General features: G+C 63.9%; 48 protein-coding genes and 1 pseudogene (2 of these 49 running past the window's edge). 19 read left to right on the top strand and 30 right to left on the bottom strand.

Translation table 11 applies throughout. The annotated features are described in order from the left end of the window. From ABD906_RS03550 to ABD906_RS03530, 5 genes are all read right to left on the bottom strand, one after another. Positions 1-919, bottom strand: partial view of a pyruvate dehydrogenase complex E1 component subunit beta gene (locus ABD906_RS03550; RefSeq protein ID WP_345098241.1) — the 5' portion only. The gene continues 488 nt to the left of window position 1, outside the view; the window shows 919 of its 1,407 coding nt (coding positions 1-919); the start codon lies at positions 917-919; the stop codon falls past the left edge of the window. Positions 920-940: 21 nt separating this feature from the next. Further along, a complete protein-coding gene (pdhA, locus tag ABD906_RS03545; protein WP_378188873.1) occupies positions 941-1,993 on the bottom strand; it encodes a pyruvate dehydrogenase (acetyl-transferring) E1 component subunit alpha in 1,053 nt (350 codons plus the stop codon). Between the two features lie 246 nt (positions 1,994-2,239). After that, positions 2,240-2,560: an FtsB family cell division protein gene (locus ABD906_RS03540; protein ID WP_345098240.1), complete on the bottom strand. Its 321-nt coding sequence runs from the start codon at positions 2,558-2,560 to the stop codon at positions 2,240-2,242. Positions 2,561-3,066: 506 nt separating this feature from the next. Further along, the gene (gene eno, locus ABD906_RS03535) at positions 3,067-4,341 is read right to left on the bottom strand and encodes a phosphopyruvate hydratase (RefSeq protein WP_345098239.1); all 1,275 of its coding nucleotides are present in this window, start codon (positions 4,339-4,341) and stop codon (positions 3,067-3,069) included. A 123-nt stretch (positions 4,342-4,464) separates the two neighbouring features. Continuing rightward, positions 4,465-6,843: a ComEC/Rec2 family competence protein gene (locus ABD906_RS03530; RefSeq protein ID WP_345098238.1), complete on the bottom strand. Its 2,379-nt coding sequence runs from the start codon at positions 6,841-6,843 to the stop codon at positions 4,465-4,467. Between the two features lie 120 nt (positions 6,844-6,963). On the opposite strand from ABD906_RS03530, the gene gltX (ABD906_RS03525) reads away from it, so the two are divergent. Both gltX (ABD906_RS03525) and gltA read left to right on the top strand, forming a co-directional pair. After that, positions 6,964-8,388: a glutamate--tRNA ligase gene (gltX, locus tag ABD906_RS03525; protein ID WP_345098236.1), complete on the top strand. Its 1,425-nt coding sequence runs from the start codon at positions 6,964-6,966 to the stop codon at positions 8,386-8,388. A gap of 152 nt (positions 8,389-8,540) precedes the next feature. Continuing rightward, positions 8,541-9,830, top strand: coding sequence for a citrate synthase (gltA, locus tag ABD906_RS03520; RefSeq protein WP_345098235.1), 1,290 nt, complete (start codon positions 8,541-8,543; stop codon positions 9,828-9,830). A 105-nt stretch (positions 9,831-9,935) separates the two neighbouring features. Here the strand turns inward: gltA and ABD906_RS03515 are convergent, their stop codons facing one another. Together ABD906_RS03515 and ABD906_RS03510 are read right to left on the bottom strand one after the other, a co-directional pair. Continuing rightward, entirely contained in the window at positions 9,936-10,304 is a 369-nt protein-coding gene (locus tag ABD906_RS03515; protein WP_345098234.1) for a hypothetical protein, read from the bottom strand. A 13-nt stretch (positions 10,305-10,317) separates the two neighbouring features. Continuing rightward, positions 10,318-10,503 (bottom strand): hypothetical protein, encoded by a 186-nt coding sequence (locus ABD906_RS03510; protein WP_345098233.1) that lies wholly within the window; start codon positions 10,501-10,503, stop codon positions 10,318-10,320. Positions 10,504-10,973: 470 nt separating this feature from the next. On the opposite strand from ABD906_RS03510, the gene ABD906_RS03505 reads away from it, so the two are divergent. The 3 genes from ABD906_RS03505 to ABD906_RS03495 all read left to right on the top strand — a co-directional run bounded on the left by ABD906_RS03505 (position 10,974) and on the right by ABD906_RS03495 (position 14,276). Further along, positions 10,974-11,879 carry a 5'-methylthioadenosine/S-adenosylhomocysteine nucleosidase gene (locus ABD906_RS03505; RefSeq protein ID WP_345098232.1) on the top strand — a complete coding sequence of 302 codons (906 nt, stop codon included), beginning with the start codon at positions 10,974-10,976 and terminating at the stop codon, positions 11,877-11,879. A gap of 144 nt (positions 11,880-12,023) precedes the next feature. Next, positions 12,024-12,419 carry a hypothetical protein gene (locus tag ABD906_RS03500; protein ID WP_345098231.1) on the top strand — a complete coding sequence of 132 codons (396 nt, stop codon included), beginning with the start codon at positions 12,024-12,026 and terminating at the stop codon, positions 12,417-12,419. Positions 12,420-12,566: 147 nt separating this feature from the next. Next, on the top strand, positions 12,567-14,276 hold the full coding sequence (locus ABD906_RS03495) for an alpha/beta hydrolase (protein ID WP_345098230.1): 1,710 nt from the start codon (positions 12,567-12,569) through the stop codon (positions 14,274-14,276). 169 nt (positions 14,277-14,445) lie between these two features. Here the strand turns inward: ABD906_RS03495 and wrbA are convergent, their stop codons facing one another. Continuing rightward, the gene (gene wrbA, locus ABD906_RS03490; protein ID WP_345098229.1) at positions 14,446-15,045 is read right to left on the bottom strand and encodes an NAD(P)H:quinone oxidoreductase type IV; all 600 of its coding nucleotides are present in this window, start codon (positions 15,043-15,045) and stop codon (positions 14,446-14,448) included. A gap of 326 nt (positions 15,046-15,371) precedes the next feature. Between wrbA and ABD906_RS03485 the strand changes: the two genes are divergently transcribed. From ABD906_RS03485 to ABD906_RS03460, 6 genes are all read left to right on the top strand, one after another. Beyond that, complete coding sequence (locus ABD906_RS03485; protein WP_345098227.1) at positions 15,372-16,112, top strand: competence/damage-inducible protein A; 741 nt, start codon at positions 15,372-15,374, stop codon at positions 16,110-16,112. 84 nt (positions 16,113-16,196) lie between these two features. Continuing rightward, positions 16,197-17,027, top strand: a complete 831-nt coding sequence (locus ABD906_RS03480; RefSeq protein ID WP_345098226.1) for a universal stress protein — start codon at positions 16,197-16,199, stop codon at positions 17,025-17,027. Between the two features lie 194 nt (positions 17,028-17,221). Further along, positions 17,222-17,719 carry a xanthine phosphoribosyltransferase gene (gene gpt / locus ABD906_RS03475; RefSeq protein ID WP_345098225.1) on the top strand — a complete coding sequence of 166 codons (498 nt, stop codon included), beginning with the start codon at positions 17,222-17,224 and terminating at the stop codon, positions 17,717-17,719. A gap of 294 nt (positions 17,720-18,013) precedes the next feature. Beyond that, the gene (locus tag ABD906_RS03470; protein WP_345098223.1) at positions 18,014-18,502 is read left to right on the top strand and encodes an NUDIX hydrolase; all 489 of its coding nucleotides are present in this window, start codon (positions 18,014-18,016) and stop codon (positions 18,500-18,502) included. 184 nt (positions 18,503-18,686) lie between these two features. Continuing rightward, positions 18,687-20,207 carry an inorganic phosphate transporter gene (locus tag ABD906_RS03465; protein WP_345098221.1) on the top strand — a complete coding sequence of 507 codons (1,521 nt, stop codon included), beginning with the start codon at positions 18,687-18,689 and terminating at the stop codon, positions 20,205-20,207. Between the two features lie 545 nt (positions 20,208-20,752). After that, on the top strand, positions 20,753-24,514 hold the full coding sequence (locus tag ABD906_RS03460; RefSeq protein ID WP_345098220.1) for a vitamin B12-dependent ribonucleotide reductase: 3,762 nt from the start codon (positions 20,753-20,755) through the stop codon (positions 24,512-24,514). Between the two features lie 143 nt (positions 24,515-24,657). Here ABD906_RS03460 and cml read toward each other — a convergent pair. Then, positions 24,658-25,888 (bottom strand): annotated as a pseudogene (gene cml / locus ABD906_RS03455) (CmlA/FloR family chloramphenicol efflux MFS transporter). A 219-nt stretch (positions 25,889-26,107) separates the two neighbouring features. On the opposite strand from cml, the gene ABD906_RS03450 reads away from it, so the two are divergent. Beyond that, positions 26,108-26,593, top strand: a complete 486-nt coding sequence (locus ABD906_RS03450) for a GNAT family N-acetyltransferase (protein WP_345098219.1) — start codon at positions 26,108-26,110, stop codon at positions 26,591-26,593. A gap of 262 nt (positions 26,594-26,855) precedes the next feature. On the opposite strand, the gene ABD906_RS03445 is transcribed toward ABD906_RS03450, so the two are convergent. Continuing rightward, positions 26,856-28,079 carry an MFS transporter gene (locus tag ABD906_RS03445; RefSeq protein ID WP_345098218.1) on the bottom strand — a complete coding sequence of 408 codons (1,224 nt, stop codon included), beginning with the start codon at positions 28,077-28,079 and terminating at the stop codon, positions 26,856-26,858. Continuing rightward, positions 28,076-28,651: an NADPH-dependent FMN reductase gene (locus tag ABD906_RS03440; RefSeq protein WP_345098217.1), complete on the bottom strand. Its 576-nt coding sequence runs from the start codon at positions 28,649-28,651 to the stop codon at positions 28,076-28,078. The genes ABD906_RS03445 and ABD906_RS03440 overlap by 4 nt, the downstream gene beginning before the upstream one ends. An 80-nt stretch (positions 28,652-28,731) precedes the next feature. Between ABD906_RS03440 and soxR the strand changes: the two genes are divergently transcribed. Both soxR and ABD906_RS03430 read left to right on the top strand, forming a co-directional pair. Beyond that, the gene (soxR, locus tag ABD906_RS03435) at positions 28,732-29,265 is read left to right on the top strand and encodes a redox-sensitive transcriptional activator SoxR (RefSeq protein WP_345098300.1); all 534 of its coding nucleotides are present in this window, start codon (positions 28,732-28,734) and stop codon (positions 29,263-29,265) included. A gap of 69 nt (positions 29,266-29,334) precedes the next feature. After that, positions 29,335-30,339: a glycerophosphodiester phosphodiesterase family protein gene (locus ABD906_RS03430; protein WP_345098216.1), complete on the top strand. Its 1,005-nt coding sequence runs from the start codon at positions 29,335-29,337 to the stop codon at positions 30,337-30,339. A 319-nt stretch (positions 30,340-30,658) separates the two neighbouring features. On the opposite strand, the gene ABD906_RS03425 is transcribed toward ABD906_RS03430, so the two are convergent. After that, on the bottom strand, positions 30,659-32,545 hold the full coding sequence (locus ABD906_RS03425) for a DEAD/DEAH box helicase (RefSeq protein ID WP_345098215.1): 1,887 nt from the start codon (positions 32,543-32,545) through the stop codon (positions 30,659-30,661). A 285-nt stretch (positions 32,546-32,830) separates the two neighbouring features. Here ABD906_RS03425 and ABD906_RS03420 point away from each other — a divergent pair, with 285 nt between their 5' ends. From ABD906_RS03420 to ABD906_RS03410, 3 genes are all read left to right on the top strand, one after another. After that, positions 32,831-33,016 (top strand): hypothetical protein, encoded by a 186-nt coding sequence (locus ABD906_RS03420; RefSeq protein ID WP_345098214.1) that lies wholly within the window; start codon positions 32,831-32,833, stop codon positions 33,014-33,016. 265 nt (positions 33,017-33,281) lie between these two features. Continuing rightward, a complete protein-coding gene (locus tag ABD906_RS03415) occupies positions 33,282-33,455 on the top strand; it encodes a hypothetical protein (RefSeq protein ID WP_345098213.1) in 174 nt (57 codons plus the stop codon). Between the two features lie 42 nt (positions 33,456-33,497). Beyond that, positions 33,498-34,607 carry an NAD(P)-binding domain-containing protein gene (locus ABD906_RS03410; protein WP_345098212.1) on the top strand — a complete coding sequence of 370 codons (1,110 nt, stop codon included), beginning with the start codon at positions 33,498-33,500 and terminating at the stop codon, positions 34,605-34,607. A 552-nt stretch (positions 34,608-35,159) separates the two neighbouring features. Here ABD906_RS03410 and ABD906_RS03405 read toward each other — a convergent pair. The 6 genes from ABD906_RS03405 to ABD906_RS03380 form a co-directional block, all read right to left on the bottom strand. Further along, positions 35,160-36,620 carry an aldehyde dehydrogenase family protein gene (locus ABD906_RS03405; RefSeq protein WP_345098211.1) on the bottom strand — a complete coding sequence of 487 codons (1,461 nt, stop codon included), beginning with the start codon at positions 36,618-36,620 and terminating at the stop codon, positions 35,160-35,162. 31 nt (positions 36,621-36,651) lie between these two features. Beyond that, entirely contained in the window at positions 36,652-38,376 is a 1,725-nt protein-coding gene (locus ABD906_RS03400) for an ABC transporter ATP-binding protein (RefSeq protein WP_345098210.1), read from the bottom strand. Continuing rightward, positions 38,369-39,100 (bottom strand): ABC transporter ATP-binding protein, encoded by a 732-nt coding sequence (locus ABD906_RS03395; protein WP_345098209.1) that lies wholly within the window; start codon positions 39,098-39,100, stop codon positions 38,369-38,371. Before ABD906_RS03395 ends, ABD906_RS03400 begins: the two co-directional genes overlap by 8 nt. Continuing rightward, entirely contained in the window at positions 39,097-40,080 is a 984-nt protein-coding gene (locus ABD906_RS03390) for a branched-chain amino acid ABC transporter permease (protein ID WP_345098208.1), read from the bottom strand. Before ABD906_RS03390 ends, ABD906_RS03395 begins: the two co-directional genes overlap by 4 nt. Beyond that, on the bottom strand, positions 40,077-40,943 hold the full coding sequence (locus ABD906_RS03385; protein WP_345098207.1) for a branched-chain amino acid ABC transporter permease: 867 nt from the start codon (positions 40,941-40,943) through the stop codon (positions 40,077-40,079). The genes ABD906_RS03390 and ABD906_RS03385 overlap by 4 nt, the downstream gene beginning before the upstream one ends. Before the next feature lie 73 nt (positions 40,944-41,016). Further along, positions 41,017-42,216: an amino acid ABC transporter substrate-binding protein gene (locus tag ABD906_RS03380; RefSeq protein ID WP_345098206.1), complete on the bottom strand. Its 1,200-nt coding sequence runs from the start codon at positions 42,214-42,216 to the stop codon at positions 41,017-41,019. Positions 42,217-42,744: 528 nt separating this feature from the next. Between ABD906_RS03380 and ABD906_RS03375 the strand changes: the two genes are divergently transcribed. Then, on the top strand, positions 42,745-43,476 hold the full coding sequence (locus ABD906_RS03375) for a L,D-transpeptidase (RefSeq protein ID WP_345098205.1): 732 nt from the start codon (positions 42,745-42,747) through the stop codon (positions 43,474-43,476). 20 nt (positions 43,477-43,496) lie between these two features. Here the strand turns inward: ABD906_RS03375 and ABD906_RS03370 are convergent, their stop codons facing one another. From ABD906_RS03370 to ABD906_RS03350, 5 genes are all read right to left on the bottom strand, one after another. Continuing rightward, positions 43,497-44,141 (bottom strand): alpha/beta family hydrolase, encoded by a 645-nt coding sequence (locus tag ABD906_RS03370; RefSeq protein WP_345098204.1) that lies wholly within the window; start codon positions 44,139-44,141, stop codon positions 43,497-43,499. Positions 44,142-44,330: 189 nt separating this feature from the next. Next, positions 44,331-45,122, bottom strand: a complete 792-nt coding sequence (locus ABD906_RS03365; protein ID WP_345098203.1) for an amino acid ABC transporter ATP-binding protein — start codon at positions 45,120-45,122, stop codon at positions 44,331-44,333. A gap of 14 nt (positions 45,123-45,136) precedes the next feature. Further along, positions 45,137-46,621, bottom strand: a complete 1,485-nt coding sequence (locus tag ABD906_RS03360) for an amino acid ABC transporter permease (protein WP_345098202.1) — start codon at positions 46,619-46,621, stop codon at positions 45,137-45,139. 10 nt (positions 46,622-46,631) lie between these two features. Beyond that, a complete protein-coding gene (locus ABD906_RS03355) occupies positions 46,632-47,825 on the bottom strand; it encodes an amino acid ABC transporter permease (RefSeq protein WP_345098201.1) in 1,194 nt (397 codons plus the stop codon). Between the two features lie 107 nt (positions 47,826-47,932). Then, positions 47,933-48,952: an amino acid ABC transporter substrate-binding protein gene (locus tag ABD906_RS03350; protein ID WP_345098200.1), complete on the bottom strand. Its 1,020-nt coding sequence runs from the start codon at positions 48,950-48,952 to the stop codon at positions 47,933-47,935. A gap of 357 nt (positions 48,953-49,309) precedes the next feature. Between ABD906_RS03350 and ABD906_RS03345 the strand changes: the two genes are divergently transcribed. Continuing rightward, positions 49,310-49,756 (top strand): hypothetical protein, encoded by a 447-nt coding sequence (locus ABD906_RS03345; RefSeq protein WP_345098199.1) that lies wholly within the window; start codon positions 49,310-49,312, stop codon positions 49,754-49,756. Between the two features lie 27 nt (positions 49,757-49,783). Here the strand turns inward: ABD906_RS03345 and gltX (ABD906_RS03340) are convergent, their stop codons facing one another. The 7 genes from gltX (ABD906_RS03340) to rpiA form a co-directional block, all read right to left on the bottom strand. After that, positions 49,784-51,157 (bottom strand): glutamate--tRNA ligase, encoded by a 1,374-nt coding sequence (gltX, locus tag ABD906_RS03340; RefSeq protein WP_345098198.1) that lies wholly within the window; start codon positions 51,155-51,157, stop codon positions 49,784-49,786. Positions 51,158-51,206: 49 nt separating this feature from the next. Continuing rightward, positions 51,207-52,883 (bottom strand): NAD+ synthase, encoded by a 1,677-nt coding sequence (locus ABD906_RS03335; RefSeq protein WP_345098196.1) that lies wholly within the window; start codon positions 52,881-52,883, stop codon positions 51,207-51,209. 90 nt (positions 52,884-52,973) lie between these two features. Continuing rightward, positions 52,974-53,375 (bottom strand): GFA family protein, encoded by a 402-nt coding sequence (locus tag ABD906_RS03330; RefSeq protein ID WP_345098195.1) that lies wholly within the window; start codon positions 53,373-53,375, stop codon positions 52,974-52,976. 109 nt (positions 53,376-53,484) lie between these two features. Continuing rightward, on the bottom strand, positions 53,485-54,867 hold the full coding sequence (locus ABD906_RS03325) for a class II 3-deoxy-7-phosphoheptulonate synthase (protein ID WP_345098194.1): 1,383 nt from the start codon (positions 54,865-54,867) through the stop codon (positions 53,485-53,487). Between the two features lie 110 nt (positions 54,868-54,977). Continuing rightward, complete coding sequence (gor, locus tag ABD906_RS03320; RefSeq protein ID WP_345098193.1) at positions 54,978-56,363, bottom strand: glutathione-disulfide reductase; 1,386 nt, start codon at positions 56,361-56,363, stop codon at positions 54,978-54,980. A gap of 345 nt (positions 56,364-56,708) precedes the next feature. Then, positions 56,709-57,242: a DUF2059 domain-containing protein gene (locus ABD906_RS03315; RefSeq protein ID WP_345098192.1), complete on the bottom strand. Its 534-nt coding sequence runs from the start codon at positions 57,240-57,242 to the stop codon at positions 56,709-56,711. A 31-nt stretch (positions 57,243-57,273) separates the two neighbouring features. Then, positions 57,274-57,337: the 3' portion of a ribose-5-phosphate isomerase RpiA gene (rpiA, locus tag ABD906_RS03310; RefSeq protein WP_345098191.1), read on the bottom strand. The gene runs 641 nt beyond the window's last position; the window shows 64 of its 705 coding nt (coding positions 642-705); its start codon lies beyond the right edge, outside the window — the gene reads right to left on this strand; the stop codon is at positions 57,274-57,276.

The following is a 57,337-nucleotide window of genomic DNA, read 5'->3' as shown; positions in this document are numbered from 1 at the left end:
TCGGATCGCGGATGGCGGCCTTGAGCAGGCCCTTCGCGTCCGCGGCCGTGTAGGGCATGATCACCTTCAGGCCCGGGATATGGCTGTACCAGGCGGCATAGTCCTGGCTGTGCTGGGCGGCAACGCGCGCTGCGGCGCCGTTCGGACCGCGGAACACGATCGAGGCGCCCATCTGGCCGCCGGACATGTAGAGCGTCTTGGCCGCCGAGTTGATGATCTGGTCGATCGCCTGCATGGCGAAGTTGAAGGTCATGAACTCGACGATCGGCTTCAGGCCCGCGAAGGCAGCGCCGACGCCGACGCCGGCGAAGCCGTGCTCGGTGATCGGCGTATCGATCACGCGGCGGTCGCCGAACTCCTGTAGCAGGCCCTGGGTCACCTTGTAGGCACCCTGGTACTCGGCAACCTCTTCACCCATGACGAAGACGTCGGGGTCGCGGCGCATCTCCTCGGCCATGGCGTCGCGCAGCGCCTCGCGCACCGTCATCTTCACCATCTCGGTGCCGTCCGGAATGTCCGGATCGGAGGGAACCGGCTGCGGAGCCGGCGCGGTCACTACGGCGGGTGCCGCGACCTCCTCGGTCTTCTCTTCAGCCTTCGGCGCGGCGGGCTCTTCCGCCGGAGCTTGGGCGGCGGGTGCAGCGGCAGGCGCGGCGTCGAGGTCGGCGGCGCTCTCACCCTCGGCGAGCAGCAGCGCGATCGGCGTGTTGACCTTCACCCCCTGCGAGCCTTCCGGCACGAGGATCTTGCCGATCACGCCCTCATCGACCGCCTCCACCTCCATGGTGGCCTTGTCGGTCTCGATTTCGGCGATCACGTCGCCGGGCGATACCTTGTCGCCCTCTTTCTTGACCCACTTGGTGAGATTGCCTTCCTCCATGGTGGGAGAAAGAGCGGGCATCAAAATCTGGATGGGCATGTGTCCTTCTTCCTCCCCTTCTCAGAGCAGCACGTCGGTGTAGAGTTCGGACACATCCGGCTCCGGATCGGACTGCGCAAAGTCGGCGGAATCCGCCACGATGTCACGCACTTCCTTGTCGATAGCCTTCAGGTCGTCCTCCGTCGCCCACTTCTTCTCCAGGAGGCGCTGGCGCACCTGCTCGATCGGGTCATGCTCGGAGCGCATCTTCTGCACTTCGTCCTTCGACCGGTACTTGGCCGGGTCGGACATGGAATGGCCGCGGTAACGGTAGGTCAGCATCTCGATAATGATCGGACCCTTGCCCGAACGGCACCAGTCGACCGCGAGCTTGCCGGCGGCAGCGACGGCCCGGACATCCATGCCATCGACCTGAATGCCGGGGATGCGGAACGAAATGCCGCGATGCGAGAAGTTCGTCTCGGCCGACGAGCGCGTCACCGCCGTGCCCATGGCATAGCGGTTGTTCTCGATGACGTAGACCACCGGCAGCTTCCACAGCGACGCCATGTTGAAGCTCTCGTAGACCTGGCCCTGGTTGGCCGCGCCGTCACCGAAGTATGTCACCGAAACGAAATCGTTGCCGCGGTAGCGGTTGGCGAAGGCCAGGCCGGTGCCAAGCGACACCTGCGCGCCGACGATGCCATGACCGCCATAGAAGTTCTTCTCCTTGGAGAACATGTGCATCGAGCCACCCTTGCCCTTGGAGTAGCCTCCGCGGCGGCCGGTGAGCTCGGCCATCACGCCACGCGGTTCCATGCCCGTGGCGAGCATGTGACCGTGGTCACGGTAACCCGTGATGACCTGATCGCCATCCTTCAGATTCATCTGCATGCCGACAACAACGGCTTCCTGTCCAATGTAGAGGTGGCAGAAGCCGCCGATGAAGCCCATGCCGTAAAGCTGGCCAGCCTTCTCCTCGAACCGGCGGATGAGAAGCATCTCGCGGAAGGCCCAGAGCTCCTGCTCCCGGGTGAACTCCATCGGTTCAGGAACCTTCGGCATGACCATGCCGCCTGCGGCCTGGCCGTTGGTCGGGCGAGACGCTGAAGTTCGTGACGCGCGTTTGGCCACCGACGACTTCGATGTGCTCTTCTTGGCGGTTGTCGCCATTTATCACTCCCTAGACTGCAGAATTCACAGACCCCGCGACAGGAAACACTTAGTCCCCCGGTCACAAAATCCCAGTCATGGAGAGGCTAGCACGCATAAAAAAACTTTGCCATGCGCTTTTGCGCATGGCTGCCATGTAAAACACCAGAAATAACGTATAATAACTATATGAAATTGCAGAACAAAATAGATTTAACCTGAATCAGGTTAATTCGAGCTTCCCCGGTAAATGACCAGCTCGTTGGCCGCCGCGTAGTTGAGCGCGCGGCGCACCTGCTCGTCAAGCATGTCCTTCTCGATAGTTGCTCCGTTAAGCAGTGCGACCCGTTCCTCCAGCTTCGCGCGCGCAGCCTCGAGGTCGGCGAGATCGCCCTCGAGCTCTGCAATTCGCTCCTGGTAGCGCGTCTTGGCGGCAATGCCGTAATCACCATGGTAGGCATGGAAGGCGAAATAGGAGAGGACGACCACGGTGATGGCCGGAACGATCAGTCCGCCCAGGTTGCGGCGCTTGTGATGACGTGTCCACATGCTGAGAAACCCCTTTGCCAGCATATGGCCATACTTTGCTTAATGGAGCGTTATGAGCAGTACCCCTATGGGTTCGGTAGAGGCCGATTTTGCGCCACGAACCGGCCCCGTGTGCGCTTCCGGCACCAGTTCGTCGGCACCCCTTCCCGTTCTTTCTAACGTCTCGCCGACCGTTTTCCGCCAGAAGAACGAAAGAAGTGTCCGGCGCACAAGGCGGCGCGCAAAAGAAACCCCGCAGCAAAGCTGCGGGGCGTGTTAATTCAATGTCGGGACTGCGTTCTCAACAGCTCCTCCCCTCGGGGAGCTCGCAGAGGCGCCTGCGGTCGTTCCACCCGGATAGAGCAGCAGCCAACACCTATATCTCCGGCAGACCATCTCGTCGGTCGTTCCGCCCGGATACGGCAGCAGCCGTTGTCAGAGCGTCAGCCGCTGGCCAGACGGGGCCGGTTCATCGGCCGGGGTATCGACCTCCCGGCCGGATCGAAGGTCCTCCCTCAGCCGGACCGTCAGCCGCGCAGGATGGAACGGCCGGCGTAGCTGGCCTGGCGGCCAAGCTGCTCCTCGATGCGCAGCAGCTGGTTGTACTTGGCGAGCCGGTCCGAACGGGCGAGCGAGCCGGTCTTGATCTGGCCGCAGTTGGTGGCGACCGCCAGGTCAGCGATCGTGGCGTCCTCGGTCTCGCCCGAGCGGTGCGACATGACCGCCGTGTAGCCCGCGCGGTGCGCGATGTTGACGGCGTCAAGCGTCTCGCTCAGCGTGCCGATCTGGTTGACCTTCACGAGGATCGAGTTGGCAATGCCCATGCGGATGCCGTCGGTGAGACGGGCGGAGTTGGTGACGAACAGGTCGTCGCCGACCAGCTGGCAGCGCGAGCCGATGAGGTCGGTAAGCTCCTTCCAGCCGTCGAAGTCGTCTTCAGCCATGCCGTCTTCGATCGAGATGATCGGGTAGCTGTCGACCAGCTTGGCGAGATAGGCGGCCTGGGCGGCGGCGTCACGGGTGATGCCCTCACCCTCATAATGATAGGCGCCGTTCTTGAAGAACTCGGTGGAGGCGCAGTCGAGCGCGATGTAGACATCCTGCCCCGGCTTGAAGCCCGCCTTCTCCACCGACTTCAAGATGAAGTCGAGGGCCTCCTCGGCGCTCTTGAGGTTCGGGGCGAAGCCGCCTTCATCACCGACGTTGGTGTTATGCCCGGCGGCCTTGAGCGAGGACTTCAGCGTGTGGAATACCTCGGCGCCAATGCGCAGTGCCTCGCTGAAGCTCTCCGCGCCGACCGGCATGATCATGAATTCCTGGAAGTCGATCGGGTTGTCTGCATGGGCGCCGCCGTTCAGGATGTTCATCATCGGCACGGGCAGCACATGTGCCGAAGCGCCACCGACATACCGATAGAGCGGCAGACCGGCCGCGTCCGCAGCAGCCTTGGCGACGGCCAGCGAAACGCCCAGCACGGCGTTGGCGCCGAGACGGCTCTTGTTCGGCGTGCCGTCGAGCTCGATCAGCGTGCGGTCGATGAGGAGCTGGTCCTCGGCTTCCATGCCGCCAAGAGCCTCGTAGATCTCGCCGTTCACTGCCTCGACGGCGCGGCGGACGCCCTTGCCGAGGTAACGCGGGCCACCGTCGCGCAGCTCGACGGCCTCATGGGCACCGGTCGACGCGCCCGAAGGAACGGCAGCGCGTCCGAAGGAACCGTTTTCCAGCACGACATCGACCTCGACAGTCGGATTGCCCCGGCTGTCGAGAATTTCGCGTCCGGTGATTTCGACGATGGCGGTCATCTTGTGTCCTCCAATCTGGGGGAATTGGGAAAATGTGCGCCTCTCATAACTGACGAGCGGAAAAACACAATGGAGCGCGACATCCCTCCATGGGAGTAAACCGATTATATCCAACTGCTTTTTTCACTGCCCCCGGTTTTCGCGTGTTTGCCGCTCACTTTCGCGTGGAGGCAGGCCGCGTGCGGCGCGTGAAAAGGCCCGGTGAGCGTGCCAGGGCCTGAACGGTTCCGCCACCGCGAAATTCACCGAAGGCTGTTGCCCCCCGCCCGCAAGCGCAATGGCGGCAGCACCCCGCCTCGCCAGCTCCCTGCCCGTCAGAACCAGCGCCGCGCTCCCCTCGCCGCAGGACTTCTCCACTGTCGCATCCTCCACCACGATCAGGGCGGCGGTGGAACAGTGGTCCAGCGCGGAGTCAGCCGTCCGGACGTGAACGAGCCGCAGGCCGTCCGCGCGGAGCAGGACGCAGGTTCCCTCCCTGCAGACAAAGCGGCCGTCCGGCCCTCCCCCGTCCGCCGAATCGGATTTGAGAGTCACCGAGCCCGCCACCTCCGGCGCGAGCAGCGCCCGCTTCCAGTCATCGAGCGCGAGGGTCGAGCCGCGCGCACGGTTGATGGCAAGCACCCCGTCCCCGCGCACACCGATGAGCCTCGCGTCCTCCGTTACAAGCACGTCCGGCAATGTCCGGTTCATGAGCGCGATGAAGCCCAGCGCGAGAAGCGGAATTGCCGCGAGCCGCAGCCGCGTCGTCGAGATGACCAGCACCAGCAGAGCCAGCGTGAACCAGAGCGTGGCCGCAGCCGGCGCCAGCCCCACCGTGTCGAGCGGCGAGCGGTCGGAGAACCATGTCGCGATGTCCACCATAACACCGAGGCCCCATTGCATGGCGCGGAGAAAATAGCCCTCCAGCCCGAACGGAAGCGCGAGGATGGCGCAGACTGCCGATGGCATCACCACAGCGGAAATGACGGGCATGGCGAGCAGGTTGGCAGGCAACGCGTAGGGGGAAGCCCTCTGGAAATGCCATACCCCATAAATAGTGGTGGCAAGGCCCGCCACCAGCGAGGTGAGCGCAAGACCCGTAAGGCCCGCCAGCGCGAACCGCATCACCTTGGCAAGCGGGTGGCGCGACGGGATGCCGCCCGGCCTTCGGCTTCGCCAGTCGGTCCAGGCGGCGAAGGCGGCTACAAGGGCTCCGGTCGCGCCAAAGGACATCTGGAAGCTCGGCCCCATGATCTCGTGCGGCGCAATCACGAGGATCACGATCGCTGCGATCGCCACGTTGCGCATGGAAATCGCCGCCCGGTCGAACATCAACGCCAGCAGCATGACCGCAAGCATGAGATAGCTGCGCTGCGCGGCAACCTCGGCGCCCGAGATCGACAGGTACAAGGTGCAGAACACGAGCGCAGCCGCCGCCGCGATCTTCTTGACCGGCACCCGTGAGGCAAAGACAGGAAAGAAGGCTGCGGACATGCGGATCATGAGCATGACCGTGCCAGCGACCAGCGCCATGTGCAGCCCAGAAATCGACAAGACATGGGCGAGGCCCGAGCGCCTCAGCGCCTCGTTCATCTCCTCGGGGATGCCGGCGCGGTGGCCCGTGATCAGCGCGACAGCCACCTCTCCGTGCGGTCCTGAAACGTGCTGCCGGATCCGCTCCGCCAGTGCCTCGCGGAGGGTCTCGAGGGCCTGCAGCATCCGTTCAAACAAGAACAGATCGCCGCCCTTCTCCTCGACACGAACGACCTCCGAGAGGAAGAAGCCCGTGGCGCCGATGCCGTTGAAGAAGCTGGCGAAGGCGAAATCGTAGCCGCCGGGCCGAACGGGTCCGGATGGCGGAAGCAGCCGCGCGAAGCCCTGAACAACATCGCCTGACCGTAGCCCCTCGGGCACGGCGCGCGCGGTGAGACGCACGCGCTCCGGCGCATGGCGGAGCGCCGGCCGTTCGGTTCTCGCCAGGTCGAGCGTCAGCCGGATGCGTCCGCTCGCCTGATGTTCGACCTGCACCACGCGCCCCGTGACACGGGTCGAAACCTCCGAGCCGACCACGGGAGTCGAGGCCCGCCAGGCCTCAAGCTTGGCGAATCCCGCTCCCGCGGCAAACGCCAGTCCCATGCCGGAAAGGAAGAAGAGGATCGTGCGTCCTGCCGAGAACCACACCAGCGCCGCCAGCGCGGCGGCGGTAGCCAGTATGGTCCCGCCATGCGGCTCGAAAGGCAGAGAAAAATAGGTGATGGCCCCGGTTCCAAGCGCAACGGGCACACAGAGGAAGGCGGCGCCCCTCGCCTGCTCCGCCGCGCACATGGCCGCCAGTTGATCGCGGAGCTTCACCAGCCGCGAGACGATGCCGGTCCGTAGATCGGGAACCGGCGTGGTGGCCGGCAAATCGGGGACTGGAGCCGGAAATCCGCCCGGGACGAGCACCGTCGCCGCTTCCGGCAGATCTGTCCGCTGGAAATGCGCGCGTTCGTCGACAGACCGCTCCACCGCCAATGGGCTCATGTTCGGCTCCCCCAAACCGAAAGGCTTGCACCCACCGACGCCTATGGTACATGACGGGCCGACAATTTCTACCCTCGCGCCCTCCGCCATGCGGCGCGTCATGCGAAAGCTGCAACAGTCATGTCCAAGACCGTCATCACGCGATTTGCTCCATCGCCCACGGGCTTCCTCCACATTGGTGGCGCCCGCACGGCCCTCTTCAACTGGCTCTATGCCAAGCACACCGGCGGAAAGATGCTGCTGCGCATCGAGGATACCGACCGCCAGCGCTCCACGCCGGAAGCGACGGCCGCCATCATCGACGGTCTGAAATGGCTGGAACTCGATTGGGAAGGCGAGCCCATCTCCCAGTTCGCCCGCGCCGACCGCCATCGCGAGGTCGCCGAGGAGCTCGTGCGTCGCGGCAAGGCCTATTACTGCTACGCCACGCCGGAGGAGCTGGAGCAAATGCGCGAGGAAGCCCGCGCCGCCGGCAAGCCGCCGCGCTATGACGGCCGCTGGCGCGACCGCGATCCGTCCGAAGCCCCTGCCGGGGTCAAGCCGGCCATCCGCATCAAGGCTCCCCTCGACGGCGAGACGGTGGTGCACGACCTCGTGCAGGGCGACGTCCGCTTCCCCAACAAGGACCTGGACGACTTCATCATCCTGCGTTCCGATGGCACGCCGACCTACATGCACGCCGTGGTCGTGGACGACCACGACATGGGTGTCACGCATGTCATCCGCGGCGACGACCATCTGACCAACGCGGCTCGCCAGACAATCATCTACGAAGCCATGGGCTGGGACGTGCCGGTGTGGGCGCACGTGCCGCTGATCCACGGCTCCGACGGCGCCAAGCTCTCCAAGCGCCACGGCGCGCTCGGGGTCGACGCCTACCGGGCCATGGGCTACCTGCCATCGGCGCTGCGCAACTACCTGGTCCGCCTCGGCTGGAGTCATGGCGACGATGAGGTCATGACCACCGAGCAGATGATCGAGTGGTTCGACGTCAAGGACATCAACCGCAGCGCCGCCCGCTTCGACTTCCAGAAGCTGGAAGCCCTGAACGGCATCCACATGCGCCAGATGGACGACCGGGAACTCACAAAGGTCTTCCTCGACACCCTGCCCTATATCGAGGGTGGCAACGCGTTCCTGGCGAAGCTCAACGACACGCGCCGCGAGCAGCTGGTTCAGGCCATGCCGGGCCTGAAGGAGCGTGCCAAGACGCTGGTCGAGCTGCTGGACGGTGCCCAGTTCCTGTTTGCCGACCGGCCGCTCACGCTGGACGAGAAGGCCGCCGCCCTCCTAGACGATGAGGCCCGCAAGATGCTGGGCGAACTGCTCGTTGAACTGGAGGCGATCGCCGAATGGAGCGCCGAGTCGACGGAGGCCGTCGTGCGCGACTTCGCCGAACGTACCGGCCGGAAACTCGGCAAAGTGGCCCAGCCGCTGCGCGCCGCGCTCTGCGGCCGGACGACCTCTCCGGGCATCTTCGACGTGCTCGCGGTGCTCGGTCGCGAGGAGAGTCTGGCGCGTATTCGCGATCAAGAAATGGTGTGATAGACAACAGCTATGTTGCGTCGCAATATTTGCGACGCAACGCTTGGCAACGACAGAGCAATGCGATAGCAAAGGCCCGCCGGTCGTTGTTTTCAATACCGCGCCCGGGAGGTCTTCATTGCAGTTTCAGCGGTTAATAATGAGGTGATGTCATGCCCGATCAGACGGCCAAATTGGATCTTGGCGGCAAGAGCTACGAGTTCCCTATCCGAAAAGGCACCATCGGGCCGGACGTAATAGATATCTCATCGCTTTACTCCAAGAGCGGAGCTTTCACCTACGATCCGGGCTTTACGTCGACGGCAAGCTGCGAATCCAAGATTACCTACATTGATGGCGAACAGGGCGTTCTGCTCTACCGCGGCTACCCGATCGAACAGCTCGCCGAACACGGCGATTTCCTCGAAACCTGCTATCTCCTTCTCTACGGCGAGCTGCCGAACAAGGCCCAGAAGGAAGACTTCGACTACCGTGTGACCCATCACACGATGCTGCATGAGCAGATGCTGCGCTTCTTCAGCGGCTTCCGCCGCGACGCGCACCCGATGGCCGTTATGTGCGGCACCGTCGGCGCGCTTTCCGCGTTCTACCACGACTCGACCGACATCTCCGATCCGCACCAGCGCATGGTCGCCTCGATCCGCATGATCGCCAAGATGCCGACTATCGCGGCGCTCGCCTACAAGTACCATGTCGGCCAGCCGTTCATGTACCCGCGCAATGAGCTCGACTATGCGTCGAACTTCCTGCACATGTGCTTCTCGGTGCCGTGCGAGGAGTACAAGGTGAACCCGGTTCTGGCACGCGCCATGGATCGCATCTTCATTCTCCACGCCGACCATGAGCAGAACGCCTCGACCTCGACCGTCCGCCTTGCCGGTTCGTCGGGCGCCAACCCGTTCGCCTGTATTGCCGCCGGTATCGCCTGCCTGTGGGGCCCTGCCCATGGCGGCGCCAACGAGGCCGCTCTCAACATGCTGGCCGAGATCGGCACGGTCGACCGGATTCCGGAGTACATCCGCCGCGCGAAGGACAAGAACGATCCGTTCCGCCTGATGGGCTTCGGCCACCGCGTCTACAAGAACTACGATCCGCGCGCCAAGATCATGCAGCAGACCTGCCACGAGGTGCTGAACGAGCTCGGCATCAAGGACGATCCGCTGCTCGAGGTGGCGATGGAGCTGGAACGCATCGCGCTCACCGACGAATACTTCATCGAGAAGAAGCTCTATCCGAACATCGACTTCTACTCGGGCATCACGCTGAAGGCCCTGGGCTTCCCGACCACGATGTTCACGGTTCTCTTCGCCGTCGCCCGCACGGTCGGCTGGATCGCCCAGTGGAGCGAGATGATCGAGGACCCGGCCCAGAAGATCGGCCGTCCGCGCCAGCTCTACACGGGCGCCCCGCGCCGCGATTATGTGCCGCTCAACCAGCGCTAACCGACGCAGGAAGCACGGAACACGAAGGCCGGCCTCGCGCCGGCCTTTGTTTTTGCAGGTTCGGGGGATCGGTCAGGCTTGACGCCATCCGGATCGCCCGCTTGGTCAATCGGCACTCGGCCGCGAACCACAGCGGCCTTCCAGGGACGCATCCAGCTTTTCCTTGATCCATTTGTCACTATTCCACACCGTCACGAGCCCGATGACGGACGCGATGATCAAGACGGTCCTATTGACGCTCAGCAGAAGTTGCATGAGACTGCTGTTCAACGTGGCCAAAAACAAGATCAGGAACGGAAAAAGAGTAACGCCGCGCAGCAGGGCGGCGAGATAATCAACGAGGAAATACTGGGTTCGCCTGTAGTAGCACCGTCCTCGATCCCAAAGCATGCTGAGGATGCCGAACCCGACGTTTCCCGCATCCATGAGCGGAATATCTATCCCGCTCATGAAGGCACCAAGCGCTTGCATCATGTGACGGAAGAATTCAGGCGAACAAGCCGACGGCCTTGGCGAAAATGCCAGCGGTCAGGACGCCGCCGCCCAGCGCAGCGACGATGTCCCGAACAACAGACGGATCATATCCGAAAACTGATGCTGCGATGCTGACAAGACTGACGCTGAGAATAGCCCCGCCGGCGGCAAAGCGGATTACCAGCATTGCCTTCTTCATGTCCCTACCCCCATTAGGACAACCCTCTTGTGCCATGGGTTACTCCTTCTCGCAGCAGCGATCAAGAAGAATACAACATGAACGTCAATGCGGGATGCAACTCAACCTTTTGCAGAACGTCGCTCCCGCGCCTAAAGCAACGATATCGTTGCTCCCGCTGAACGACGAATTTGCTTCAACTTATGATAGCGAAAACGACGCTCCAAAACCGGAAATGCGTTGAGTTCCGACCCCGCCTGATGCCCCATCGAAGACCCGGCCTGCCGCTGGCCGTCACTGAACGGTGCAAGGCCGGGCAATCCCAGCGGGGGCCGGATCACTCCTCGCTCCCTTCAATGTGATCTGACTAGATCTTAGTGGCGTGGCACATCTTGTGCAGAATGGCCCCGTCATCCCGATGCCGTTGCCTGGCATTCGCAGAATCATGATGATAGAGAGCACTCATTTCCATCCGCACAAAGTGTTCTGCCATGAAGCCTCTGCTTTCCTTTCTCACGCTTGCGCTCAGCACCTCCACCGCGCTCGCAGGCGATGAAGCCCGTGTCGCCGTGATGACCGCCTTCGCCCCCGAATGGAAGGCGATGCAGGACAAGATCTCCGAGCGTCAGGAGGTCGACATCAACGGCATCAAGTTCGTGCTCGGAGAGATCGAGGGCAAGGACGTGGTGGTGTTCATGTCCGGCGTCAGCATGGTCAATGCGGCCATGACGACGCAGCTCGCGATCGACAACTTCAACATCAGCGCAATCGTGTTCTCCGGCATCGCCGGCGGCGTGAACCCCGATTACCACATCGGCGACGTGATCGTTCCTGCGCGCTGGGGCCAGTACCTCGAGGCGGTGTTCGCCCGCGAAGTCGAGGACGGCAAGTTCGTGCCCCCGAGCTGGGTGAAGGTCGAATGGCCGAACTACGGCATGATCTTTCCGCGCGCGGTCGACGTCGTGCAACCGGACGGAAGCATCAAGGAGAAGTTCTGGTTCGAGAGCGATCCCGAACTGCTCAAGGTTGCCGAGAAGGTTGCCAGCGAGATGAACCTTCAGGACTGCGTCGAGGAAAACAAGTGCCTGACGCATGCACCACAGATTCGGGTGGGCGGCAATGGCGTGTCGGGCCAGGCATTTATGGACAACGCTGGCTTCCGCGAATACACCTACAAGACCTTCGAGGCTTCCGTGCTGGACATGGAGTCGGCCGCCGTCGCCCAGGTGGCGGAGATCAACCAGGTGCCCTTCATTGCTTTCCGCTCGCTCTCGGACCTCGCTGGCGGCGGCGAAGGAGAAAACGAGATGGCGACCTTCATGGGTCTCGCCGCAGCCAATTCGGCAGCCGTCGTGACAGCCTTCCTCAAGGCGCTTCCCGACACCGACTCCGAATAAGACCCGGTCCATGTGATGAGCGGCGCCCGCTGGCCGGGACCGGCGGGCGCCATTTCCATTCCGGCGACAGAGACCGGAAAGAGGCATTGCGTGCCGGATTGCGATCTGCCAGTCATGACCCCGGAGAATCCATTCCAGGAGGAAATGTTGGCGACCGAAGCTCCCATCGCAAGGCATCCGGCAGCGTGGCTGCAGCCGCTGCCCGAAGGCTACACGATCCCGCTCTGGCGCTGGATCCTGCTGCCCGCGACGGCGCTCATGCTGCGCCGGAACAAGGGGGTATGGGTGAGCGGCGAGCTGCAGCTCCTGCCCGATCGGCTCCGATTTACCGAAACCAGAATGTCAAAATCCTCGCGCAATCCATTGAGAACTTGGGAGATTCTGTTCGCCGACATTCGTGACCTGCGCGTCAAGAAGAGCCTTGCCGCCGAAACGGTCGAGATCGATCGCGGAAACGCCATGACCAGGCTCATGACGGTGCGATCCGACGATTTCATGGCCCGCGTCCGGGAGGCGCTTGAGGGAATGCAGGAGACCTGAAGCCGGAAGAGCGGGACAGCAAATCCGGGAACGTTCCTTCCTTTTCATAACCAGCCAGACGCGGCCGGCGCGTTCTTGGCAGCCCCGATGAAAAATGCCAATCATTGTCGGGTGCAGTCAGACTCCTCGCCAATCGAAAGGTGACGGATGCCCTACGCGCTTGCCGCACGCTTCATGCGGTCCCTGTCCGGCGCCGGACTGATCCTTGGCGTGCTCTTCTTCGCAGCAGCACTGACGCCAACGCTTGTGCCGCGCACCGCGACCATGCAGGGCGTTCTCAGCGGCGGCGCCTTCGCCGTCGGCTACCTGATCGGCGTCTTCCTCCGCTGGCTGTGGACCTATCTGGAACTGCCCGCCCCCGCCGACAACCTGCGGCAGAAGCTGAACGGCATCGTGCTCGCGCTCTCGGTGCTCACCGCCCTCTGGTTCCTTTGGCGCGCTGCGGAATGGCAGAATTCCATCCGGCGCGTAATGGGCATGGAGCCCGTGGATACCAGCCATCCCGTGCTGATCTCCCTCATCGCCATCGCCACGTTCCTGATGCTGCTGGTGATCGGGCGGCTGTTTGCCCTGCTCGCACGACGTGCAGCGTGGCGAATCGCGCAAGTCATGCCGCCGAGGGTAGCGAACGTTCTCGGGGTGACGCTCGCGGTCCTGGTGTTCTGGCTGCTTGCCAGCGATGTGTTCTGGCGCATGGGGTTCGACGCGATCGACGCCTCCTTCCGGGAGTATGACGCGCTCATCGACGCGGCACGGCCGCAGCCGGCGGCGCCGGAGAAATCCGGCAGCCCGGCATCGCTGATCGACTGGCAGAGCATCGGCCGCGCGGGTCGCGAGTTCATTTCCTCCGGGCCTGATGCGGCAACGATCAGCGCCTTCACAGGAAGGCCGGCGAAGGAACCCATCCGGGTCTATGTGGGGCTGAAGACGCGGGAGACGGCCGAGGAGCGGGCCGAGCTCGCGTTGCAGGAGCTTTTGCGGGTCGGCGCGTTCGAGCGGGAGCTGCTGGTGGTCGCGGTGCCGACGGGCACGGGCTGGCTCGATCCAGCGGCGATGGATTCGCTTGAATACCTGCACCACGGCGACGTGGCGACGGTCGCGATACAGTACTCCTACCTCAACAGCCCGCTGTCGCTCATCGTGGAGCCTGACCGGGGCGAGGATGCCGCCAAGGCGCTTCTGTCCGTCGTCTATCGCCACTGGACGTCGCTGCCGCGCGACAGGCGTCCCCGCCTCTACCTGCACGGCCTGAGCCTCGGCGCGCTCAACTCGCAGGGCTCGGTGGATCTCTTCCGGATGCTGGGCGATCCCGTCAATGGCGCCCTGTGGAGCGGCCCGCCCTTCGCAAGCGAACTGTGGGCGACATTCACCGCCGAGCGGGACCCCGGGTCGCCGGCGTGGCTACCACAGTATCAGGACGGCTCGGTCGTGCGTTTCATGAACCAGAATGGCTATCCGGAGGGCGCGCGCTACGCGCCCTGGGGCGCGATGCGCATCGTCTACCTGCAGTATGCGAGCGATTCCGTGACGTTCTTCTCGCCCCTCGGCTTCTTCCGCAAGCCTTCGTGGATGGATGAGCCACGCGGCCCGGATGTTTCGCCTGACCTGCGGTGGTATCCGGTGGTCACCATGCTGCAGCTGGCGCTCGACATGGCTTTCGCCACCGCGACGCCACTGGGCCATGGCCATCTCTACGCACCGGAACACTACGTGACGGCGTGGATCGAGGTGACGGAACCGCAAGGCTGGAACGATGAGAGCATCGCCCGGCTGAAACAGCACCTGCGCAGCCTGATGGAGGAAGCGGTGGAATCCATCGACGATCCGGAAGACGCCTACAGCAACCAGGGCGGGTAGGCAGTTCTTGCCGGCCAAAGGCTTCAGCAAGTGTAAGGTGACGCCGGTTCCGGGCCTCACGAAAAAGGAAAGCGGCCCGACGGGCCGCCCCTCCACCCCCCATCATCCGGTCATGCCGTCAAGCGGGGCGCTGTTCACCGACAGAGCCGCAACAGACCCGGCGGTATGCTCACTTCATCAGGCGCGCGGTGATCTCGGCTAAGCGCTTGCCCTGGAAGCGCGCGCCCTCGAGTTCCTGCTCGCTCGGGAAGCGCGAGCCGTCGCCGTCGGTGTGGGTGGTCATGCCGTAGGGGGCACCGCCGCGAACCTTGTCCACGCCCATCTGGCCCTGGTAAGCGTAGGACAGCGGCACGATGATCATGCCATGATGCTGAAGTGCAAGCTGGGTACTGGCGATCGCCAGTTCCGCGCCGCCGTGCTGGGTCGCCGTGGAGACCATCACCGTGGCCGGCTTGTCCACCAGCGCGCCGCGCATCCAGAGGCCGCCCGTCTGATCGAGGAAGTTCTTGAACTGCGAGGCCATCATGCCGTAGCGGGTGGAGACGCCGAAGATGAAACCGTCGAAGTTCTCAAGTTCCTCCGGCTTGGCGACCGGCGCTTCCTGGTCCATCTTGTAGCCGGATTTTCTCGCGATCTCCTCCGGCACGAGTTCAGGGACGCGCATGATGGTCACATCCGCGCCCGCGCTGCGGGCACCCTCGGCCGCAGCCCTGGTCAGGGCTTCCATGTGTCCATAGCTTGAATAGTAGAGCGCAAGAATCTTCGGCATTGTGCGGGTTCTCCTCAGCTGATCCATTGACGTCCAGGCCATCGAAGGCCCTCAGGAGCATGTAGGAACATGCCGTCGTCTGAAAATGGGCCAATGGGAGACACACTGTTCACCATTCCGTTCCCGGTGCCGTCCAAGGCTCCTACCCGCCTTTCGGCCGGTCGGGATTCTTGCGGACACTGCGGCGCGTTCCGCTTTTTCTCAACGGGCTGCGCTCCAGGTTTTTCAGCAGACGCATCTGCAAAACAGGTTCCCACCCCTCCCGGAACTGGTCTACAGAAATGTCAGTGCAGATTTGGCGGTCTATTGTTGAGAAGGCATTTTGAATGAGCGACGTGATTACCGCAGGCATGGTCGTGATCGGGGACGAGATCCTGTCCGGCCGCACCAAGGACAAGAACATCGGCCATCTGGCCGACATGCTGACGGCTGTCGGGATCGACCTCAAGGAAGTCCGGATCGTCGGGGACGAACAGCGCGCCATCGTAGAGGCCGTGAACAGCCTGCGGGCGGCCTACACCTATGTGTTCACCACCGGCGGCATCGGCCCTACCCATGACGACATCACCGCCGACGCCATCGCCGCCGCCTTCGGCGTGCCGTGCACCTATCACCCGGAAGCCTATGCGCTGCTGGAGGCCCATTACGCCGCGCGCGGTGTCGAATTCACCGAGGCGCGCAAGCGCATGGCGCGCACGCCCGAGGGCGCCTCGCTCATTGCCAATCCGGTTTCCGTGGCCCCTGGCTTCAACATCGGCAATGTCTATGTGATGGCGGGTGTCCCCTCCGTGTTCCAGGCCATGCTGGACAAGGTGATCCCGACGCTGCGCACGGGGCAGAAGCTCATCTCCGAGGGCATCCACTGCACTTTCCCGGAAGGCACGATCGGCGGACCGCTCGGCGACATCCAGAAGGCGCACCCGGAAACCATCATCGGGTCCTACCCGAAGTTCGACACCACGGGCGCATGGACCGAAATCGTGGTGCGTTCCCGCTCGCGGGAGAAGCTGGATGCGGCGGTGAGAGCCGTGAAGGAAATGCTTGACAGCCTCGGCCAGCGCAGTTGACCCTTCACAAGGGGATTTCGCCGGTCTCGGGGCCGGCGGCAGTCTATGGGAAGACGGAATGGGCTTAGACCCAAGGAGGATGGTATGAGCATCGGGACGCTGCTGGCGATCGTGCACAATGAAGCCGATGCGCCGAAACTGCTGGATTTCGCACTGCCCTTCGCCGCACGGCACGGCAGCCACCTGATCGGCCTGCACGCGGAGGCGCTGCCGGTGGTGCTCGCCACCCCGATGGAAGGGCCTTATCTCACGCTGGCGGACGAGCTGGAAACGCAGGCGAAAGAGCGGCATCAGCGCCTGCGCGACATGTTCGAGAGCCGCACCAAGCGGGAGAGCCTTTCAGCCGAATGGCGCGGTTTCGACAGCGTTTCCGGCGACTCCGCCATCTCCGGCATCGACAGCGCCCGCAGCTCTGACCTAGTTCTCGTGGTGCAGAACGACCCGAACGGCGTCACCTCATCCGCGGACGTCGAAGCCCTGCTCTTCCACAGCGGGCGCCCCGTGCTCTTCGTTCCGCACGCCCATTCGGGCAAGGGAGAGCCGTTCCGCAAGGCCATCATCGCCTGGAACGGCAGCAAGGAGGCCGCGCGTGCAGCCTTCGACGCGCTGCCCCTGCTCAAGGAGGCCGGACAGGTGGACATCCTGACCATCGACGCGCCGGAGAACGGCGGCCATAACGGAAGCGCGATCGCGCGCACGCTCGCCCGGCATGGTCTTGATGTCACGGTCATCGCCCGGCACACCGACAAGCAGCGGTCCGAACTCGACGTGCTGGCCAGTGCCCTCGTCGAGAGCGGTGCCGATCTTCTGGTGATGGGGGCCTTCGGCCGCTCGCGGCTCGCCGAGTTCGTTTTCGGCGGCATGACCCGCAGCGTGCTGCAGAGCATGACCGTTCCCACTCTCATGGCGCGCTAGATCCCGTCATCGGATGGCGATGCGGCCGCTGTCGCGCATTTTCTTCAGGACGCGCGCGCTTTCCCTTGCATCCTGCGGGCATGTTCCGCTAATTGCGCGCGCAAAGCCTGACGCAGCCCGGATCCGGCCGGAATCGCGGACCTGTTCCAGAATCAACCGTCCCACACGCCCGCCCCACTTGGAGTTTGCGGATCATGTCCCTGCCTGAAAAAGCCTTTCCCGTATCCTGGGATCAGTTCCATCGCGATGCGCGCGCCCTCGCCTGGCGCCTTGCCGGTGTCAACCCGAACTGGAAAGCGATCGTCTGCATCACCCGCGGCGGCCTGGTGCCCGCAGCCATCATCGCGCGCGAGCTGGGCATCCGCCTGATCGAGACGGTGTGCGTGGCCTCCTACCACGATTACACGTCGCAGGGCGAGCTGATGGTTCTCAAGGAGATCAACCCGTCGCTGCTCGCCGACGAGGGCAAGGACATCCTGATCGTCGACGATCTGACGGACACGGGCAAGACTGCAGCCATCGTCCGCGCCATGATCCCGAAGGCGCATTTCGCCACGATCTATGCGAAGCCCAAGGGACGGCCAATGGTCGACACCTTCGTCACCGAGGTGTCGCAGGATACCTGGATCTACTTCCCGTGGGACATGGGCTTTACCTACCAGCGGCCCATCGCCGAAAAGGACAAGGACTGAGCCCACCGCGGCGCCCCTTGCGGGCGCCGTTTTCGCATTTCAGACCGGAATGGCGATCCCGTCTGAACGACATGGCGATCCCGAGGCCGGTTGCGGGCCTTCAGGCCACTTCTTCAGGCCATTTCTTGAGAGTTGCCCCGCACGCCCTGTCTCGGTACCGGCGCACCCCGGCCCTGCATACCTTGCGCCCTGCCGATCTGTTGTTTTCCGCGGCTGCGGCCGCAAAACCGGTTTTCACTTTTCCCGAAGCAGCTAGTATTACGCGCAACCCAACCAGCCGCGGGACTGGCGACCATGCCGTTGCAGCTTGACTGGAAAAGCCTGCTTGAAGCGTTTCGCCGCTGGAACGGCGGCCTTCCACCCCGCATGCAGGTCGCTGCCCTGCCCTGGCGCCGCACCGGGAACGGCGATCTGGAGGTGCTGCTGGTGACGAGCCGCGGCAAGGGACGCTGGGTGCTGCCCAAGGGATGGATGAAGCCCGGGGAACAGCCGCATGAAGCCGCAGAACGGGAGGCGTTCGAGGAAGCCGGCGTTACCGGACGGCCGTCGACGGTGGAGATCGGCCGTTTCCTTTATACCAAGAGACGGAAGAAGGCCGTGCCGCTGCGTTGCGAGGTGACGGTCATCCCGCTCGAGGTTGCCGAGGAAAAGGAGAAGTGGCCCGAGCGAAAGGTCCGCAGGAAGCAATGGTTTTCGCCGCAGGAAGCGGCCCGGATGGTCGAGGAAAAAGACCTCGCCCGCCTTATCCTGAGCTTCAACAATCCACGGGAAAGTGCGTCCTGACGCCCCTATAAGCAAATTTGCCAATTTTCAGACTTGTACCGTGTGGCTACAAGCCCTAGCGCTAGCTTGAACATCAACGGAAGACCTCCTGGCTCAGCTGACGGCATGATCCATATTTCCGGGCCTGTCCCTGCTCCAACCAGTCCGCGCCGCCGGCGTCCGACGATGAGGCCAGACACTCACCATGATTGAAAAAGCTCCGGTTACCCGAAAGCAGACCCTCGACAAGGATCTCACCAAGATCATCCAGGTCGAGCAAGCGACGAGTATCCTTTCCCGCAATCTGATTGCGCCCGGTCTCGGACTGCTGTTCCTCGCCTTCGCGGGAATTCTCGCCAGCTTCTATGTCGGCGCCAACGCGAGCATGGTCATCATCGTCTCGGCAGCAGCCATCGGCGCCTACATGGCTCTGAACATCGGCGCCAACGACGTGGCCAACAACGTGGGTCCTGCAGTGGGCGCCAAGGCGCTCACCATGACGGGCGCCCTGATCATCGCGGCGGTCTTCGAGAGCTCTGGCGCATTGATTGCCGGCGGCGACGTGGTGGACACCATTTCCAAGGGCATCATCGCGCCCGAAGCCGTCGCCGATCCCAGCAATTTCGTGCTGGCGATGATGGCGGCGCTGCTTTCCTCCGCGCTGTGGGTGAATCTGGCGACCTGGATCGGCGCCCCCGTCTCCACCACCCATGCCGTGGTGGGCGGCGTGGTCGGCGCGGGCATCGCCGCAGCGGGCTTTTCAGCGGTGAACTGGCCGCTCATGGGCAATATCGCGCTGAGCTGGGTCGTGTCGCCGGTCATCGGCGGCATTGCCGCCGCGCTGGTGCTGGCTTTCATCAAGACCACCATCATCTACCAGGACGACAAGATCGCCTCGGCCCGCCGCTGGTTGCCGCTGCTCATCGCCACCATGGCCGCCTCGTTCAGCACCTATCTGGTCACCAAGGGCCTCGGCAACCTCGTTCACCTGAAGGGCTCGGCGCTGCTTGCCGTGGCCGTCACGAGCTTCGTCGTGGTGTGGGCGATCTCCCACGTTCACGTGCGGAAGCAGTCAGCCGGCATGCAGAACAGGAACCAGTCGCTGCGCAAGCTGTTCAACATCCCCCTGGTCATCTCGGCCGCCCTGCTCTCCTTCGCCCATGGAGCGAACGACGTGGCAAACGCCGTCGGCCCGCTTGCAGCCATCGTGGCCGTTGCCCAGTCCGACAACGTCAGCTCGCATGTGGAAATCCCCCTGTGGGTGATGCTCATCGGCGCATTCGGCATCTCGCTCGGCCTGCTGCTGTTCGGGCCCAAGCTCATCCAGATGGTGGGCGACCAGATCACCAAGCTCAACCAGATGCGCGCGTTCTGCGTGGCTCTCTCGGCCGCCGTCACGGTGATCGTCGCTTCCTGGCTCGGCCTTCCCGTCAGCTCGACTCACACGGCGATTGGCGCCATTTTCGGCGTCGGCTTCTTCCGCGAGTGGTACACTGCCAATTCCAAGCGCCGGAAGACCTATCTCGCCCGCCGCATGACGGAAAACGGCAACCACATCGAGAAGGACGAGAAGGAAGAACGCCCGCTTTCGGCCGAAGAGATCGTTCACCGGAAGCTCGTGCGCCGCGCCCACGTAATGACCATCGCCGCGGCCTGGGTGACCACCGTGCCGATCTCGGCGATCCTCTCTGCCTTCATCTTTTACGTTCTCAGGATGGTCAGCTGACCGTCCTGAAAACACGTTATCTTGCAGGAAGCGCGGAATTGCGCCGTTCCTGAAACCTCAACCCCCAAACGGGCGTTTCCACTAAATCCACACCATCACCACAAGATGTAGTGAATTTCCGGAAGGCTGAAACGACAGCTTGCGCTCCCTGCCCGATTCGGGTTCTTATGTCCCTGCCGGGGGCCATGCTGTCAGTCGTTGCGCGCCCGGTCCTCATACTGTTTCGCGACATTGCTGTCCGGGGGCGTTTCCATCCTCACCCTTGTCTGTCCCACGGGCGGCTTGGCGCGCGACAGTCATCCTTACGGCACTAGATCTGGTAGATCTCAGATTGATCGGCGCAGCATTTGGTGTCAGTATGATTAAGCTGTTATCACGGGCCTAAGACGGAACATGCGTCCGGCCTCAGTCTTTTCGTCTCGGCGGAAAGATGGAACACGGCGCGTCAATTGGCGGGTTTCCGAGGGCACCGCGATTGAAGCGTGAAAGCGGGGACGTGCCACCGGGGCACATTGCAAGAGTCTAGAAGGCGGAAGGGACGAAAGATGCGGTTTACACGGCGCTATACCAAGGAAGGCCAGTCACCATATGCGGAGATCCCCTTCCGCAAGGCGACGAGTGAAATCCGCAATCCCGACGGCTCGATCGTCTTCCGGCTGGCCGACATCGACGTTCCTGCCCAGTTTAGCCAGGTTGCGACCGACATCCTGGCCCAGAAGTATTTTCGCAAGGCCGGCGTGCCCGCCAAGCTGAAGCGCGTGGAGGAGAACGGCGTCCCTTCGTTCCTCTGGCGCTCGGTGGCGGATGAGAAGGCGCTGGCCAAGCTGCCCGAAGACAAGCGCTACGGCTCCGAAACGGATGCCCGGCAGGTGTTCAACCGCCTCGCCGGCACCTGGACCTACTGGGGCTGGAAAGGCGGCTACTTTGATTCGGAAGAGGACGCGCGCATCTTCATGGACGAGCTGTGCTACATGCTCGCCACGCAGCGCGTAGCGCCGAACAGTCCGCAGTGGTTCAACACCGGCCTGCACTGGGCCTATGGCATCGACGGCCCCGGCCAGGGCCACTACTACGTGGATCCGTTCACCGGCGAGCTGACCAAGTCCAATTCGGCCTACGAGCATCCGCAGCCGCACGCCTGCTTCATCCAGTCCGTCTCCGACGACCTGGTGAACGAAGGCGGCATCATGGACCTGTGGGTGCGCGAAGCGCGCCTGTTCAAGTACGGTTCTGGCACGGGCTCGAACTTCTCGTCGCTGCGCGGCGAAGGCGAGAAACTTTCAGGCGGCGGCAAGTCCTCCGGCCTCATGAGCTTCCTCAAGATCGGCGACCGCGCCGCGGGCGCCATCAAGTCGGGCGGCACCACCCGCCGCGCTGCCAAGATGGTGATCGTCGACATCGATCATCCGGACGTCGAGCAGTTCATCGACTGGAAGGTGAAGGAGGAGCAGAAGGTTGCCTCGCTCGTCACCGGCTCCAAGATCGTCAAGAAGCACCTGGAAGCCATCATGCGCGCCTGCGTGAACTGCGAGGCGGGATCGGAGGATTCCAGGGACGACTGCTTCGATCCGGCGAAGAACCCTGCCCTCAAGCGCGAGATCAAGGCCGCGAAGAAGAACGCGGTGCCGGAGAACTACATCAAGCGCGTGATCCAGTTCGCCAAGCAGGGCTTCACCTCGATCGAGTTCGACACCTATGACATCGACTGGGATTCGGAGGCCTATCTCACCGTCTCCGGCCAGAACTCGAACAACTCGGTGTCGATCAAGGACGACTTCCTGCGCGCGGTCGAGAACGATGGCGACTGGACGCTGATCCGCCGCACCGACGGCAAGCCGGCCAAGACCGTGAAGGCGCGCGAGCTGTGGGACAAGATCTCCTATGCCGCCTGGGCGTGCGCCGATCCGGGCCTGCACTTCAACACCACGATGAACGACTGGCACACCTGCCCGGTGGCCGGTCCGATCCGTGCGTCGAACCCGTGCTCGGAATACATGTTCCTGGACGACACGGCGTGCAACCTCGCCTCGATCAACCTGCTCGCCTACCGCAAAGCGGACGGTTCGTTCGACATCGAGGGCTACGAGCACACCGTGCGGCTTTGGACCGTGGTGCTGGAAATCTCGGTGATGATGGCGCAGTTCCCGTCAGCCGAGATCGCCCGCCTCTCCTACCAGTACCGCACGCTGGGCCTGGGCTACGCCAATATCGGCGGCCTGCTGATGACGTCCGGCATTCCCTATGACTCGGACGAAGGCCGCGCCATCTGCGCCGCCCTCACCGCCATCATGACCGGCACCGCCTATGCCACCTCCGCGGAGATCGCGAAGGAGCTCGGACCGTTCCCGGATTATCCGCGCAACGCCAAGCACATGCTGCGAGTGATCCGCAACCACCGTCGCGCCGCCTATGGCGAGACGGAGGGCTACGAGGAGCTGCACACCAATCCGGTGCCGCTCAAGGCGGAGGACTGCCCGTGGCCGGAGCTGGTGGCGCATGCCCGCGCGGCCTGGGACAAGGCGCTCGAGCTCGGCGAGAAGCACGGTTACCGCAACGCCCAGGCGACGGTGATCGCGCCGACCGGCACGATCGGCCTCGTGATGGACTGCGACACCACCGGCATCGAGCCCGACTTCGCGCTGGTGAAGTTCAAGAAGCTCGCCGGCGGCGGCTACTTCAAGATCATCAACCGCGCCGTGCCGGAGGCGCTGCGCACGCTCGGCTACAGCGAGAGCCAGATCGCCGAGATCGAGGCCTATGCGGTCGGCCACGGCAACCTGAACCAGGCGCCGGGCATCAACCCGACCACGCTCAAGGCCAAGGGCTTCACCGACGAGAAGATCGAGGCGATCAACAAGGCGCTGCAGAAGGCCTTCGACATCAAGTTCGTCTTCAACAAGTGGACGCTGGGCGAGGACTTCTGCAAGGAAGTGCTTGGCTTCACCGATGAGCAGCTGAACGACATGTCGTTCGAGATGCTGCCGGCGCTCGGCTTCAGCCGCAAGGACATCGAGGCGGCCAACATCCACGTCTGCGGCGCGATGACGCTGGAAGGCGCCCCGCACCTCAAGCCGGAGCACCTGCCCGTCTTCGACTGCGCCAACCCGTGCGGCAAGATCGGCAAGCGGTATCTCTCGGTCGAGAGCCACATCCGCATGCTGGCGGCGGCGCAGCCGTTCATCTCCGGCGCGATCTCCAAGACGATCAACATGCCGAACGACGCGACGGTGGAGGACTGCAAGAGCGCCTACATGCTGTCGTGGAAGCTCGGCCTCAAGGCCAATGCGCTCTACCGCGACGGCTCCAAGCTGTCGCAGCCGCTCAACGCCTCGCTGATCGCCGATGATGACGACGAGGACGAGGCCGTCGAGGCGCTGGTGGCCCAGCCCGCCTCCGCCCGCGCGATGCAGGTGACCGAGAAGATTGTCGAACGCGTGGTGGAGCGCGTGGTGCGCGAGCGCGAGAAGCTGCCGAACCGCCGCAAGGGCTACACGCAGAAGGCCGTGGTGGGCGGCCACAAGGTGTACCTGCGCACCGGCGAGTACGACGACGGTCGCCTGGGCGAGATCTTCATCGACATGCACAAGGAAGGCGCGGCCTTCCGCGCGATGATGAACAATTTCGCCATCGCCATCTCCATCGGCCTGCAGTACGGCGTGCCGCTCGAGGAATATGTGGAAGCCTTCACCTTCACGAAGTTCGAGCCGGCGGGCATCGTGATCGGCAATGACGCGATCAAGAACGCGACGTCGATCCTCGACTACGTGTTCCGCGAACTCGCGGTCTCCTATCTCGGCCGCAACGATCTTGCGCATGTGGACATGTCCGACTTCTCGAACACCTCGCTCGGACGCGGCATCAACGAAGGCAAGGCGCTCCCCTTCTCCAAGGGCCTGACGCGCGGCGCCATGTTCAAGGTGGTGACGGGCAGCTCCGAGCCTCGCGGCGAGGCAGGCTCGGCGCCGATGGGCTCGACGACCTCCAACGTGCACGCCTTCTCGTCCACGAGCGTGACGACGGTGACGGCGCTCAAGAACGTGACCAGCCTCAGCGAGGAGCCGGCCGCCTTCCTGCGCCAGCCGCAGCCCCAGCCGCAACCGGCGGCCGAGACGGTCAACACGCTCTTCACCGACAAGGCGGCCGAGGAAGCGGCCCAGGCCAAGCAGATGGAGAGCCAGCGCCGCCAGCAGGCGATCATGCAGGGCTACACCGGCTCCATGTGCATGGAGTGTCAGAACTTCACCATGGTGCGCAACGGCACCTGCGAGAAGTGCGAGACGTGCGGGGCAACGAGCGGGTGTAGCTGATACAAGGTTCGGCTAGGAACAGCCCGGCCCGGTCGAAAGACCGGGCCGGAATGACAAAGAGAACGAAAAGGAAACAGGCGAAAGAACGCCTGAAAAGACAAAGCCGACCCCCCGGGATCGGCTTGAATTCCGCGAAAATCGCCTCAGCGACGCGGAGCGGCGGAAGCGCCAGTAGACGCTGCTGCACGGGTTTCGCGTGACCGCACCAGTGCCAAGCCGGCGAGCACCACCACAGCCATCACCGTCGCATAGCAGACCAGGGGCCAGGCGGAAGCACCGTCGAGAAGCGTTACTGCCAGGGTGCCCGCGATGCTCACGATCAGGCTCTGAATGCAGAAGTAGATCGCGACAGCCGAGCCTGCGATGACATCGAAGCCCCTCAGCGCGCCGTTGGCGGTGACCGAAACGGTGAGAACGATGCCTATGGCCATCACCCACATCGGCAGGATGAAAGTGAGAAATGACGGCGAAGCGTGCGCTTCGCCTGCGGCAAGCAGTAGCGCGCCACAGACGAGCATCACCATGCCGCGCGCCACGCAACCCGCAACACCCCATCGGCCAACGAAGGCTTTGGCGAATCGTGCCGTCGTGATCATGACCAGAGCCACGGTCGCAAAGGTCAGGCTGAACCAGAATTCGGTGTAGCCTGCCCGGCCGATCAAGACACGCGGGGCCGTCGAGAAGAAGACGAAGAACGATCCCATGCCCGCACTGAAGCCCAGGGTGTAGACCCAGAACGGAAGACTCGTAAAGATCGGCAGCACCGAGGGGCGCGGGCCCGTGCCGATTGCCGGACGCGTCTCATGCCACCGGAGGCTGGCATTGGCGATGGCCAGCGCTGCGAGCGCACAAGCGTGACAAAGATCGCGCGCCAGCCGAAGCTTTCCGCGATCAGGGCACCAGCTACCGGACCAATGGCCGGGACGAATGCCAGCATCGAGCTGAACAGGCCATAGATGACGGCGTTTTCCGGACGGTCGGCATAGACGTCGCGCACTGTCGCGAAGGTGGCCACAAGTGCGGCCGACGCCCCGACAGCCTGGAGCAGGCGGAACGCCAGGAAATCTCCGGCCGTGGAGGAGCAGGCCGCACCGAGGGAGGCCGCAGCGAACAGCGCGCCGCCCGCAAGCAGCACTGGCCGTCGCCCGACGCGGTCAGAGAGCGGGCCGAACACCACCTGCCCCACCCCGAGCATAACCATGTAAAGGCTCAGCGCGAGCTGGATCACGCCGGGCGTCGTGTTCAGGATGGCCGGCATAGCCGGCACGACGGGAAGGAAGATGTCCATCGCCAGGGAGGCGAGAATGTCGAAGGCGCCATCAGCAGCAAGGCTGCCGGCAGCGTGTAAGTCCACGCAGGTCTTGGGGAAGTCATGACGAAACATCCGCTTGAACAGAGAACAAAGCGGCGCTCGTTCACCAGAAAATCGAACGATTTGGCTCTAAAGAACGCCGCAACAACGAAAGCCGTTGCTGCGGCTCACCTGTCTGCGGACTTGCCGTCTCCCATGACGTGCCCCGTTTGAACTGAGTTGGCGACTGGCATTATCCTATCCTGCCCGCCGAGTCGAGGGGCGAAGGAACGAGAGGACTGATGACGATCGGCATTCGGGAGGCCGAGGATGGCGACGCGGTGCAGATGGCGGCCATCCTCAACGAGATCATCGAAATCGGCGGGCTTACGGCGCACCTAACCCGCTTCGATGCGGAGCGCATACGGCGCACCTTCATCCATCCCGTGCGCCGCATTTCCTGCTTCGTGGCACTCGATGGCCTGCAGGTGCGCGGCTTCCAGGCGCTCGAATGGTCGGACCCGGAGTGGCCGGGCGAAGACCGGCTGCCTGCGGACTGGGCTCTCGTCTCGACCTTCGTGCAACCCGGGCATCACCGTCGCGGGATCGGCAAGGCCCTGTTCAAGAGAACTGCCGCCGCGGCCGAGGCCGCAGGGGTGCGCTTCATCGACGCCACGATAAGACAAGAAAATGCCCGGGCACAGGCCTTCTACGGGAGCCTCGGATTCGAAGAATACAGGCGCAGCGCGGATGCCGTGTCGAAGCGCTTCGCGCCGGGGTGGCGATGAGACCGGGGAGAGACCGAAGCCCGTTCTCAGATGTTTCACACTCTCAAGGAAGCTTCGAGGAGGTCCGATTTCGTCGACACACCCCCTCCCCGATCAGGTTTTCCCTCCAAAGGCTGGCAAAAATCTGTCTTCTCAGTCATTGCACTGAGTGGAAGGCAGCTGCGTCATCTTGCGAAATCAGCGGGATGCGCGCCCTTCCGGGCCTCGCATCCCCAGTGGTTGCGGGAGAGTTCCGTGCGCTCCCGCCAGCATCTGTGTCGTTTCAGCCTTGTGCGGCCTTTGCAGCCATCGACCGTCCGGAAAGCGCCAACAAGGCTGCAAGCACTGCTGCAATTCCGAGGAACACGCTGGTGAGGCCAAAAACCCCGGCATAGCCAATCCAGCTGACGAGCGGCTGGCTGACAACGGGTGACAGGAACTGCCCGAGAAAGATGCTGGCGGTCAGCGCACCTGCGACGCGGCCTCGGGCAGCCGGAGGAGCGAGCGTCATGGCGCTTGCCGCGAGTCCCGGCATGATGCAGCCCAGGCCCCCACCACCCACCATGAGCCCGACGGCGACGGCGGCGTGCGAAGACGACATTGCGATAATTGCAAAGCTTACAGCCATCACGCCAAAACCTACGGCAAAACCTCCCGGCAGGCCGACCATGGCGCGCAGGCGGCCGTAGCCGAGCGAGGCAGCGGCAACAGCGAGGTTGAAGGCGCCAAGCGTAATCCCCACCGTGCCTGGAGAATTCACGCCAAGGGCATACAGATGGAACGGCATCTGGGTAGGGATAAGATAGAAGCAAATGCTGTTGAAGACTGCCGCAAGGAGCAGGACGCTGACGGCGAGCAGTGGAACCCGGGCAGGCCCGCTGGCACCGGAATCCTGTCGTTCGTACCGTGGTTCCGTGAGGCAAAGCAACACCGCCGGCAGGATCAGAAGGGCCAGGCCATAAATGGCGAAGGGAGCCCGCCATCCTGCCCCTGCGAGCAGCCCGCCGAAGCTCATGAACAGGAGGCCGCCAATGCCGGTGAACGCTGTCTGCAAACCCATGAAGCGGTCGCGGCTTGGCCCCGCAAAGAGATCGCCGATCAGAGCAGTGGTAGCGGTAACGATCCCCGCGACGGCTGCGCCGAGCAGGGCCCGTCCGAACAGCAGCGCATAAAGAGTGTCGGCAATTAGACCCGACGTGCCTGCAAGACCGTAGAGCAGCACCGAGGCCGAAAGCACGCGCAGGCGGCCGAATCGGTCGGTGAACTTTCCCGCGAACGGTGCGATGAAGGCGATGGCGAGCGCCGGCATGGTGATCAGAAGGCGCGTCAGAAAAGCGGCATTCTCGGTACCGGCGAAATGTGCCTCGATGGCAGGAAGACCGGGCGAGATCACCGTTGCCGCCATGATGGTGAGAGAGCTGACGAACAGGAGCGTTGCCGCCGTCGCTAAGGACGGACGGAGCTCAGCGGACTCAGATCCCGACAGAGAAGCGTTGGCAGAGCTCATGCCGCCACCTCAGCGTAAGGGGCCGCCAGGCGTGCGCTGCGCAGGGTGTGTGACCACCACAGAAGACGCGCCAACAGCATGTCCAGAGCCTTTCGCTCCTCGTGCGCATCCGCCAGGCCGTTTGCGCCGAACCGCCGCCAGGGGATAGGGAAACTCACGCTGTCCCGCAGCGTTACCGCATGCAGCTCCGCAAACACCAGGCGCAGCTGTTCGACGGCGCGCAAGCCGCCCGAGATTCCGCCATAGGAAATGAACGCCACAGGCTTGGCTTGCCACTCGATATAGGCCGAATCGATCACGGCCTTCAGGGCAGCCGGATAGCCGTGATTGTATTCCGGGGTCACGACCAGGAAGGCGTCAGCTTCGTCGATGCGCTGGCGCAACGCGGCGACCGACTCCCCGCCGTTGCCCCGCCCCAGGCTGCCGAGGTCGAGACTGGCCGGGTCGATCACGTCGACCACAAAGTCCGTGCTGCTGCCGATTTCGGCCAGAACCCATCTGAAAACGGTGTCGCAATAGCGGCCTTCGCGCGCGCTGCCGAGAATGATCGTGAGCCTTGTTGGTTCAGTCATCTGGGAAAGTCTCCTTGGTTGATATCGAAGGAGACATTCTGATAAAACCTCAACTAAGGTTGAGGTCAAGGGGCAAGCTCATGACAAAAGCAACGCCGGGAAAACTGCAGAGGGAACTGAGCGTGGGTGAAGTCGCAGCCAGAAGCGGCGTGGCCGTTTCCACGCTTCACTTCTACGAATCGAAGGGGTTGATCCGCAGCAACCGCAATCGGGGCAACCAACGGCGTTATCCGCGCGAGGTGCTACGGCGCGTGGCTATCATCAAGGTGGCCCAGCGCACCGGCATACCGCTTGCGGAGATCAAGGAGGCGCTGTCCACCCTGCCGGAGGGACGCACGCCGACCGCGGCGGATTGGCGGCGGCTGTCACAGCGCTGGAAGGCGGACCTGGACTTGCGAATCGAACGGCTCACGCGACTGCGCGATCAGTTGACCGATTGCATCGGCTGCGGCTGCCTGTCGACGGAACACTGTCCGCTGCGCAACCCCTATGACGAGCTCGGGGAACAGGGACCGGGGCCCAGACTGCTGGACCCGGAATGCAATCCGTGTCCTTCAGCCACGGGCGAGGCATGCCAGACTGAGGATGGGAAAAACTGCAGCGCGATGACGTGACACGCTCCCTTCCCCGTTCCGGCCTCAATTGGCGTTAGAACTGGTCGCGGACGTCAAGGAGAGTGTTTCGTGCTTCGCAAGCTATTGATTGGAACGGCAGCAGTCGTAGCCGCGCTGTGGGCCACGAACACCTCGCTGTTTGGACCAACCCTGGAAGCGGGCAAGACACGGCTTCTGTCGCACCGCGGCGTTCACCAAACCTTCAGCGCGGAGGACCTGGAGAATGATACCTGCACGGCGGAACGAATCCTGCCCCCAACGCATGACTACATCGAAAACACAATCCCCTCGATGCGCGCCGCCTTCGAGCATGGGGCGGCGGTCGTGGAGCTGGACGTTCACCTCACGCCGGACGGCGCCTTCGCGGTCTTTCACGACTGGACGCTTGACTGCCGCACGGACGGAACAGGCGTGACCGAAGAGACGCCCATGAGCCGGCTCAAGGAGCTTGATATCGGTCATGGCTACACCGCCGATGGCGGCAGGACCTTCCCGCTGCGCGGCAAGGGTATCGGCATGATACCTGCACTGGATGAGGTGTTTCGCGCCTTTCCGGGCCGGCAATTCCTGATCAACTTCAAGAGCCAGCGGGCCGATGAGGGGCAAGCTCTCGCCGACCTTTTGAACAAGAATCCCGAATGGCGGAAAGCGACTTTCGGCGTCTATGGCGGAGAGATCCCCACTCGGGAAAGCCTGCGGCTCGTTCCCGGTCTTCGGGGTTATGACAAGACGTCGATCATCTCTTGTCTCAGCCGGTACCTTGCGCTGGGATGGAGCGGCTTCGTTCCCGCCCCCTGCCGAAACACATTGGTGATCGTGCCGCTAAACTACGCCTGGATGCTGTGGGGCTGGCCGCACCGCTTTATCGAGCGCATGAAGGCTGCCGGAAGCGAGGTCATCCTGATGGGTCCCTATCAGGGCGGCGATTTCACCGCCGGTATTGATCACGCCGGGCAACTGGCGCTCGTGCCCGACAATTTCGATGGCTATGTGTGGACCAATCGCATCGAAGTGATCGGGCCATTGTTGAATCCGCATGGCAACAGTCCTGGCCAGACCCGGGTCGGCAGGTGAATCCCGGCTGGCGGAACTCTCCGCGCCGTCTCCTGCCTTTCCGCACTCCGGCCATTGCCGCAGAAGTTCACACGCCAGCGGGTTCACGGCCCAGGATGTCCGATGCGCGGTGGTTCTCGTCGACGCCGTCGATGAGGAACACCTCCCCCTAGGCGTTATCACGGCGCAGCGGCAGGATCTCCCGATAGGCGTCGGATCCGACGCCCTGGACGGCAGAGGCCATGAAGCGCATCCTGGACAGCGCCGCCTTGTAGGGCTAGCCGCACCGCCGTGACGCTGCCGCCCAGCCCTTGGAACGGGCACACCCGCCCCAGCACGTTCATGTCAGATTCTCAGATCCCTTTGGGCTGGCCGGCTTTTCCTTCTTGCGAAAAGGCTTGCTTGAGGCTTTGCCATCCTCGCTTCGTGCCCTGTGCTTTTTCGGTGCAGCGGAGGCGGGTCCGGCTGATGCTTCATAGAAATCCCTGCGCTTGCGCGTCGCGGTGGAGCGCTCCCCGTAGGAGTGCGCAGTTTCGGAACGATCCCCTGCGAACCGTCCGCCTGAACGCCCGCCGGGGAAGCGGGTGTCGGCGCGGCGGGAGAGGTCCGGGGCGCCGTCCAGCGAGCGGACGGTGATGCCACGCTCAAGCGTCCTGTTGCGGCCCAGAGCCGAGAGGAAGGCGTCGGCGTGGGATGCTGCGATCTCCACGAAGGTCTCGTTCGCCTGCATGCGGATCGCGCCGATCTCGGCCTTGGACAGGTTGCCCACCCGGCAAAGCATCGGAATGAGCCAGCGCGGCTCGGCGTTCTGGCGCCGGCCAACCGAGAGCGAGAACCAGGCGGAAGAGCCGTAATCGCGGCGCGGGGCGCTTCCCGCTTCTCCGGTCCGCACGCGGGGGCCGCGCGCGTCAAGCGGCACTTCGGTGAGTTCCTCAGGCGCGGAATGACGGTCGCAGTAAAGGCGAACGAAGGCCGCGGCCAGGCGGTCGGCGCCGTGGCTTTCCACCAGCGTGCGCACCAGCGCCTCTTCCTCCTCGCGCACGTCTTCGGCGAAGACGGGATCGGCCAGAAGACGCTCGTCGTCACGGCGCTGCACCTCATCTGCAGAGGGGGCGTTGGCCCAGGTGGCGGTGACGCGGGCGGACTCCAGCAGGCGCTCGGCCTTGCGGCGCTGGTTCGCCGGCACGATCAGCGTACAGATGCCCTTGCGCCCTGCCCTACCCGTGCGGCCGCTGCGGTGAAGCAGGGTCTCGGGATTGGTTGGAAGGTCCGCGTGGATCACCAGGTCGAGACCCGGCAAATCAATGCCGCGAGCCGCCACGTCGGTGGCGATGCAGACGCGGGCGCGACCATCGCGCAGAGACTGGAGCGCGTGGTTTCGCTCGTTCTGGGAAAGCTCGCCGGACAGCGCCACAACCGAGACGTTGCGGTTGTTGAAACGGGCCGTGAGGTGGTTCACCGCCGCGCGCGTCGAGCAGAAGACGATCGCCATCGGCGCTTCGTAATAGCGCAGCACGTTGAAGATGGCGTGCTCGCGGTCGGAGGGCGACACAAGCAGCGCGCGATACTCGATGTCGCCGTGCTGGCGGGTCTCGGACTGGGTGGCGATACGGACCGCATCGCGCTGGTACTGTTTGGCAAGCCTGGCGATCGCCGCGGGAACGGTGGCCGAAAACATCAGCGTGCGGCGGTCGTCCGGGGCGGACTCGAGGATGAATTCCAGGTCTTCGCGGAAGCCCAGGTCCAGCATCTCGTCCGCCTCGTCGAGCACCACGACCTTCAGCGCCGACAGGTCGAGCGCCTCGCGACGGATGTGGTCGCAAATGCGGCCGGGCGTGCCCACCACGATGTGGGCGCCCCGTTCGAGCGCGCGGCGCTCGCTGCGAATGTCCATGCCGCCCACGCAGCTCGCGATCACCGCGCTTGTCTCGGCGTAAAGCCATTCGAGCTCGCGGCGCACCTGCAGCGCCAGTTCGCGCGTCGGCGCGATGACCATGGCGAGCGGCGCCGCGGCAGGGCCGAAGCGTTCCGCCTCATCCAGCAGCGTCGGCGCCATGGCAAGGCCAAAGGCCACCGTCTTGCCGGAACCGGTCTGGGCGGAAACCAGGGCATCGGATCGGGCGAGCGCCGGGTCCAGCATCGACTGCTGAACCGGGGTAAGCGTCTCATAGCCGCGATTTGCCAAAGCGCGGGCAAGCGCGGGAACGACGCCGGAAAAATCTGTCATACAAGTCTCTTTCGGAGTGGCGCATGCGTGATGCGCGTCTGGCTGCGTTCAACGCAGCAACGGGTCTCGCCGTTCCTATTGGTTATGGGAGCCAATGTCAAAGCCGTTCAGAGGTGCGCAGGGCTGCCCGCAGCAATTGGCATCGCTCGCACCAGACCCGTCCGCATAAGGGGCGAGCGCGGCGGCGCTGCCCGCTTTGCGGAGTACAGTGCCCTTGAACAGCCACGGATGCGGTAATAATCGCAACGGGAAAGAACCCGCCTTCAAGAGTCGAGATCATCGGTCATGCAGGAAAAACTTGAAAAACTCGCCCGGCTGATGCGGAACGAGCAGCGCAGGCTTCTGGAAGACGCCGGGGCCATGGGACGCGTTCCGGCGGGCCACGCGTTGCAGCGCATCGCCTATCTCGAGCTCAACATCGCCGCGATCGAAAACATCCTCGCCGAGGAGAAGAACGGTCCGAAGGACTGAGGGCCACGGGGTTCCGCTTCGTTTCACACCGCGGGCCGGCCGGTTCCGGCCCGTTTCCCCTTTCCGCGCGTTCGGGCGCCCCAAGGCGTTCTCTCCTGTGCCGATGCCCCGCGTCCCGATGTTCTGCCGCCGGACAGCCGGATCACGCAGTATGTCCCGTGCAAAGGATATGCGTTCGCGTCCTCCTGCCCGCCGCCTTGGGAGTAAGGGTGGAATGTCCGGGGCATTTATACTAAGGGTGCGGAGACCAAACGGGGGATCAACGATGAAGAAAGAGCTGGAACATCTTGCGCAGCTCATCCGCGAGGAACAGCGCAGGCTTTTGCAAGTCGCCGCCGAAAGCGGGCAGATTCCGCCCGCCCAGACGCTCGAGCGGATCGCCATGCTGGAACTCAACATCGCCGCGATCGAGAACACTCTGGACGAAACGGATAAGTAGCATGCGGGACCGGCGGCGAAGGGTGTTCACGGAGTACCAGCCATGAGCGCCGCACGCCCCGCCGAGGTTCTCGTCAAGACGGACATCGCCGTCATCGGCGCCGGACAGGCTGGCCTTTCGGCCGCCTACCACCTGAGGCGCCTTGGCTTCGAACCGTTGCGCCATTTCATCGTCTTCGACCGCGCGCCGGAGCCGGGCGGGGCCTGGCAGTTCCGCTGGCCGTCGCTCACGCTGTCAGCCGCCAACGGGATCCATGACCTGCCGGGACTTGGCCTTGCCGAAGCGGTGGATGTCGGCGACGGCAGCATACAGGCCGCCACAGCCATGAAGGCCTATTTCGCCGCTTACGAGGAGCGGTTCGACCTGCGCGTGCTGAGGCCCGTGAATGTCGAGGTCGTCTGCGATCGCGGGGAGCGGCTCCGGGTGGAGACAAACAAGGGTCTGTTCTCGGTGCGCGGGATCATCAACGCGACGGGAACGTGGGAAGCGCCGTACATTCCGGAGATCCCCGGCGCCGGGCGGTTTCGCGGCCGTCAGCTTCACACGCGCGATTACCGCACCGCGGAGGAGTTCGCCGGTCAGCACGTGATCGTCGTCGGCGCGGGGATCTCCGCCCTGCAGCTGCTGGACGAAGTTTCCCGGGTGACGCGGACCACGTGGGTGACGCGGCGGGAGCCGGAGTTTCTCGACGTGCCCTTCTCGCCGGAGCTCGGCCGCGCAGCGGTGACGAAGGTCGAGGAGCGCGTGCGCCAGGGCCTGCCGCCCGCCTCGGTCGTCTCGGTGACGGGAATCCCCAAATCGCCTGCCATCGAAGCCATGCGGGCGCGCGGAGTGCTCACGCGGCAGCCGATGTTTACGGGAATCACGGAAACGGGTGTACGCTGGGATGACGGTCGCACGCTCGATGCGGACGTAATCCTGTGGTGTACCGGTTTTCGCAGCGCCCTCGACCACCTGGCGCCGCTCCAGATACGCAACAGTAACGGTGGCATCACCATGACAGGCAGGCTGGCAACCCAAGTGGCGAAGGATCCGCGTATCCATCTGGTTGGTTACGGGCCGTCTGCCTCCACCATCGGCGCCAATCGCGCAGGCGGCGCGGCCGCGCGGGAACTCACATCTTATCTGGGGATGGCCGCGCCTGGCCCGTGAACAATTACGCAGGATTACCTATATAGCCGCCGAACGGGACGTAATGTCCCACCGCGCGGCATTATTTTGCCGCTTTGTTTGCCGAATAAACCAGCGCGTTGCCGCGGACGGACGGTTCCCCCGTTCTTCGCTGCACACGCACAACAAGGATTGCCGTCATCCGACGGCCAGAGAGGACATTTTTCCGTGCCCTGACCGGCATGCAGAATGGTGGAGGTAATTCATGCTGCTCAACTGCTGTCCTTCGTGCTCGGGACCCCGACCATCGGCCGCACGCCGCTGCCCCTGGTGTCTGCGGGCCTATGACGCGCCGAAGGGCCTGCCCGAGCATCTCTACGCGAGCTTTGAGGGAGAGTCGGAGATTCCGGGCGAAGCCGTGAAGAAGTCCGGGAAGAAGACCAGGTAGCGGTTCTCGAACGGTATCCGCAGCACAAAGGCCGGCCACGCCGGCCTTTGGCATTTTAGGCGAGCCAGCCGCCCCCTGCCATAACAGGCATTCGGCGCCGGAGCAGACCGGACTTGCGCGGGCGCTCCGCGCCCCCCGAAAGCGGGTCAGAAGACCGGCGGGAACGGACGGCCGCCGCGGTCGAGCGTGATCCAGCGGGTCTCGGTGAAGGTCTCGAGCGACCAGCGGCCACCGTGCTTGCCGACGCCGGAAGCCTTGATACCACCGAAGGGTACGTGCGGCTCGTCGTTCACCGAAGAACAGTTGACGTGGCAGTTGCCGGTGTCGAGACGGTTCACGATAGCGAGCGCCCTCGCCTCGTCCCGCGAGAAAACACCGGCCGACAGGCCGTATTCCGTATCATTGGCGATGCGGATCGCCTCCTCGTCGGTGCGGAACGGAATGACCGGAACGACGGGGCCGAAGGTCTCTTCCTGGTAGATCTTCATCGCGGGCGTCACACCGGTGAGGATCGTGGGCTCCACAAAGCGGCCCTCGATCTTGCCGCCGAGCACGACCTTGGCGCCCTTGGCGATGGCGTCTTCCAGCTGCTCGCGCACCTTGCCGGCCTGCTTGTCGTTGATCAGCGGGCCGATGACATGCTCCTGGCTCTTCGTGGGGTCACCGACCTTGAGCTTGCGGGCGCGCTCGACGAATTTCGCAAGGAACTCGTCGAAGATCTTCTCCTGGACGAGCACCTTTTCGACGGACATGCAGATCTGGCCCTGGTGCATGAAGGAGCCGAAGTTGGCGGCCTGGGTGGCGCGCTCCATGTCGGCATCCTCCAGCACGATGAGAGAGTCCTTGCCGCCGAGTTCCACGCAGCACTTCTTGAGGTGCGCGCCGGCCTTGGCCGCGACCTGACGGCCGACGGCGGTGGAGCCGGTGAAGGAAACGCCCTTCACGTAGGGGTGCTCGATCAGCTCGTTGCCCACCTCGGCCACGTTCTCTCGCGTACAGGTCACGACGTTGAAAACACCCTTGGGCAGGCCGGCCTCCTCGAAGACCTCCGCGAACAGCAGGCCGCCGAGATAGGGGGTTTCCTCCGAGGGTTTCAGGACGATGGTGTTGCCGGCCGCAAGCGGGAACAGGAAGCCGCGGGCCGAAAGGATGCAGGGGAAGTTCCACGGGCTGATGACGGCCACGACGCCCATAGGACGGCGGACGGCCATGGAGATCTTGCCGTATTCAGAGGGCAGCACCTCGCCGGTCGACTGCCAGACGGAGGCAGCGGCGGCGTGGAAGACTTCCAGGACATAGCCCGTCTCGAACATGCCCTTGCCGAACCAGCCGCCGCCTTCGGCCTGGATGGCCTCGACGATCTCCATACGGCGGCGTTCCCAGATCTCGGCCGCCTTGTGCAGGTAATGGGCGCGCTTGGAGAACGGAAGCTGCGACCACTCGGGGAACGCGGCCTGGGCCGCCTCGATGGCTGCGGCCGTTTCCGCGCGTCCGGAATCGGGAACTTCCGCCCAGACGGAACCGTCGGACGGGTTGTAGTCCTTGAAAGTTTTCTTCGTCGCCGACCAGCTGCCGCCGATATACATGCCTTCAAACACTCGGGCCATGGTCACGTCTCCTCTCTTGTTCGGTATGCCGTCAGGGCCGCTTCGGCTCCGCACGGTCTCGATCCTCATCTGGGTCAGGGGGCTGGAGACCAGACTGCGTCTTCCGCGCCTGTTCCACAAGTGCGGCGATGCCATCCGCTACGGGCCAGCGGTCGCTGGCGCCCCCGGCGACACCGTCCGTCCCATCTCCCGCTGGACCTGCCGCCTCTTCCGGCTTCACCGTGAAGGCCTTGAGCTGCCTGCCGCGCACGGGCGCGGAAACGGCCTGCTTCTTCGCGGCTTCCGCAACCAGTGCAGCGATGCCGTCGCTGACCGGCCATCCAACGGTCCCCCCGCCCTCCGCGCGCATCATTTGCCGCACGGAAAGGGTTTTCACCAGCGCGGCTATGCCATCACTCACCGGCCAGGCGGCAGTGCCGGCAGCCGCCTCCGGATGATTTTTGCGCGCCACCTCATCCTCCCCGGCGGAAGCCTCGTCTTCGACGGCAAAGCGGCTGTTGTGGCCGATCAGCGGAGAAGGCTGGATTTGGGCCTGATCCTCGCCGTTCGCGAGGGTTCGCGGATCGACCCGTTCGGAGAGCCGCGTCTTTGCCGCTTCCCGTGTCGCGCTGACGTGCCGGGCCAACCGCGCCGAAGCCTCGGCGGCCAGTTCGCTGGCGCGCTCGCTCAGGGCCCGCGCATCGGCGGCAATGCGGAGCGGCGGGGACACGTGATCCGCGCCACGGCAGCGGCCAATGTGACGCGCCAGGCGTTCCGCCGCCCGCTCGGCAAATTCGGCCGCGCGGCCGCTCAGAGCCCTTGCATCCTCGGAAACACGAAGCGCTGGCGGCATCGGACCGGCCTCCCCGACTTCATCCCTGTCTGGATCATACAACCCGGCGAAAGCGGACGGAACCGGGCATTCGCGGCGCAGGGCGCGGATGAAGCGCGCCTGGATTTCCGCAGCGCGGCGGGTCAGCTCTTCAACCACGCGGCCGGCAGCACCCAATCCCTCGTGGATCGCCGCCGAAATGAGCCCCTGCGGACGCGGCTCGTGGGCGGCCGGGGACGCCGCTCCCCCCAGATAGGCGTTGATCACGGCCGGGTTGTTCATCAGCGCCTCGGCGGTGTTCTCGCCTGCCACATGGCCGTTCTCGATCAGATAGCCCCGATCGGAAATCTTCAGGCTCTGGCGCGCGTTCTGCTCCACGAGCAGGATGCCGACGCCGGTCCTGGCAATTTCTTTCAGCGCGCGGAAAAGCTCCTTGCTGAGAAGCGGCGAGAGGCCGAGCGACGGCTCGTCCAGCATCAGGATCTGCGGGTTGGACATGAGCGCGCGGCCGATGGCCACCATCTGCTGCTCGCCGCCCGACATGGTGCGCGCAACCTGCCGCTTGCGCTCGGCAAGGCGGGGGAACAGGCGATAGATTTCCTCCAGCCGCGCGGCCTCGATATCGCGGGCGCGGGCCGCAAAGGCACCGAGCTGCAGGTTTTCTGCCACCGTGAGGTCTCCGAAAATGCCACGGCCTTCCGGCACCAGGGCAATGCCTTCCTCGACGATGCGGTGCGGCTTGAGCCCGGAAATGGGCTTGCCATTCATGAGCACCACGCCGCTTTCAGCACGAACCATGCCGGCGATTGCCTTCAAAAGCGTGGACTTACCGGCGCCGTTGGCCCCGAGGATGACGCAAATCTCACCCGGCTCGACGCGCAGGTTGGCACTCTCCAGCGCACGGTGGCGGCCATAGCTGACGGAGAGATCCCTGACCTCAAGCATCCTCGTCCCCCAGGTAGGCACGGACGACTTCCGGATCGGACAGCGTTTCCTGCACCCCGCCCTCGGCGATCTTCACGCCGCTCGACATGACCACGCAGCGGTCGCAGAGCGTGCGGATCGCATCCATGACATGCTCGACCATGATGATGGTGCGGCCCTCCCGGCGCAGCTCGTCGATCAGGCTGATGCCGACCTTAAGCTCCGTCGGGTTGAGGCCGGCGAGCCACTCGTCCAGCAGCAGGATGCGCGGATTGGAGGCCAGCGCGCGGGCAAGCTCGATACGCTTCTGGTCAATGTAGGTCATGGCGGAGACCGGCATGTGCTCGCGGTCGCCAAGTCCGACGCGCTCGAGCAGCGCTCGGGCGAGCCTGCGCGCCTCCTCACCCCAGCAGCGCTGGTGACCGAAAACGGTGCCTGCCATCACGTTCTGCTCGGCATCGAGCGACGGCAGGACACGCACGAGCTGGAAGGTGCGCGCCACGCCCCTACGGGCGATGTAATGCGCGGCCAGGCCGCCGATGGGCTCCCCGCCCAGAAGGATCTGTCCGGACGTGGGCTTCAGCGCGCCGGAGATGAGGTTCAGCAGCGTCGTCTTGCCGGAGCCGTTGGGACCGATCAGGCCCAGAAGCTCGCCCTCCTTCACGTCGAAGGACACGTCGTTGACGGCGATCAGACCGCCGAAGGCCTTGCGGGCCATCCGCACCGAGAGCACGGCCGCCGTCATGGCCGCGCCTCCTTCACGCTGGCCAGCGCTGCCCTCGCCCTGGCGCGGATGCGGTCACGCGCCTTCTCGATCAGTCCCGTGACGCCATTCGGGATGAAATAGACGATGGCAAGAAAGGCGATGCCCATCACGATGGAGGTGTGGTTGGGGAACTTCGCCGTCACGAAATCCATGACGATGGTGAACGGGATGACGCCCACCAGCGGGCCCCAGAGTTTCCGCGTGCCGCCCAGGAGCGCCATGATGACGACAAGGAAGGAAATCGTCGGGTTAAAGCCCGAATTCGGCTGGATATAGGCATAGCGGGGGGCGCAGATGGCGCCGGCGATGCCGATGAAGGCGCCGGAGATCATGAAGAGGATGATCTTCGCGCGGGCCGTATCGATGCCGACATGGCGGGCCACCGTCTCGTCATTGCCGATGATCTGCATGGCAAAGCCGAGGCGCGAACGGTTGATGAGCCAGCCCGTCAGGAACACTGCCACGGTCAGCACCAGCAGCATCCAGTAGATGTGCTTCTCGGTGAAATCGGTGAAGACGTAGAGGCCCATGCGGGTGGTGATCTTCGACTGGCCCCAGCTCACAAGCTGGCGGACAAGCTCCGCAAGGCCCAGGGTGAAGATCACGAAATAGACGCCGGAGAGCCGCAGCGTCGCCACGCCGACGATGCCGGCCAGGATCGCGCCACAGACCGCGCCGATCGCCACCAGCAGCGGAAACGGCAGATGGTCGATGCCAAGGCCCACCGCATAGGTGCCGAGGCCGAAGAAGGCGGCGGTGGCGAGCGAAATGTAGTGCGTCGGGCCGGAAAACAACGTCCAGGCCGTGCAGAGCGCGGCATAGAGCATGATGTTGACGCCGAGCGCGAGATAATAGGCCTCATCGAATAGCGGTAGAAGCGCGGCTGCCACCGCGAGAAGCGCCGCCCAGCTGGCAGTCTTCAGCTCCTGCGGGGTCAGATCGAAGGGAAGCCCTGTCATGTCGCGCGCCTCCCGAACAGGCCCTGCGGCCGGAAAAGCAGAACCAGCACAAACAGCGCATAGGTTGCCGCGATGGTGAGGCCCGGATCGATGAGGCTCGCGACCGCCGTCTCCGCCACGCCCAGCATGAGAGCGGCTAGGACGGCACCGCGGACATCCCCCACCCCGCCCATGATGACGATGATGAGAGCCTTCATGGTGAAGGCGATGCCCATGTTGGCGTTGAAGGTGTAGAAGGTCGACAGCAGCGCGCCGCCGCAGGCGGTGAGCGCCCCGCCGAGGGCAAAGGCCATGGCGGATGTGCGGCCGACGTCGATAGCGACAAGATTGGCAGAGGCGGGATCGGCCGCCACGGCGCGCACAGCCGTTCCCTGCCGCGTGTGGTAGAGGAAGACATACAGCCCGCCAGCGATCACCACGGCGGCGCAGAAGGCCACCACGCGGTTCAAACCGTAAGCCGAGCCGAACAGCATGAAGCGCTCGGCGAGAAACTGATAGTTGACGTATTCACCGCCAAAGCCCAGCAGCATCAGGCCCTGCAGCAGGAACATCAAGCCGAAGGTGGCGAGGATCGAGTCCACCTCCAGCTGGCCGCGGTTCTTCGCCCGCTGCACCAGCGGCCGCAGCGCCACCTGATAGATCGCCCAGTTGAAGGCGAAGGCCAGCGGCGCGACAATGAACAGGCCGAGGATCGGATTGATCTGCAGCGAAACATAGAGCCAGAAGGCAATGAAGCAGCCCGCCACCAGCGTTTCGCCGTTGGCAATGTTCATGATGCGCGCGACGCCGTACTGCAGAGTGAGCCCCAGCGCGATCAGCGCGTAGGTGCCGCTCAGCAATATGCCGGTTACAAGGATCTGCATGGAACACGTCCACCGAAGGGTGGCCGGCGCGGACCGGTCCGCGCCAGCGCATTGCCACGAGGGGGAGCAGCGGTCACTCCCAGCCCTGCTTCCTGACCGGCTCCTGCGATATCTCCATGCCGTCGGCGGCCACGGCGACGAAGTTACCGTCGCGCCACTGGCCCACGGTCCAGACGTTCGGGTTGATGTTGTTGTTGAACTTCACCTGGCCGATGACCGTGTCGAAGGTATTGTCCTTGATCGCCTGGATGACGGCTGCGCGATCCTTGGTGCCGGCCTTTTCGATGGCCTGCTCGAGCACCTGCAGGCCAGCATAGGTGGTGGCGCTCGCCCAGAAGTCGGGGCTCTGGCTGGTCACGGCCTTGTGGCGATCCATGTAGTCCTTGACCTTCGGGTCGTCGATGTTGACGCCGCCGATGCCGAGGATTCCCTCCGCCGCCTTGCCAAATCGCTCGGCGAAGCTGGGGAACGCGGTGCCGACGCCGACGTAGAAGGCGCCAACGTCGAGGCCCTGGATCTGCGCCTGTTCGGTGAGCGCAAAAGTCTCGCCCGGATAGGAGAAGGCAATGAAGGCATCCGGCGCGGCCGCCTTGGCCGCCGAGATGATGGGCGCCAGATCCTGCGTGCCAAGCGGGAACGAGGCCTCATAGACGATCTCGAAACCCGCCTCGGAGAGCGCGGGCTTGGCCGCGCCGACAAGCTCCATGCCGAAGGCGTCGGTCACGTTGACCAGCGCAACCTTGTTGCCGATGTCGCCCTTGTCGCGAAGCTTCACCAGAGAGTCGACCGCACCCTTGGCAAGCTGGGTGGCGGTGCCGAGCATCCAGAAGGAGTTCGGCCAGCGCTTGGCGAATTCCTCGATGCCGTCGGTCGCCGCGCTGGTGGTGATATGCGGAAAGCCGTGCTGCGAAATCATCGGCGCCGTCGCGACGTTGATGCCGGTGGAATACGGCGTGACAATGAAGTCAACCTTGTCGACCGTCGCCAGGCGCTGAATGTTCTGGATGGCGACCTCGGGATTGGTCTGGTCATCGTATTCGACCAGCTCGATCTTGTACTGCTGGTCGCCAATCCTGATGCCGCCGCGGCCGTTGACCTCCTCCACCCAGAGCTTGACGTTGGGCCAGTGGGTGACGGCCGCGCCACCGCCCAGCGGGCCGGTCTTGGGCGCACTCGCGCCGATCTTGAGAACCTTCTGCGCCTCAGCGGCGCCGCCCAGCAACGCAAATGCCGCGACAGACGCAGCAAATGCCATGAACATGCGTCTCTGCATGATGCTCCTCCCTCATCCCATCATACCGAATGTCCGTGTCGCGATGGCCATTGCCTTCGCCGCAGGCTTCCTCCAGCCTTCCTGCAGCTCCTCCCCCTGATCGCGCCAGTCCCGAGCGAGATTATGTGTTTTCTGTTGTGCTGTCATCGGCGGATTGCGCCGATGTATACACGTTCCCAGCAGAGGCTTGCACAGCCGCCATCCCACATCCAGCCGCGCGCCAGTTGCCTTATGCGATTATAGTGCAAACTTATGAACCGCGCGCGGTTCAAAGGCTATCCCAGCCCGGCGTGCGGGCCGGCCACCCTGCCAAACACCATCTCGTAATCAATTTTGATTAGGCCGGCGGCTCAGGTGGGGCATATTGCTAGCTGTTTTATCAATAGTTTAAGCGGATTCAGAAATCCTGTTCATGCAGCCCGATTTCAGGCCAGCCACGCATTTCTTTCGATCACTGCAGCCACGTCGGCGGCGCCTGCGAACCTCGAGCATCGCGCCAGGGATTTCGGTCCGACCCTGGAGGACATCATGCCGGACGATTCCCACAGCCACCCTGCACCGTCTGAATTCCCGGCCGCCCGGATGTTTCGCAGGCAGTTGCTGCTCGGAATTGGGGCCGCAGCCCCCTCGGGCTGCATGACGGAACGAAGGCGGACGATCGCAGAGCCTCCGGCACCGCCTCCCACCCCGCCCATGTATTTCGCCATGGAGGATGATGGTCATTACATTCCCGAAGTGAACATGAGCCAGTTCAACCCCGCCTACATCCGGACGGAGGTCGACTTCGAGACGGATGAGCGGCCGGGAACGCTGATCGTCGACACGCCGAACCGGTATCTGTACCACGTGCACGGGGACGGTCGCGCCACGCGCTACGGCATCGGCGTCGGCCGGTCAGGGTTCTCGTGGTCCGGGCGCGCCAACGTAGGCTACAAGCGCAAGTGGCCCCGCTGGGTGCCTCCGGCGGAAATGATCGCGCGCGAGCCGGACCTGGAACCCTACAGCAGCGCCAATGGCGGCATGGCACCGGGTATCAACAATCCGCTCGGCTCGCGGGCCCTCTACATCTTCAGGAACGGCAAGGACACGATCTATCGCATCCACGGCAGCCGCGAGGCGTGGTCCATCGGGCGGGCTGTCTCCTCCGGCTGCATCCGGATGATCAACCAGGACATCATCCACCTTTATGACCGGGTGGATGTGGGCGCACCGATCGTGGTGCTGCCGGACCTGAGCGAGCAAACGATCGAGTCGATCTGAGACGCGAGAGGCATCGCTTTTCACCGGCGCAGGCGGGCGGCAAAGGCTGCCGCCGCCCCGGCAACCGTGCGTAGATAATCGGCGACCGAGAAGCCAGACACCTTCTTGCGCGGTTTCAGGTCGTGGTCGCCATCCTCAAGCCAGAGAATTTCCACGCTACCCGGGAGGCCGTAAGTTTCCACCTCGCCGCGGCCGCCGAATGGATCGCGCGTGCCCTGGCAGATCAGTGCGGGCGTCTCGAGGCGTTTCAGGTGACCGGTGCGCAGTTTCTGCGGTTGCGCGGGCGGGTGGAAGGGGTAGCCGAAGCAGATCAGTCCGCGGATACGCCCTGCCCGGAACAGGTCGTCAGCCACCAGCGAGGCGACACGGCCACCCATCGACTTGCCACCGATGAAGAGCGGTTCGCCGCCCAGGGCCTCCACGGCCTCGAGATATTCAGGAACGAGTGTCTCCGCGCGCGGCGGCGGCTTGCGCTGGCCGGAGCGGCGTGCGGCCATGTAGCCAAACTCGAAGCGGGCAACGCGCAAACCGTGGACGGACAGCGCCCGCGCCAGCGCGTCCATGGCGGGCGAATCCATCGGGCCCCCCGCCCCGTGCGCAAGCAGAATGGTGGCCACCGCCTGGCCGTCGCCGTTCGTTTCGGGATCGTCGATCAGGAACTGCATGGGTTTGCGACCTTCCGCCTCGTCAACCGGGATTCGGGCGGTAACGCTACTGCAGTTCAACCGGTCGCGAAAACTGCAAACTGCCCACGGCTCCCTCGCCTCTCCAGCTCAAATGAAAGGCGGCCGCTTCCATGCGCAAGCGGCCGCAAAGGCTTTCCGGAAACGGGGGCAAGCGCCCCCTCCCGAATGTCAGTGCAGGATCTGCGACAGGAACACCTTCGTGCGCTCGTGCTGCGGATTGTCGAAGAACTCCTGCGGAGTGTTCTGCTCGATGATCTGGCCCTGGTCCATGAAGATGACGCGGTTCGCCACCTGCCGAGCGAAGCCCATCTCGTGGGTCACGCAGAGCATAGTCATGCCGGATTCGGCGAGATCCACCATGGTTTCCAGCACTTCCTTGATCATCTCGGGGTCGAGCGCCGAGGTGGGCTCGTCAAAGAGCATGATGCGCGGATTCATGCAGAGCGCGCGGGCGATGGCCACGCGCTGCTGCTGGCCACCCGACAGCTGGCCCGGATACTTGTGTGCCTGTTCGGGAATGCGCACACGCTCCAGGTAGTGCATGGCGATCTCCTCCGCCTCCTTGCGGGGCATCTTGCGCACCCAGATCGGAGCCAGCGTGCAATTCTCCAGAATCGTCAGGTGCGGGAAGAGATTGAAGTGCTGGAACACCATGCCGACCTCGCGGCGCACCTCGTCGATCTTCTTCAGATCGTTGGTAAGCTCGATGCCATCAACGATGATCTTGCCCTTCTGGTGCTCCTCCAGGCGATTGATGCAGCGGATCATGGTCGACTTGCCAGACCCCGACGGACCGCAGATGACGATACGCTCGCCGCGCATCACCTTGAGATTGATGTCGCGGAGGACGTGGAAATCACCATACCATTTGTTCATGTTGATGATCTCGATCGCCACCTCCGTATCGGAAATGGCGAGCTTGCCGGTTTGGGGAGCCTGAGCCGTGTTCGTTGCAACCATGTTCTTCTCTCCTCCTAACGGCGGTAACCGGTGTCAAACCGGCGTTCCAGGAATTGCGAGTAGCGCGACATGCCGAAGCAGAACACCCAGTAAAGGAAGCCTGCGAAAACCAGACCTGTCGCCGCCGTGGTGGGCGTGATCCAGTTGGGGTCGGCAAAGCCGCGGCGGACAGTGCCCAGCAGATCGGCCAGGCCGATAATGTAGACCAGGCTTGTATCCTTGAACATGCTGATGAAGGAGTTGACGATGCCCGGTATCACCAGCTTCAGCGCCTGGGGCATGATTACCAGCCGCATCATCTGCCAGTAGCTCAGGCCGAGCGCCTGCGCTCCCTCGAACTGTCCCTTCGGGATGGCCTGAAGGCCACCGCGCACGACCTCGGCGAGATAGGCGGCCGTGAACAGGGCCACGCCGATCAGTGCCCGCAGCAGGTTGTTGAAGGTCACGCCCTCCGGCAGCAGCAGCGGAATCATGAAGGTCGACATGAACAGCACCGTGATGAGCGGCACGCCACGCCAGAACTCGATGAAGATGATCGACAGCAGCCGGACGGCAGGCAGGTGCGACCGGCGTCCGAGCGCCAGGAGGATGCCAAGCGGCAGGGATGCGACGATACCCACCAGCGCCACCACCAGCGTCAGCAGCAGGCCGCCCCACAGATGGGTGGGCACCTCGGTAAGGCCGAAGTTGGCGGCGAGCAGCACCACGAGCGCGACGACGGCCGCCAGCGGTATCAGCACGTAAAGCTTGCGCGCTTGCGTGTCGGCGGCGGCGACGCAGGCAGCGACGGCGCCGAGCGCGAGAAGCGTGGCAATCAGCGCCAGCGTCGTGAAGCTCAGCCCAAGAAGGCGGAAAGAGCCGCTCGGGATGATGTTGTTGAGAAACACCACCACGATGGAGACCACCGCCAACCAGCGCGCAACGCGCAGCAGGCGCTCCGAAGGCATCACGCTCGATGCCGCGACCAGCACGGAAGCCAGCGCCGCGATGGCCAGCAGGAAGCCGACCCAGGCGCCACTCACGGCAAAGTTGCCGCCGGTCAGAAGCACCAGCGCGACGAACGGAAAGACAACGAACAACAGAATGGCGTTCAGCCGCTTCCATGGCACCGACGGGCTCAGCATCGGAACCGTAAGCACGGCCAGCAGCGCATAGACGATGTCGATGCGCCAGCGCTGGTCGATAGGATACAGGCCGTAGATAATCTGCCCGAACTTCGCGTTGACGAAGGCCCAGCAGGCGCCGACGACCGGCTGCGCCTCGGTGGGCAGACAGGCCTCGCGGTTGTCGCCGGTGAAGACGGCCGTCATAATGCCCCAGTGGACGAGCCGCCAGACGCCCCAGATGACGAAAATGGCGAGCGCGATGGTGATGGCGCTGTCGAGCGACGTTGCGAAAAGGTTCTTGCGCAGCGTGCCGAAGAAGCCCGTTTCCTTGCGGGGGGCGGGAACCCGCGGCACTTCCCGCTGGGCAACGTAAGCAACGGAATGTTCACTCATTGCCCGCCTCCTAGCGTTCCACCAGCGCTGTGCGCGCGTTGAACCAGTTCATGAAGGCCGCGACCGACAGGCTCAGGCCCAGGTAGCTCAGCATCCAGATCGCCACGACCTCGACGGACTGGCCGGTCTGGTTCAGCACCGTGGAGCCCACGGCGACCAGTTCCGGATAGCCCACGGCAAGGCCCAGCGAGGAGTTCTTGGTCAGGTTGAGATACTGGCTTGTAAGCGGCGGTATGATGATCCGGAGAGCCTGCGGTACCACGACCAGACGCAGCGTCAGCGACCGCGACAGGCCCAGCGCATAGGCCGCTTCCGTCTGGCCCTTGGAAACGGCCAAAATGCCGGCGCGGACGATCTCCGCGATGAAGGCCGCCGTGTAGAAGGCAAGAGCCAGGAAAAGCGAAAGGAACTCGGGGCGGATGTGCCAGCCGCCGGTGAGGTTGAACCGGGTCGCCTGCGGAATCTCGAAGGTCATCGGGAAACCGGTGACTGCGAAGACGACCAGCGGAAGGCCGACGATCAGGCCCAGCGAGGGCCAGACGACGGATGGGCGATGCCCCGTCTCAAGCTGCTGCGCCTTCGCGCGCCTGGCGAGAATCCAGGCGCCCGCAATGCCGATGAAAAGTGCGGCCAGCGTCCAGATGGCCGACGGGTCGAAGCGCGCCGCCGGAATCTGCAGGCCGCGGTTGCTCAGATAAGCGCCGAGGAAGGAAACCTGGATCGCATCTCGCGGCAGCGGCAGGACCGTCAGCACGCCGAAGTACCAGAACAGGATCACCAGCAGCGGCGGGATGTTCCGGAAGGTCTCCACGTAGATGGTCGCCAGTCCGCGCAGGAGATAGTTCCGGGACAGGCGCGCAATGCCGATGATGAATCCGACGATAGTGGCAAGCACGATGCCCGCGCCGGACACGATGATGGTGTTGACGATGCCGACGAGCAGCGCCCGTCCATAGGTGGAATTGGCCGTGTAGTCGATGGGCACCTGCCCGATGTCGAAACCGGCGCGATTTGAGAGGAAGCCAAATCCGGTCGCGATCTTGGAACGCGTCAGATTGGCCATGGTATTGCTGACAAGCCATGCCGCGAAGGCGGTGATGACTATGATCAGCACGATCTGAATGATCAGACCGCGTGTTCTGGGATCCCGCATGAGCGATACCCGCTCGCGGGGTCTCTCGATACTGTGGCTATAGACCGTCATTGGACCTGCCGCTCAAGGCGGGGTCAGAACGCTTGCGGAAAGCGAACTGCCCCCGCATGTTCAAACACAAGAGCCGCGCAGGACGCGCGGCTCCGGTTAGGCTTCACTCAGCGAACGGGCGGAGCGTACTGCAGGCCACCCTTGGTCCAGAGCGCGTTCAGACCGCGCTGGATCTTGAGCGGTGTGTCGGGACCAATGTTGCGGTCGAAAATCTCGCCGTAGTTGCCGACGGCCGAGATCACGTTGACCATCCAGTCGTTGGACAGGCCGATGTCGGCACCGAAATTGCCGTCCTGGCCGAGCAGACGGCGGATGTCCGGATTGTCGGAGTTCACCATCTCCTTCACGTTGGCCTGGGTAACGCCCAGCTCCTCGGCATTGATGAGGCCGAAGTGCACCCATTTGACGATGTCAAACCACTGCTCGTCGCCCTGGCGCACCAGAGGACCAAGGGGCTCCTTGGAGATGATTTCCGGCAGAACGACATGTTCGTCGGGATTGGCCATCTCAAGGCGGCTCGCGTAGAGACCGGACGCGTCCGTCGTCAGCACGTCGCAGCGGCCCTGCTCGTAGGCCGAGTTCACGTCATTCTGCGATTCGATAACGACCGGCTGGAATTCCATGTTGTTGGAACGGAAGTAGTCGGTCAGGTTCAGCTCGGTGGTGGTGCCGCTCTGCACGCATACGGTGGCGCCGGAAAGCTGAAGGGCCGAGGTCACGTTCAGATCCTTGCGGACCATGAAGCCCTGGCCGTCGTAATAATTGACGCCCACGAAGTTGAGGCCCAGCGCCGTGTCACGGTTCATGGTCCAGGTCGTGTTACGGGCCAGCATGTCCACTTCGTTGTTCTGCAGCGCGGGGAAGCGCTGAACAGCCGACAGTGGCGTGAACTGAACCTTCGATGCGTCGCCATCGAAGATCGCCGCTGCAACCGCACGGCAGTAATCGACGTCGAAACCCTTCCACGAGCCATCGTCATCCTGATAGCCGAAGCCCGGCAGGCCTGTGTTGACGCCACAGCGCAGGACGCCCGCCTTCTTCACGTCGTCCAGTGTAGCGCCGCTGGCAGTGCTTGCTGCGAGAGCGACGATCGAAACACCGAGAAGTGTCTTGATCAGGTTCCTCATGTTCATTCCCCTTATTGTTCTCAGTTAGGGCTTGCCCGACGACCATGCGAAAGACCGGCCTCGTTCCCACCGATCCTCCCATTCCAAGCCACTTTCTACATCGAATTTCATAATATGAACGAGGTCAAGCACGAAAGATTTCAACCGACCACATTTCTAGAGGCATTCACAATCAGTTAAAGGCCACCTCGCCTTCCGCACAGCCAGAATGATTGCTCTGCCGGATCAATATTTCGGCATATATGGCTGTTTGCGACTTCGCAAAACCCGCGCAAATGCAGGATATATACGGATTCTCAATGATGCTTATCCTATAGAACATGCATCGCGTGTTTATTTATTGTGCATTACAGTATCATGTTGAGCGTCATTGCAGCAGCCATTGTTCATATCAGTAACATTGCCCACGAAAATTCCCGCAACGGCAGACCCCGTCCGAACGACCTCGACGGGTTGCGATTTCAGCAGATCCTTGCGGAAAGAAGCTGCCCGGCACATGAGGATTACGCCGCCAAGGTTGCCTGCATCCTCACCAAGTCCAGCCATGCGATAACAGCCGCGTCCCATTGGGATCAATCCGGTCATCTCAATGGCGCCGAGTTCATCCTGCAGTTCGACAAGTCGACCCGCCTTCCACGGGCGGAAATCCCTTCGCATATCCGGCAGGTCGGGCCGGCCTTCCTGCAGGCAGCGGACACAGCCCCAATGGGGGCGCAAGCCGGCACACAGCCGGTTCAGGCAGAGCAAACGGACGACAGGATCCGCGTCACCGATACGGACAAGCCTTCCGGCGAGACCTCGTAGGTGCCCGCCGCGGGCCTGCTTTCCTGCTCATGCCCGCAAACGGGCCAGGACGCGTTCCCTGCCAATCAGGGGTAGCAGCAGACCAAGTTCCGGCCCGGAATCGCGGCCGGTGAGCGCCAGGCGCAGCGGATGGAAGAGTTCCCTGCCCTTGCGACCGGTGGCCGCCTTCACGGCGCTGGTCCAGGTACGCCAAGTGCCTTCGTCCCAGGGCTCGTCGGGCAGGAGGTCAGCCGCGGAGCGCACGAAGGCGCGATCCTCTTCCGACAGTCCGACGGCGGCGGGCCCATCATTGACGATGGTCCACCACTCGGTGGCGTCCGCCACGCGGTCGAGGTTGCCGCGCACGGCAAGCCAGAAGGTTTCAGCCTTCTCGCCCATGATGCCGAGGGCAGCCAGGCGGTCCGACGCCTCCCCGAACGGCATGGCCTGCACGAGCGCGCGGCTCAGCACCATGAGTTCGGCCGGGTCGAATTTCGCGGACGACTTCGAGCTCGAGGCGGGATCAAAGCGTTCCGCCAAGGCTTCCATGGTCGGGCAGGCCTCGACTGCCGAGGACGTGCCGATCAGCACGGCGAGCGAGGCGACGGCCATCGGCTCGATGCCCTGCTCGCGCAGGCTGCGGATGGAGAGCGCCCCGGTGCGCTTGGACAGTCCCTCGCCTGTCGAGGTTGTCAGAAGATTGTGGTGGCCGAAGGCGGGGGGCTCCGCGCCGAGGGCGCGGAAGAGCGCGATCTGCGCTCCGGTGTTGGTCACATGGTCGTCGCCGCGGATGATGTGCGTGATGCCGAGGTCGATGTCATCCACCACCGAGGGAAGCGTGTAGAGGAACGTGCCGTCCTCGCGCACCAAAATCGGGTCGGACATGGAGGCAAGATCGACAGTCTGGGGACCGCGGACGAGGTCGTTCCAATGGACCTCGGTACGCTGCGGCTCGAACGGGTCCGTATCGAAGTTGGGCAGAAGGAAGCGCCAGTGGGGCTTGCGTCCTTCCGCCTCGTAAGCCCTGCGCTGTTCATCGGTCAGCTTCAGGGCCTCACGACCATAGATTGGCGGCAGGCGGCGCGAAAGGCGGATCTTGCGGCGGCGCTCGAGCTCCTCCGGTGTCTCGTAACAGGGATAGAGGACGCCGGCGGCCTTGAGCTTCTCCACCGCCTGTTCATAGAGGTCAAAGCGGTCCGACTGGCGGCAGACGTAATCCGGGCGGATGCCGAGCCAGGCCAGGTCCTCCTCGATCTGGTCGGCATACTCCTTTCGCGAGCGCTCCCGGTCGGTGTCGTCGAAGCGCAGAATGAAGCGGCCGTCATTCTTCAGCGCAAACAGCCAGTTGAACAGGGCCGTGCGCGCGTTGCCGATGTGGATCTGCCCCGTCGGAGAGGGCGCGAAGCGAACAGTGATGGTCATTGCGTCCTGACAGCCTCCAGCCGTTATTCTTGTGACGCCGCAGCGCGCCTCAGGAGCGGTCACGGAACTTGTTGGTGATCGGGTAGCGCCGGTCGCGGCCGAAGTTCTTGCGGGTGATCTTCACGCCGGGGGCGGCCTGCCGGCGCTTGTATTCGGCCACGTAGAGCATGTGCTCGACGCGGTGCACCAGCGCGCGGTCGTGGCCGCGGGCGACGATATCGTCGACGCTCATCTCGTTCTCGACCAGGCACTCGAGAATGTCGTCGAGAACCGGGTAAGGCGGCAGCGTGTCCTGGTCGGTCTGGTTCTCGCGCAACTCCGCCGACGGCACCTTCTCGATTATGGAAACCGGGATCACCTCCCCCGCAGGTCCCAGCGCTCCCACGGGCACATGAGCGTTGCGCCAGCGGCAGAGCGCGTAGACCTGCATCTTGTAGAGGTCCTTGATCGGGTTGAAGCCGCCATTCATGTCGCCGTAGAGAGTGGCGTAGCCCACCGACATCTCGGACTTGTTGCCGGTGGTGATCACCATCGAGCCGAACTTGTTGGAAAGCGCCATGAGCAGCGTGCCGCGCGTGCGGCTCTGCAGGTTCTCTTCGGTGACGCCGGGATCGGTGCCCTCGAAGAAGGGCTCGAGCGCCCGCATGAAGCCTTCCACCGGCTCGTGGATCGGCAGGTAGTCATACTTGCAGCCGAGCGCGCGGGCGCATTTCTCGGCGTCCTCGACGGAACCCTGCGACGTGTAGCGATAGGGCAGCATGACCGCCCTCACCCGCTCCGCACCGAGCGCATCGACGGCCATGGCCGCACAAAGCGCGGAATCGACACCGCCCGACAGGCCAAGGATGACGCCGGGGAATCCGTTCTTGTTCACATAGTCGCGCAGGCCGAGCACGCAGGCGGTGTAGTCGGCCTCCTCGTTTTCGGGCAGCCGCACCATCGGCCCCTCGGCGCAGATCCAGGTGTCGCCCTCGCGCTTCCAGACGGTGAGCGCGAGGTCCTCGGCGAACTCCGGCATCTGGAAGGCCAGAGACTTGTCTGCTTGGATGGCGAAGGAGGCGCCGTCGAAGACGAGCTCGTCCTGGCCGCCCACCATGTTGGCATAGAGGATCGGCAATCCGGTCTCGATCACCTGGCGGATGACCACCTGATGGCGGCGGTCCACCTTGCCGCGATGATACGGCGAGCCGTTGGTGACGAGCAGGATTTCGGCTCCGGCCTCGGCCAGCGTCTCGCAGACGCCGAGATCGCCCCAGATGTCCTCGCAGACCGGCAGGCCGATGCGCACACCGCGGTAGTTGACAGGACCGCCGATGTGCGGGCCGGCGACGAAGACGCGCTTCTCGTCGAACTCGCCATAGTTGGGGAGATCAACCTTGTAGCGTTCGGCGATGATCTCGCCATGGTCGAGCACGACCACGGAATTGTGGATGCCGCTCGCGCGCTTCAGAGGCGTGCCGATGACCACGCCGGGACCGCCGTCGGCGGTGTCCTTGGCAAAATCCCGGATGGCCTCCTCGCAGGCGACGAGGAAAGCGGGTTTCAGAACCAGATCCTCCGGCGGGTAGCCGGCGATGAACAGCTCGGTGAACAGCACCAGGTCGGCGCCTCGGGCCGCCGCCTCCGCGCGGGCCTTGCGGGCCATCGCGAGATTCCCCGCAATGTCGCCCACGGTCGGATTGAGCTGCGCGACGGCAATTCGGAAGGTGTCAGTGAGTCTGTCCATCTCGGTCCCCTGCGAACTTGCAACGACCGTCTACAGCATCGCACGCCGGTTCGGAACCGGATTTTGCAGCAGCACCCCTCCCTGCAGAATTCAGCCGGCGTTCGACTGCGCGAATTGCGGCAGACCGTCGTCGATCTCGTAATAGTCGCCCTTGTCCGCAACGAAAATGTGGTGAAGGCCCTTGAGACCGGTTGGCTGGTCCAGCGAACCCATGAGAACGGCGATCCCCGGCCAGTCGTCACTCCGCCAGAACAGGCTCGAGCCGCAGCGGCCGCAGAAGCCACGGTAGGTCCGGGGCGAGGATTCGTACCACGTGAGTGTCCCGTCAGCGTCCAGCGACAGCTGATCGCGCTGGACGTTCACCGTGGCATAGTGATGGCCGGCCTGCCGGCGGCACATGGAACAGTGGCAGTAGGTGACGCCCCCCACCTCCCCGCTGATCCTGAAACGCACGCTGCCGCACAGGCAGCGGCCGCTTCTCAATTCGTACATGATTCCCTCCAGGAAAAGGACCGCTCAAACAGCAAGCCCGCCACGTGTGCCATGGCGGGCCCTGCAATCCGAACGAAAAGTTTTGATCCCAGCCTTCAGGCCGACTGTATCAGCCGGCGGCCGCGGCGACCATCGGCTGCGGCTTGCCGGCCGACGTCTCCTTGATGAGCTCCGCCACCAGGAAGGCGAGCTCCAGGGCCTGGTCGGCGTTGAGCCGCGGATCGCAGTGCGTGTGGTAGCGGTTCTGCAGGTCCTCTCCCGAAATGGCGCGGGCTCCGCCCGTGCATTCGGTGACGTTCTTGCCAGTCATCTCGATGTGGATACCGCCTGCATAGGTGCCCTCGGCGGCATGGACCTCGAAGAAGCGCCGCACCTCCGCCAGGATCAGATCGAACGGACGGGTCTTAAAGCCGTTGAGCGAGACTGTGTTGCCGTGCATCGGGTCGCAGGACCAGACGACCGAACGGCCCTCGCGCTTTACGGCGCGGATCAGTTTCGGCAGGTAATCGCCCACCTTCTCGGCCCCGAAACGGGCGATCAGCGTGAGGCGGCCCGGCTCGTTCTGCGGGTTCAGGATGTCGATGAGGGACAGGAGCGTGTCCGGATCCAGCGACGGACCGCACTTGAGACCGATAGGGTTCTTGACGCCGCGGCAGTACTCGACGTGGGCGTGGTCCGGCTGGCGCGTGCGGTCACCGATCCAGAGCATGTGGCCGGAGGTGGCGTACCAGTCGCCGGAGGTGGAGTCGACGCGGGTCAGCGCCTCCTCGTAACCGAGCAGCAGCGCCTCGTGGCTGGTGTAGAAGTCGGTCTCGCGCAGCGACGGATGCGTCTCGGCCGTGATGCCGATGGCGCGCATGAAGTCCATCGTCTCGGTGATGCGGTCGGCTATGACGCGATAGCGTTCGGCCTGCGGGCTGTCAGCCAGCGAGCTCACCATCCACTTGTGGACGTTCTCGAGGTTGGCGTAGCCGCCCTGCGCGAAGGCGCGCAGCAGGTTCAGCGTCGCGGCGGACTGGCGGTAAGCCATCTCCTGCCGGTTCGGATCCGGCGTGCGCGCGGTTTCCGTGAACTCGATGCCGTTGATGATGTCGCCGCGATAGGACGGCAGCGACACGCCGTCCTTGGTCTCCATGTCCGACGAGCGCGGCTTGGCAAACTGGCCGGCGATGCGGCCGACCTTCACCACCGGCTTGGCGCCGGCGAAGGTGAGAACGACGGCCATCTGGAGGAACACGCGGAAGAAGTCGCGGATGTTGTCCGCACCATGCTCCGCAAAGCTCTCCGCACAGTCGCCCCCCTGCAGAAGGAAAGCTTCGCCGTTGGCTACGGCAGCGAGCTGCTTCTTGAGCTTGCGGGCCTCACCGGCAAAAACAAGCGGCGGATAGGTGGCCAGGCGACCCTCGACTTCGGCGAGAAGTTCCGGATCCGGATAGGCCGGCACCTGCAGAATCGGCTTGTTTCTCCAGGAGTTTGGCGACCATTTCGTCATCGTTATCACCCGAAATAAGTATGTGCCCTTGCGCGGCTGAGGCTCCTTTACACGACGCGGGCAGGATATTCCAGCATTTATGGGCCGAGGATGTCTCCTCAGATTACACCTCAGCCCACCCGCTCGCCATTCACGATTCGATAGGTCGGCTGATACATGGTCACCAGCTCCTCGGCGGCAGTGGGATGAACGGCCATGGTGCGGTCGAAGACGTCCTTGGTCAGCCGGCCCTTGACCGCGATGCCCAGAAGCTGCGCCATCTCGCCGGCGTCGGGGCCGAGGATGTGGGCACCGACCACCCTGCGCGAGGCAGCGTCCACGACCAGCTTCATGATCATCCTTTCGTCGCGGCCAGCGAGCGTGTTCCGCATTGGGCGGAAGCTGGCGCGGTAGATCTCGATCTCGGGATAGCGCGCGGCGGCCGCTTCCTCGGAGAGGCCCACGGTGCCGATCTCCGGCTGGGAGAACACGGCCGTGGCGATGTCCTCGTGATCGACCGGAGTGGGATTGCCCTTGAACTCCGTCTCGATGAAGCACATGGCCTCGTGGATGGCGACGGGCGTGAGCTGGACGCGGTTGGTTACATCGCCCAGCGCCCAGATGTTATCGACATTGGTGCGCGAATATTCGTCCACGATGATTTCGCCCAGCGGCCCGGTCTTCACGCCCGCGGCCTCGAGGCCGAGCCCTTCCGTATTGGGCACGCGGCCGATCGCCAGCATGACGCGGTCAAACGTGTGCGTGCCGCCGGATTTCAAGGTCACGTCGAGCTGCCCGTCAGGACGCTTTTCGACCCTGGTGATAAGCTCCTGGCAGAGGATGCGGATGCCCTTGGCAGCCATCGCCTCGTGCACGCCGCGGCGCAGGTCGCCATCAAAGCGGGAGAGGATCTCCTTGCCACGGTAAATGAGAGTCGTCTCGACGCCGAGGCCGTGGAAGATGTTGGCGAATTCGACGGCAATGTAGCCACCGCCCTCGATGGCGATCGAGCGCGGCAGCTCCGGAAGGTCGAAGGCCTCGTTCGAGGAAATGCAATGTTCGCTGCCCGGCAGGTCCGGGTGCATGTTGGGTCGGGCGCCCGTGGCAATGACGATCCTCTCGGCGGTCACGGTCTCGGAACCAACCTGGACGGTGTGCTTGTCGAGCAGGACCGCCCTCGCCTCGAACAGGCGCGCGCCGGCGTTCTCCAGCCCCTTGCGGTAAAGCCCTTCGAGGCGGGTGATTTCCTTCTCCTTGTTGGCCACCAGGGTTGGCCAGTCGAAGGACGTCTCGCCGACCGTCCAGCCGTAGCCCGCCGCATCGGCGAAGTGCTCCGGGAACTGCGAGGCATAGACGTAGAGCTTCTTCGGCACGCAACCGCGGATCACGCAGGTGCCGCCGAACCGGTATTCCTCGGCGATGCCGACACGCTTGCCCATGGAGGCAGCAACGCGGGCTGAGCGAACGCCACCCGAACCACCGCCGATGACAAAGAGATCAAAATCGTAATCAGCCATCTGAAGCCTCGTTCTCGGCCAGAAACACCAAATTCGCGCGGACGTGGCTGTCCCGCGGCGTGCTGAGGGGCACACGTGCCGCCCGGGCCCTCGCGCCGGAGGGGCTGCGCAATTCCGGGCGGACCAATACCGCACTGCCTTGAATCGCGCTGCAGCGACGACACCCTGTTTCCTGTCCCGCCTGGTGCAATAGCCTGCCGGCCCACCTTCCGAAAGCCCTTTTCGACCAATATCGGGACGGTTCGCGCCAATACATTCCATCAACAGCAGAGCCGGTCACAAAACGCAGAAAGCCCGGCGCAGGGCCAGGCTTTCGAATCCGGCACGCGGAAGCTGATCGGACGATCAGTCCTTCTTCTCGGCAGGCTGCTGGCCCTGATTCTGGAGCGCCTCACCCAGAGCCTGGATCACCTGCTGGGACAGGTCGCGCATGACGCCATTGCGCCAGATCTCGGCTGCAGCCAGAGTCTCGCGCGACACCAGCGGGCCCTTGGTGATCAGCGCCTTGCCGGCTTCCGAAGAGTAGAAGGCATTGATGGCATTCAGCTCTTCGATCGAAAAGGCCTGGGCGTAGATCGAGGCCACTTCCTTCTCGAGATCGGCACGGCGGGAGGCAAGCTCGAGGGCCTTCTCGTCAACGGTCCGGTTGATCTCGTCGACCAGGTTCGGGCTCTGCTGGATCAGCTCCGCCTTCAGCTGCTGCGCCGCGATGGGCAGGACATTGTCGAACTCGTCCGTGGCGCCAAGAGCAGCAATCGTCGCACGCGCGGCCTTGAGATGTTCTTCAGAGAACTCCTGTGCAAGCGAGGGCAGCGACAGCGCCGCCAAGCCCATAACGGCGCCAATGGCAACAAGGCGTGCGCGTTTTGCCAAAGTCATCTTCGATCCTACTCCATGTCCTCGGTTCAAATCAGTTCTTCCCGTCTATCACCCTGACGCCACCTTCGCCGGCGACGATCGCGAGGCTTGCCAGT

The sequence above is a fragment of the Chelativorans composti genome, from assembly GCF_039541695.1.
Classification (GTDB): Bacteria; Pseudomonadota; Alphaproteobacteria; order Rhizobiales; family Rhizobiaceae; genus Chelativorans; species Chelativorans composti.
The sequence above is the reverse complement of the archived record's forward strand: the minus strand, read 5'-3'. Positions and strand labels throughout refer to the sequence as shown.

Bases quoted from the DNA above. Each gene is read 5' to 3' on its own strand.
- ABD906_RS03395 (WP_345098209.1), bottom strand. From the start codon at position 39,100: ATGACGGCGGCCGTGCTCTCGGTGCGGATGGCCCGCAAGGCCTTCGGC.
- ABD906_RS03470 (WP_345098223.1), top strand. From the start codon at position 18,014: ATGCCGTTGCAGCTTGACTGGAAAAGCCTGCTTGAAGCGTTTCGCCGC.
- ABD906_RS03420 (WP_345098214.1), top strand. From the start codon at position 32,831: ATGCAGGAAAAACTTGAAAAACTCGCCCGGCTGATGCGGAACGAGCAG.
- ABD906_RS03405 (WP_345098211.1), bottom strand. From the start codon at position 36,620: ATGGCCCGAGTGTTTGAAGGCATGTATATCGGCGGCAGCTGGTCGGCG.
- ABD906_RS03450 (WP_345098219.1), top strand. From the start codon at position 26,108: ATGACGATCGGCATTCGGGAGGCCGAGGATGGCGACGCGGTGCAGATG.
- ABD906_RS03375 (WP_345098205.1), top strand. From the start codon at position 42,745: ATGCCGGACGATTCCCACAGCCACCCTGCACCGTCTGAATTCCCGGCC.
- ABD906_RS03315 (WP_345098192.1), bottom strand. From the start codon at position 57,242: ATGACTTTGGCAAAACGCGCACGCCTTGTTGCCATTGGCGCCGTTATG.
- ABD906_RS03365 (WP_345098203.1), bottom strand. From the start codon at position 45,122: ATGGTTGCAACGAACACGGCTCAGGCTCCCCAAACCGGCAAGCTCGCC.
- ABD906_RS03540 (WP_345098240.1), bottom strand. From the start codon at position 2,560: ATGTGGACACGTCATCACAAGCGCCGCAACCTGGGCGGACTGATCGTT.
- eno (WP_345098239.1), bottom strand. From the start codon at position 4,341: ATGACCGCCATCGTCGAAATCACCGGACGCGAAATTCTCGACAGCCGG.
- gpt (WP_345098225.1), top strand. From the start codon at position 17,222: ATGTCCCTGCCTGAAAAAGCCTTTCCCGTATCCTGGGATCAGTTCCAT.
- gltX (WP_345098236.1), top strand. From the start codon at position 6,964: ATGTCCAAGACCGTCATCACGCGATTTGCTCCATCGCCCACGGGCTTC.
- ABD906_RS03390 (WP_345098208.1), bottom strand. From the start codon at position 40,080: ATGACAGGGCTTCCCTTCGATCTGACCCCGCAGGAGCTGAAGACTGCC.
- ABD906_RS03345 (WP_345098199.1), top strand. From the start codon at position 49,310: ATGTTGAGCGTCATTGCAGCAGCCATTGTTCATATCAGTAACATTGCC.
- ABD906_RS03485 (WP_345098227.1), top strand. From the start codon at position 15,372: ATGAGCGACGTGATTACCGCAGGCATGGTCGTGATCGGGGACGAGATC.
- gltX (WP_345098198.1), bottom strand. From the start codon at position 51,157: ATGACCATCACTGTTCGCTTCGCGCCCTCTCCGACGGGGCAGATCCAC.
- ABD906_RS03500 (WP_345098231.1), top strand. From the start codon at position 12,024: ATGTTGGCGACCGAAGCTCCCATCGCAAGGCATCCGGCAGCGTGGCTG.
- ABD906_RS03410 (WP_345098212.1), top strand. From the start codon at position 33,498: ATGAGCGCCGCACGCCCCGCCGAGGTTCTCGTCAAGACGGACATCGCC.
- wrbA (WP_345098229.1), bottom strand. From the start codon at position 15,045: ATGCCGAAGATTCTTGCGCTCTACTATTCAAGCTATGGACACATGGAA.
- ABD906_RS03380 (WP_345098206.1), bottom strand. From the start codon at position 42,216: ATGCAGAGACGCATGTTCATGGCATTTGCTGCGTCTGTCGCGGCATTT.
- ABD906_RS03515 (WP_345098234.1), bottom strand. From the start codon at position 10,304: ATGATGCAAGCGCTTGGTGCCTTCATGAGCGGGATAGATATTCCGCTC.
- ABD906_RS03330 (WP_345098195.1), bottom strand. From the start codon at position 53,375: ATGTACGAATTGAGAAGCGGCCGCTGCCTGTGCGGCAGCGTGCGTTTC.
- gltA (WP_345098235.1), top strand. From the start codon at position 8,541: ATGCCCGATCAGACGGCCAAATTGGATCTTGGCGGCAAGAGCTACGAG.
- ABD906_RS03350 (WP_345098200.1), bottom strand. From the start codon at position 48,952: ATGAGGAACCTGATCAAGACACTTCTCGGTGTTTCGATCGTCGCTCTC.
- ABD906_RS03425 (WP_345098215.1), bottom strand. From the start codon at position 32,545: ATGACAGATTTTTCCGGCGTCGTTCCCGCGCTTGCCCGCGCTTTGGCA.
- ABD906_RS03465 (WP_345098221.1), top strand. From the start codon at position 18,687: ATGATTGAAAAAGCTCCGGTTACCCGAAAGCAGACCCTCGACAAGGAT.
- ABD906_RS03370 (WP_345098204.1), bottom strand. From the start codon at position 44,141: ATGCAGTTCCTGATCGACGATCCCGAAACGAACGGCGACGGCCAGGCG.
- ABD906_RS03335 (WP_345098196.1), bottom strand. From the start codon at position 52,883: ATGGACAGACTCACTGACACCTTCCGAATTGCCGTCGCGCAGCTCAAT.
- ABD906_RS03530 (WP_345098238.1), bottom strand. From the start codon at position 6,843: ATGAGCCCATTGGCGGTGGAGCGGTCTGTCGACGAACGCGCGCATTTC.
- ABD906_RS03505 (WP_345098232.1), top strand. From the start codon at position 10,974: ATGAAGCCTCTGCTTTCCTTTCTCACGCTTGCGCTCAGCACCTCCACC.
- ABD906_RS03480 (WP_345098226.1), top strand. From the start codon at position 16,197: ATGAGCATCGGGACGCTGCTGGCGATCGTGCACAATGAAGCCGATGCG.
- ABD906_RS03415 (WP_345098213.1), top strand. From the start codon at position 33,282: ATGAAGAAAGAGCTGGAACATCTTGCGCAGCTCATCCGCGAGGAACAG.
- ABD906_RS03325 (WP_345098194.1), bottom strand. From the start codon at position 54,867: ATGACGAAATGGTCGCCAAACTCCTGGAGAAACAAGCCGATTCTGCAG.
- ABD906_RS03360 (WP_345098202.1), bottom strand. From the start codon at position 46,621: ATGAGTGAACATTCCGTTGCTTACGTTGCCCAGCGGGAAGTGCCGCGG.
- gor (WP_345098193.1), bottom strand. From the start codon at position 56,363: ATGGCTGATTACGATTTTGATCTCTTTGTCATCGGCGGTGGTTCGGGT.
- ABD906_RS03460 (WP_345098220.1), top strand. From the start codon at position 20,753: ATGCGGTTTACACGGCGCTATACCAAGGAAGGCCAGTCACCATATGCG.
- soxR (WP_345098300.1), top strand. From the start codon at position 28,732: ATGACAAAAGCAACGCCGGGAAAACTGCAGAGGGAACTGAGCGTGGGT.
- ABD906_RS03440 (WP_345098217.1), bottom strand. From the start codon at position 28,651: ATGACTGAACCAACAAGGCTCACGATCATTCTCGGCAGCGCGCGCGAA.
- ABD906_RS03400 (WP_345098210.1), bottom strand. From the start codon at position 38,376: ATGCTTGAGGTCAGGGATCTCTCCGTCAGCTATGGCCGCCACCGTGCG.
- ABD906_RS03385 (WP_345098207.1), bottom strand. From the start codon at position 40,943: ATGCAGATCCTTGTAACCGGCATATTGCTGAGCGGCACCTACGCGCTG.
- ABD906_RS03495 (WP_345098230.1), top strand. From the start codon at position 12,567: ATGCCCTACGCGCTTGCCGCACGCTTCATGCGGTCCCTGTCCGGCGCC.
- ABD906_RS03510 (WP_345098233.1), bottom strand. From the start codon at position 10,503: ATGAAGAAGGCAATGCTGGTAATCCGCTTTGCCGCCGGCGGGGCTATT.
- ABD906_RS03355 (WP_345098201.1), bottom strand. From the start codon at position 47,825: ATGACGGTCTATAGCCACAGTATCGAGAGACCCCGCGAGCGGGTATCG.
- ABD906_RS03445 (WP_345098218.1), bottom strand. From the start codon at position 28,079: ATGAGCTCTGCCAACGCTTCTCTGTCGGGATCTGAGTCCGCTGAGCTC.